Origin of the sequence: Arthrobacter sp. PvP103 (genome assembly GCF_017833075.1) — a bacterium.
Classification (GTDB): Bacteria; Actinomycetota; Actinomycetes; order Actinomycetales; family Micrococcaceae; genus Arthrobacter.
In genome coordinates this window covers 1,029,807-1,086,970 of record NZ_JAFIBQ010000001.1, presented here as the reverse complement: position 1 = coordinate 1,086,970, position 57,164 = coordinate 1,029,807, and the positions used below count along the sequence as shown (strand labels likewise).

Here is a 57,164-nt window from a genome sequence, read left to right as displayed (position 1 = left end):
AACCGCTCCCTGCCGGTGCCGCTGGTGCCGTTCGTGCCGCCGGTGGCTGTGTCGGCGTTACCAGCCACAGTCGTCAGTCCCGGTAGAGGAGGAGGGCTTCGCCCTGCCCGCCGCCGCCGCACAGGGATACAGCGGCCTTGCCGGAGCCGCGGCGTTTCAGCTCGTGCGCGGCATGTCCGGCCAGGCGGGCGCCCGAGGCCCCGATGGGGTGCCCGAGCGCGATGGCGCCGCCATGGATGTTGCACTTCTCCAGCGGGTACTGGAGGTCCTTGAGCGACTGGACGGCAACGGAACCGAAGGCCTCGTTGATCTCAATGAAGTCGAGGTCCGCGGTGGTCCATCCGGCACGGTCCAAGGCGCTCTTGATTGCATTGGACGGCTGCGAGTGCAGCGAATTGTCCGGGCCCGCAACCTGGCCCGGCTTGCCCACAACTGCGAGGTAGTCCAGGCCGTTGTCTTCCGCGAACTTCCGGGTGGTCAATACCAGGGCGGCAGCGCCGTCGGACAGGGGAGAGGAGTTGCCTGCCGTGATGGTGCCGTCGCTGACGAACGCGGCACGGAGACCGGCCAGCGACTCGACCGACGTGTTCGGGCGCACGCCTTCGTCGGTGGCCACCACCACCGGGTCCCCCTTCCGCTGTTTGACGCTGACCGGGGCGATTTCGTCGTCGAAAACTCCGTTCTTCGCGGCCAGGGCGGCGCGCTGGTGGGACTGGGCTGCCACGTTGTCCTGCGAGGTCCGGTCGATGCCCAGAACCAGGTTCTTGCTTTCCGTGGACAGCCCCATGGATTGTCCGTCGAAGGCGTCGGTCAGGCCGTCATGCGCGGCCACGTCCAGCGCCTGGACAGTCCCGTAGGTCCAACCCTGGCGGGAACCAGGGAGGATGTGCGGCGCCCGGGACATGGATTCCTGACCGCCGGCGACGACGACGGCGGCGTCACCGCTGCGGATCATGCGGGCGGCGTCGATCACGGCTGTGAGGCCGGAAAGGCACACTTTGTTGATAGTGACCGTGGGGACGTTCCAGCCGATGCCGGCGCCGATGGCGCTCTGCCGCGCAGGGTTCTGGCCCGCTCCCGCCTGCAGGACCTGGCCCATGATGACCGCATCCACCTGCTCCGCGGCAACGCCGCTCGCAGCCAGGGCCGCCTTGATGGCGTGCGCCCCGAGCTCCACCGCCGTGAAGCCGGCTAGCTGGCCGTTCAGGCGCCCCTGCGGCGTGCGGGCCGCAGCGAGGATGACAACATCATTGTTGTCTGGGGAGTTGCTCATGGTTATCTCTTCCGATCTGTGACGATGTAGGCCAAGGCTATCGTGAGCCGAATCACCTATCCATTCAAACGCATGCGCGGCAGGCTCCATTCCGCCGCGGATGGGTAGGCCTGCCCATCAAGTGAATGTGCGGCGCCGGACAGGGCTGAGTAGGGTGGATGGCGGATACGCCCGTCCCGGGAAGACGTTGTGGGGAAACAGGAGCTCAGATGAAGAAGATACTTGCAGTCGCGGCCATCGCAGGCCTGGCCGGACTCACGGCCTGCAGCGTTTCCACTCCCGCGCCGGACAGCACCACGTCGACGGCGGCCCCTGCCACGTCCTCTTCCACGCCGTCCCAGGCGTCGCCGTCGCGGTCTTCCGGCAGTTCCACCGCCGCAAGTGCGGGCGTGAAGGAAGCATGCGAGAAGTTCAACACCCTCTACGCCGAATACAAGGCGGCGAGCGGTGACGCCAATGCTTACGAGGACATCTACCTCAAAGCCGAGGACGCCAAAGCTGCCGTTTCCGGAGATCTCGAAGGTCTTTTCGCTGCTCTCAGCCTCATCGCCATCGACCATTCAGCAGCTGGCGGTAACGGCGAGCCGGAGCAGGCTTCCAAGGACGCGGTCCGCGATGCGGTGTTTGCCAATGCCGGCGCCTGCACCGCCGAAGGCGTGACCCTCACGCTGTAGCGGCCCGCCTGGGGCAGTGCGCCTGTAGCGGTGCAGCTGGGGCGGTGCGCAGGCCAACTAGGTGCCCGCGGCAACAGTGCTTGCAATAAGCGGGGAAGTGGGGTAGACACGTACGCCGTTTTGCCGTATCGTAGATATTTGCGTCTTCCCTGTTTACCTTCAGCCTTCATATAGCGGTGGGCTTTGCCTAGCAGCTGATCCATCAACGTGCCGTCAAAGACGTGTCACACCGTGGGCAGCCTGGGTCCCGGGTCATATAGCGGAACCGGACTGGTAGCGCTGCGGAGTCATTCTGCAGGGCTTGCAACGGGGGAGATCTGAAAACGCCTGAAGGTCTGTGGAAGGATCCCTCTTGGTCGCCTCGAGCACCTCTAATGTAAACAACGCTACCGCTATCAATGCCGACAGCACCGATGGTGCCACTCGCCGGCTCTCATTCGCAAAGATTCACGAACCTCTTGACGTTCCGAATCTGCTTGCCCTGCAAACGGACAGCTTCGACTGGCTGGTCGGAAACGAACGCTGGCAGGCACGCGTTGCGAAGGCCGTCGAAGAAGGCGACCTCAGCGTCGCCACTAGCTCCGGTCTGTCTGACATCTTCGAAGAGATCTCCCCGATCGAGGATTTCCAGGGCACCATGTCCCTGAGCTTCTCCGATCCGGAGTTCGCTGATCCCAAATACACCATGGCCGAGTGCAAGGACCGGGACGCTACGTACTCGGCTCCGCTGTACGTTAAAGCCGAATTCATGAACAACAACACGGGCGAAATCAAGCAGCAGACCGTGTTCATGGGTGACTTCCCGCTGATGACCGAGAAGGGCACCTTCGTCGTCAACGGCACCGAGCGTGTCGTTGTCTCCCAGCTGGTCCGTTCTCCGGGCGCATACTTTGAGCGCACTGCCGACAAGACCAGCGACAAGGACATCTTCACTGCGAAGATCATCCCGTCCCGCGGTGCCTGGTTCGAGCTCGAAATCGACAAGCGCGACCAGGTCGGCGTCCGCCTTGACCGCAAGCGCAAGCAGTCCGTCACGGTGCTGCTGAAGGCCCTCGGCTGGACCGAAGGCCAGATCCTCGAAGAGTTCGGTCAGTACGACTCCATGCGCGCAACGCTGGAGAAGGACGCAACCGAAACCCGCGAAGACGCCTTGCTGGACATCTACCGGAAGCTGCGACCGGGCGAGCCGCCCACCGTCGAGGCTGCCCAGTCCCTGCTGGACAACCTGTACTTCAATTCCAAGCGCTACGATCTGGCCAAGGTCGGCCGTTACAAGATCAACCGCAAGCTTGGCATCGACCGCTCCCTTGGCGACAAGGAAGCTTCGGTCCTGCACGTCGAAGACATCGTTGCAATGATCAAGTTCCTGGTTGCACTGCACGCCGGCGAGAAGACCCTCACCGGCAAGCGCGACGGCCAGGACCACGAGCTGCGCGTCGAAATCGATGACATCGACCACTTCGGCAACCGCCGCATCCGCGCCGTCGGCGAGCTCATCGAGAACCAGGTCCGCACCGGCCTGTCCCGTATGGAGCGCGTTGTCCGCGAGCGAATGACCACGCAGGACGTCGAAGCCATCACGCCGCAGACGCTGATCAACATCCGCCCGGTGGTGGCAGCCATCAAGGAGTTCTTCGGAACCTCCCAGCTGTCCCAGTTCATGGACCAGAACAACCCGCTGTCGGGTCTGACCCACAAGCGCCGTCTGTCCGCGCTTGGCCCGGGTGGTCTGTCCCGTGACCGTGCAGGCATGGAAGTCCGAGACGTTCACCCGTCCCACTACGGACGTATGTGCCCCATTGAAACCCCTGAAGGCCCGAACATTGGTCTGATCGGTTCGCTGGCATCCTACGGCCGCATCAACCCCTTCGGTTTCATCGAGACGCCTTACCGCCTCGTATCCGAGGGTGTCGTGTCCGATGAGGTCCAGTACCTGACGGCCGACGACGAAGCAGAGGTCCTGATCGCTCAGGCCAACGCTCCGCTGGACGAGAACAAGAAGTTCGCCGAAGAGACCGTCCTGGTCCGCGCCCGTGGTGGTGGAGGCGAGCCCGTGCTGGTTCCCGCCGCCGACGTCGAGTTCATGGACGTTTCCCCGCGCCAGATGGTGTCCGTGGCTACGGCCCTGATCCCGTTCCTCGAGCATGACGATGCAAACCGCGCACTCATGGGTGCCAACATGCAGCGTCAGGCCGTGCCGCTGGTCCGTTCCGAGGCGCCGTTCGTCGGTACCGGCATGGAGCGCGCCGCTGCAGTCGACGCCGGTGACGTTGTCATCGCCAAGAAGGCCGGTGTGGTCACCGAGGTGTCCGCTGAACTCGTCATCATGCTCAACGACGACGGCACGGAAACCAACTACCGCATCAACAAGTTCGCGCGTTCCAACCAGGGCAACTGCTACAACCACCGTGTCCTGGTGAGCGAGGGCCAGCGCCTGGAGGTCGGCGGCATCATCGCTGACGGCCCGGCAACGGACCAGGGCGAACTTGCCCTCGGTAAGAACCTGCTCGTGGCATTCATGTCATGGGAAGGCCACAACTTCGAGGACGCCATCATCCTCTCGCAGCGCATTGTTGCCGAGGACGTTCTTTCCTCCATCCACATCGAGGAGCACGAGATCGATGCCCGCGACACCAAGCTTGGTGCCGAGGAAATCACCCGTGACATCCCCAACGTGTCCGAGGAAGTCCTGGCGGGCCTGGACGAGCGCGGCATCATCCACATCGGTGCCGAGGTTGAAGCCGGCGACATCCTGGTCGGAAAGGTCACCCCGAAGGGTGAAACCGAACTGACCCCGGAAGAGCGCCTGCTGCGCGCCATCTTCGGCGAGAAGTCCCGCGAAGTCCGCGACACGTCCCTGAAGGTTCCGCACGGCGAGTCCGGCACCGTCATCGGGGTCCGCGTCTTCGACCGCGACAACGACGACGAACTGCCCCCGGGCGTCAACCAGCTGGTCCGCGTTTACGTGGCCGCCAAGCGCAAGATCACCGACGGCGACAAGCTCGCCGGCCGTCACGGCAACAAGGGTGTTATCTCCAAGATCCTTCCGATCGAGGACATGCCCTTCCTGGCCGACGGCACGCCTGTTGATATCGTCCTGAACCCGCTGGGTGTTCCGGGCCGTATGAACGTCGGCCAGGTGCTCGAAACGCACCTCGGCTGGGTTGCCAAGACCGGTTGGAAGATCGAAGGCGAGCCCGAGTGGGTCAAGCAGCTGCCGAACCTGCCGCGCAAGAGTGGTTCAACCACTGTTGCAACGCCGGTCTTCGACGGTGCTCGTGAAGAGGAAATCACGGGCCTGCTCGACTCCACCAACGTGACCCGCGACGGTGACCGCCTGATCAACTCCTCGGGCAAGACCCGCCTGTTCGACGGCCGCTCCGGCGAGCCGTTCCCGGATCCGATCTCGGTCGGCTACATGTACATCCTGAAGCTCCACCACCTGGTGGACGACAAGATCCACGCACGCTCCACCGGCCCGTACTCCATGATCACGCAGCAGCCGCTGGGTGGTAAGGCTCAGTTCGGTGGCCAGCGCTTCGGTGAAATGGAAGTGTGGGCGCTTGAGGCTTACGGCGCTGCCTACACGCTCCAGGAACTGCTCACGATCAAGTCGGATGACATCCATGGTCGTGTGAAGGTCTACGAAGCCATCGTCAAGGGCGAGAACATCCCGGAGCCGGGCGTTCCTGAGTCCTTCAAGGTCTTGATCAAGGAAATGCAGTCGCTGTGCCTGAACGTGGAAGTGCTTTCCACGGACGGAACCACAATTGAAATGCGTGACTCTGATGACGCAGTCTTCACGGCTGCGGAAGAACTGGGCATCGATCTGTCTCGTGCAGAGCCCAGTTCCGTAGAAGAGGTCTAGAGTCCTCCGGAGCAAGGCAGCCGGCCCGCCGCGCTGCCTTGCTCCGGGGCTCCCTCTTCCCGTAACCCAAGACTTCAGAATTTAGAGAACAAGAGAGAACAGGGACCATATGTCCAGCGAATCCTCCTTCGGCCTCATGCAGATCGGCCTCGCCACCGCGGAAGACATCCGTGGCTGGTCTTACGGCGAGGTTAAGAAGCCGGAAACCATCAACTACCGCACGCTCAAGCCCGAGAAGGACGGCCTCTTCTGCGAGAAGATCTTCGGCCCGTCCCGCGACTGGGAATGCTACTGCGGCAAGTACAAGCGCGTGCGCTTCAAGGGCATCATCTGCGAGCGGTGTGGCGTTGAGGTCACCCGCGCCAAGGTCCGCCGTGAGCGCATGGGCCACATCGAACTGGCTGCGCCCGTAACGCACATCTGGTACTTCAAGGGTGTTCCGTCCCGCCTGGGCTACCTCCTTGACCTGGCACCGAAGGACCTTGAGAAGGTCATCTACTTCGCTGCCTACATGATCACGAGCGTCGACACCGACAGCCGCCACGAGGAACTGCCCAACCTGCAGGTTGAGCACGACATCGAGAAGAAGCAGCTGGTTGACAACCGCGACTCCGACATCGCCACGATCGCCCGCGACCTCGAGAACGAGCTTGCCCGTCTCGAAGGCGAAGGCGCCAAGGCTGCCGACAAGAAGAAGGCCCGCGACTCCGCGGACCGCCAGATGGCCAACGTGCGTAAGCGTGCCGACGCCGACATCGAACGCCTTGAGCAGGTCTGGGACCGCTTCAAGAACCTCAAGGTCGCCGACCTCGAAGGCGACGAAGGCCTGTACCGCGAACTGCGTGACCGCTACGGCATGTACTTCGAAGGCTCCATGGGTGCCGAAGCCATCAAGAAGCGCCTTGAGAACTTCGACATGCAGGCCGAGTCGGACCTGCTGCGCGACATCATTGCCAACGGCAAGGGCCAGCGCAAGACCCGCGCACTGAAGCGACTGAAGGTTGTCAACGCATTCCTGACCACCAACAACAGCCCGCTCGGCATGGTGCTGGACGCCGTCCCGGTGATCCCGCCGGAACTGCGCCCGATGGTCCAGCTGGATGGTGGCCGCTTCGCGACCTCCGACCTCAACGACCTCTACCGCCGCGTGATCAACCGCAACAACCGCCTCAAGCGCCTGCTTGACCTGGGTGCTCCGGAGATCATCGTCAACAACGAGAAGCGCATGCTTCAGGAAGCTGTTGACAGCCTCTTCGACAACGGCCGCCGTGGCCGTCCGGTCACCGGACCGGGCAACCGTCCGCTGAAGTCCCTGAGCGACATGCTCAAGGGCAAGCAGGGCCGCTTCCGCCAGAACCTCCTGGGTAAGCGCGTTGACTACTCCGGCCGTTCGGTCATCGTCGTCGGTCCGCAGCTGAAGCTGCACCAGTGCGGCCTGCCCAAGCAGATGGCGCTGGAGCTCTTCAAGCCGTTCGTGATGAAGCGCCTGGTTGACCTCAACCACGCCCAGAACATCAAGTCGGCCAAGCGCATGGTTGAGCGTTACCGTCCGCAGGTCTGGGACGTTCTCGAAGAGATCATCACCGAGCACCCTGTGCTGCTGAACCGTGCACCTACCCTGCACCGCCTCGGCATCCAGGCGTTCGAGCCCCAGCTTGTTGAAGGCAAGGCAATCCAGCTGCACCCGCTGGTTTGTGGCGCCTTCAACGCTGACTTCGACGGCGACCAGATGGCAGTCCACCTGCCGCTGAGCCCCGAGGCCCAGGCTGAGGCACGCATCCTGATGCTGTCCTCGAACAACATCCTGAAGCCGTCTGACGGCCGCCCGGTGACCCTTCCTTCGCAGGATATGATCATCGGCCTCTACCACCTGACCACCAAGCGTGTCGGTTCAGCTGGCGAAGGCCGCATCTTCTCCTCCGTTTCGGAAGCCATCATGGCGTTCGACCTGCACGAGCTGCACCTGAACTCCCAGGTCAAGATCCGTCTTGAGGGCTTTGTCCCTTACGCCGGCTGGGAAGCTCCGGAAGGCTGGGAGCCGGGTCAGACCGCGCTCGTCCAGACCTCCCTGGGCCAGGTCATCTTCAACCAGACCCTGCCCGAGGACTACCCGTGGGTTGAGGCTGTTGCCGACAAGGGCGAACTGTCCCGCATCGTCAACGACCTCGCCGAGCGCTACCCGAAGGTTGTCACCGCGGCAACGCTGGACAACCTGAAGGATGCCGGGTTCTACTGGGCCACCCGCTCAGGCGTCACTGTCGCCATCTCCGACATCGAGGTTCCGGCCGAGAAGCCGGTCATCCTTGCCGGTTACGAAGAGCGCGCCGCCAAGATCCAGGGCCAGTACGACAAGGGCCTGATCGACGACGACGAGCGTCGCCAGGAACTGATCGAGATCTGGAACAAGGCGACCAACGAGATCGCGCAGGTCATGCGTGACAACCTGTCGCCGATGAACACCATCAACCGCATGGTGTCCTCCGGCGCACGTGGTAACTGGATGCAGGTCCGTCAGATCGCGGGTATCCGTGGCCTGGTGGCCAACCCTAAGGGTGAGATCATCCCGCGTCCGATCAAGTCCTCCTACCGCGAGGGCCTGTCGGTGCTGGAATACTTCATCGCGACGCACGGTGCCCGTAAGGGTCTGGCTGACACCGCCCTGCGTACCGCCAACTCGGGTTACCTGACCCGTCGTCTGGTGGACGTCTCGCAGGACGTCATCGTCCGTGAAGAGGACTGCGGCACCGAACGCGGCCTCGTCACCCCGATTGCCGTGGCTGACGCCAACGGCGAGCTGGTCCTGGACGAGAACGTTGAGAACAGCGCGTACGCCCGTACCCTGGCCGTGGACGTCGTTGACTCCAAGGGCAAGGTCCTGGCTGCCGGCGGCACCGACTGCGGCGACGTCGTCATTGCCGAACTGTTCGCAGCCGGTATCACCGAGGTCAAGGTCCGCTCCGTACTCACCTGTGAGTCCAGCGTCGGCACCTGCGCCCTGTGCTACGGCCGTTCGCTGGCCACCGGCAAGACCGTGGACATCGGTGAGGCAGTGGGCATCATCGCCGCACAGTCCATCGGTGAGCCCGGTACCCAGCTGACCATGCGTACGTTCCACACCGGTGGTGCTGTTTCCGCCAGCGGCGGCGACGACATCACCCAGGGTCTGCCCCGTATCCAGGAGCTCTTCGAAGCCCGTACTCCGAAGGGTGTTGCACCGATTGCAGAAGCAGCCGGCCGCATCGCCATCGAAGAGTCCGAGCGCCAGATGCGCCTGGTCATCACTCCGGATGACGGCAGTGAAGAGATCGCCTACCCGGTCCTTCGCCGCTCACGCCTCCTGATTGAAGACGGCCAGCACGTCGCGGTGGGCCAGAAGCTCATCAACGGTCCGGTCGATCCCAAGCAGGTACTTCGCATCATGGGTCCCCGTGCTGCACAGAAGTTCCTGGTGGACGAGGTCCAGGGCGTGTACCGCAGCCAGGGCATCGGTATCCACGACAAGCACGTCGAGGTTATCGTCCGCCAGATGCTGCGCCGCGTCACGGTCATCGAATCGGGTGAATCCGACCTGCTCCCCGGCGAACTCGCCGAGCGCAGCCGCTTCGAAGACGCCAACCGCCGCGTTGTGTCCGAGGGCAAGACTCCGGCTTCCGGACGTCCTGAGCTCATGGGTATCACTAAGGCATCCCTGGCAACCGAGTCCTGGCTGTCGGCAGCTTCCTTCCAGGAGACCACCCGCGTCCTCACGCAGGCGGCCATGGAAGGCAAGAGCGACCCGCTGCTCGGCCTCAAGGAAAACGTCATCATCGGTAAGCTCATCCCGGCCGGCACGGGTCTCCCGCGCTACACGGAGGTCACGGTGGAGCCGACTGAAGAAGCGAAGGCAAACCTGTTCACGGGTCCCAGCGCATTCAGCGACTTCTCCTACGACACCCTGGGCGGTGACGGAGCTCCTGAGTTCCACGCCATCCCGCTGGATGACTACGATCTCGGCAGCGACTTCCGCTAACCGTTAGTTAGTTCGGCGTCGGGCCCCGTCACCTCTCTGTTTTGAACAACGGAGCGGTGGCGGGGCCTTTCCGTTGGCCCGATTAAGGCCTGGCGGCTGTCCATGTTAGACTGGATACCAATTGTTATTGTGGCAGTGGATGAGAGCGCCGGCTGAGCTGAAAGGCAGAGCCAGAGCGACGTTTCCGGTTTGCAGGGTTCTTGTGCAACGTATGCCACATTTTTGCATGCCTAGGGACCGATCAGGACGTAAGTCTGGGTCCCGGTCTGCGATCCGACTATTAAGGCTTCGCCTCAGCTGCTCTGGAGATTCTTCAAAGCTCGGGCGGCGGGGCAAAGCAAAAGGAGAGCGGCTGTCAGCGGCCGCTCCGGATAAAACGGAGAACACGAGAGTGCCTACGATTAACCAGCTGGTCCGTAAGGGCCGCACGCCTAAGGTCAAAAAGACCAAGGCTCCCGCGCTTAACGGCAGCCCGATGCGCCGCGGTGTTTGCACCCGCGTCTACACCACCACCCCGAAGAAGCCGAACTCGGCTCTGCGTAAGGTTGCACGTGTGCGCCTTAACGGTGGCGTTGAAGTCACTGCCTACATCCCCGGTGTGGGCCACAACCTCCAGGAGCACTCCATTGTGCTCGTCCGTGGCGGTCGTGTGAAGGACCTTCCGGGTGTCCGCTACAAGATCGTCCGTGGCGCCCTCGATACCCAGGGTGTGAAGAACCGTAAGCAGGCCCGCAGCCGCTACGGCGCAAAGATGGAGAAGAAGTAATATGCCTCGCAAGGGTCCGGCCCCCAAGCGGCCGCTAGTTCTAGATCCCGTATACGGCTCCCCGCTGGTCACGCAGCTGATCAACAAGGTGCTCGTAGACGGCAAGAAGTCCACCGCTGAGCGCATCGTTTACGGTGCACTCGAAGGCGCACGCGCCAAGTCCGGCGGCGACCCCGTTGCTGCCCTCAAGAAGGCCATGGAGAACGTCAAGCCTTCCCTTGAGGTCCGCTCCCGCCGCGTCGGTGGCGCAACCTACCAGGTTCCGGTCGAAGTCAAGCCGGGCCGCTCCACAGCGCTGGCCCTTCGCTGGCTGGTCGGCTACTCCAAGGCCCGCCGCGAGAAGACCATGACCGAGCGCCTCCAGAACGAAATCCTGGATGCCTCCAACGGTCTCGGTGCCGCTGTGAAGCGTCGCGAAGACACCCACAAGATGGCCGAGTCCAACAAGGCCTTCGCACACTACCGCTGGTAATACTTCCCGGACGCCGCCGGCTCGACAGAGCCGGCGGCGAACGTGCAGTCCATCCGAAAGGGAGACACCGTGGCACAGGACGTGCTTACCGACCTTAGCAAGGTCCGCAACATCGGCATCATGGCCCACATCGATGCCGGCAAGACCACTACTACCGAGCGCATCCTGTTCTACACGGGTGTGAACCACAAGATCGGCGAAACGCACGACGGCGCTTCGACGACTGACTGGATGGAACAGGAAAAGGAACGCGGCATCACCATCACGTCTGCCGCCGTGACCTGCTTCTGGGAAAACAACCAGATCAACATCATCGACACCCCCGGGCACGTGGACTTCACGGTTGAGGTTGAGCGCTCCCTGCGCGTCCTCGACGGTGCAGTTGCCGTGTTCGACGGCAAGGAAGGCGTGGAGCCGCAGTCTGAGACTGTGTGGCGCCAGGCTGACAAGTACAACGTCCCGCGTATCTGCTTCGTCAACAAGATGGACAAGCTCGGCGCTGACTTCTACTTCACCGTCGACACCATCATTAGCCGCCTCGGTGCCAAGCCGCTCGTCATGCAGCTGCCGATCGGCGCCGAGAACGACTTCATCGGCGTCGTCGACCTCCTGTACATGCGTGCACTGGTCTGGCCCGGCGACTCCAAGGGTGACGTCACCATGGGTGCCAAGTACGAGATCCAGGAGATCCCGGCTGACCTCAAGGAAAAGGCCGAGGAGTACCGCGCAACGCTCATTGAGACCGTTGCCGAGGCCTCCGAAGAGCTCATGGAGAAGTACCTCGAAGGCGAAGAAATCTCCGTCGACGAGCTCAAGGCCGGCATCCGCAAGATGACGATCAACTCCGAGATCTACCCGGTCTTCTGCGGTTCCGCGTTCAAGAACCGTGGCGTTCAGCCGATGCTGGATGCTGTTGTCGATTACCTGCCGAACCCGCTCGACGTCCCCCCGATGATCGGTCACGATCCTCGCGACGAAGAGAAGGAACTGACTCGTAAGCCGTCTTCCGAAGAGCCGTTCTCCGCGCTGGCCTTCAAGATCGCTGCGCACCCCTTCTTCGGCCAGCTGACCTTCATCCGCGTGTACTCCGGTCACGTGGAAGCAGGCGCCCAGGTGGTTAACTCCACCAAGGGCAAGAAGGAGCGCATCGGCAAGCTGTTCCAGATGCACGCCAACAAGGAAATGCCTGTTGAGGGCGCTACCGCCGGCCACATCTATGCAGCCATCGGTCTGAAGGACACCACCACGGGTGACACCCTGTGCGATTCGGCCAACCAGATCGTTCTCGAGTCCATGAGCTTCCCGGAGCCCGTGATCTCGGTTGCCATCGAGCCGAACACCAAGGGTGACCAGGAGAAGCTCTCCACGGCCATCCAGAAGCTCTCCGCTGAGGACCCGACCTTCCAGGTCTCCCTCAACGAAGACACCGGTCAGACCATCATCGCCGGCATGGGCGAGCTCCACCTGGACATCCTGGTGGACCGCATGCGCCGCGAATTCAAGGTCGAGGCAAACGTTGGCAAGCCCCAGGTTGCTTACCGCGAAACCATCAAGCGTGCTGTAGAGCGTCATGACTACACGCACAAGAAGCAGACCGGTGGCTCGGGTCAGTTCGCAAAGATCCAGATCGCCATCGCGCCGTTGGACACGTCCGACGGCGAGCTGTACGAGTTCGAGAACAAGGTCACTGGTGGCCGTATCCCGCGCGAGTACATTCCGTCTGTTGATGCAGGTATCCAGGATGCACTGAACGATGGCGTCCTGGCCGGCTACCCGGTGGTTGGCATCAAGGCCACGCTGATTGACGGCGCGTACCACGATGTTGACTCCTCGGAAATGGCGTTCAAGATTGCCGGCCGTATGGCTTTCAAGGAAGCCGCACGCAAGGCGAACCCCATCCTGCTCGAACCGCTGATGGATGTTGAGGTCCGCACCCCTGAGGAATACATGGGTGAAGTTATCGGTGACCTCAACTCACGTCGTGGCCAGATGCAGTCTATGGAAGATGCCCAGGGCGTCAAGGTTATCCGCGCACACGTCCCGCTGTCCGGCATGTTCGGTTACATCGGCGACCTGCGTTCAAAGACCCAGGGCCGCGCTGTGTACTCCATGACGTTCCACAGCTACGCCGAGGTCCCGAAGGCATTTGCCGACGAGATCATCCAGAAGAACCGCGGCGAGTAGTCCACCGGACTTTCACCGCGACAAACTCGGGTGCGTTTCCGGTTCCGGAAATAAGCCCGGTGCAGATGGCCGGTTCCCGGTTAGATGCAGTCCGGTCAAGCCGGGCTCCGGCCATCTGCACGAACAGGCTCGAGGGACTAGTATTAGTTCCTGAATCTGCAATTTCACCAATCCAAGCCCCCCAAGTAGACTTACTGAAGTTTCGGCCGCGACAAGCGCAGCCGAAGGGTAAGTCATTTGAAAACGTTCTAGGAGGAACCTGTGGCAAAGGCAAAGTTCGAGCGGACTAAGCCGCACGTTAACATCGGTACCATTGGTCACGTTGACCACGGTAAGACGACGTTGACGGCCGCCATTTCCAAGGTGCTGTACGACAAGTACCCGACTCTCAACGAGAAGCGTGACTTCGCGTCGATTGACTCTGCTCCCGAAGAGCGTCAGCGCGGCATTACCATCAACATCTCCCACGTTGAGTACCAGACCGAGAAGCGCCACTACGCACACGTAGACGCTCCGGGTCACGCTGACTACATCAAGAACATGATCACCGGCGCTGCCCAGATGGACGGTGCAATCCTCGTGGTTGCCGCCACTGACGGCCCGATGGCTCAGACCCGCGAGCACGTTCTGCTCGCCCGCCAGGTTGGTGTTCCCTACCTGCTGGTGGCACTGAACAAGGCTGACATGGTCGACGACGAGGAACTCCTCGACCTCGTTGAAATGGAAGTTCGTGAGCTCCTGAGCTCGCAGGGCTTCGATGGCGACGAAGCACCGGTCGTTCGCGTTTCGGGCCTGAAGGCCCTGGAAGGCGACCCGGAGTGGGTCAAGTCCGTTGAGGACCTGATGGCTGCCGTCGACGAGTCCGTTCCGGACCCCGTACGTGACCGCGACAAGCCGTTCCTGATGCCGATCGAAGATGTCTTCACGATCACCGGCCGTGGCACCGTTGTTACGGGCCGCGCCGAGCGTGGAACCCTCGCGATCAACTCTGAGGTCGAGATCGTCGGCATCCGTCCGGTCCAGAAGACCACGGTTACCGGTATCGAGATGTTCCACAAGCAGCTCGACGAAGCATGGGCCGGCGAGAACTGTGGCCTGCTGCTCCGCGGTCTGAAGCGTGATGACGTAGAGCGTGGCCAGGTTGTCGTCAAGCCGGGTTCCATCACCCCGCACACCGACTTCGAGGCTAACGTCTACATCCTCTCCAAGGATGAAGGCGGACGTCACAACCCGTTCTACTCCAACTACCGCCCGCAGTTCTACTTCCGCACGACGGACGTAACCGGCGTTATCACCCTGCCGGAAGGCACGGAAATGGTTATGCCTGGCGACAACACTGAGATGACCGTTGCGCTCATCCAGCCGATCGCTATGGAAGAGGGCCTCGGCTTCGCAATCCGCGAAGGCGGCCGCACCGTTGGTTCAGGACGTGTCACCAAGATCATCAAGTAGTACTTGACGATCAAGGATCAGGAAGCCGTCTAACGGCCATCTGATACTTATCAACAGCCCCGCTGCGTTTCGACGCGGCGGGGCTGTTTTTTGCTAAAGTTAATCCAGTCGCTGGATAAAATATTGCGCCCACTTGACGGCGATGACACCGAAAGGAATACCTTGATGTGGTCTGCCCTCATGACGTTTCTGTTCATCACTGCCTCCATCCTGTTGGTCTCCTCCCGGCGCTCCATCCGAGAGCTGAAAGACACCAACGCCGCGGCCTACCGGAGCGGCTTCATGGCCGGGCACGTCCAGGGGTGGAATGACTGCGCTACCGCGGCCTCTGCTCAGCGCTCACCCAGTGTGGGGCTCCCCGCCGCTGCTGCCGACGTCCGCGGGACAACCTGGGCCCGCCGCCCCTCGGCCGCGGACGCGCCTGATGATGCCTCCGTGGATCTCTCGGCGGGACCCTTCGTTCAGCCTGTCGAGCTGTCCCTCCGCCGGTCATCCGACGCCGCATATTCCCCGACCCGGGTTGCCGCGTCGGCGGCTGCAGGGCCGGTGACCGATGAGCCACTCGTCACGGAGTCCGCGGAGGAAAAGCAGGCACGCATGGAGAGGCGCGAACGTCAGAACATCAACGTCACCCTTTATGTAGCGAGCCTGTTGCTTGTGGCAGCTGGTGCCCTCTTTGTGGGCACCAGCCTCCCGGCCGTGCTCCGTTTCGCAGGAGTTTGCCTCATCACGGCGCTCTTCTATGGCGCCGGACTAACACTCCATGCCACGGCTCTGAGGCTACGGCCGGCCGCCGTAGCGTTCTCAGGCACAGGGCTGGCGCTGGTGCCCGTCTCAGGCCTGGCGATGTACAACTTTGCCGTGCAGGACGCACCGCTGGCATGGCTCATAACCTCGCTCGTTGGCACGGCGGCGTACGTGGTTGCCGCCGTCAGGCTCGACAGCAGGGTCCTCGCATACCTGTCCCTCACTTTCATGGTCTCCACCGCCTGGTCCGGGGTCTCTGTCCTCGGGGCGCCGCTCGTCTGGTACTTCGCGGCCATGATCGGCTTTGCCGTGGCAGCCACGGCGGTGACACTGGTGAAGCCCGGCTGGGCTACTCCTCTGTTCCTGCGGCCCCTCCTGCTTCTCGACCCCTTCGTTGTTCCTGCCGTCGGCCTCGCGGCGCTGTTTCTTCCGTTGCGTCTGGGGCGCGGTGAGTTTGCGCTGATCATGGCGCTCTGCGGAGCCTATTTCGCCGTGACGGCCGTGATGCCCGCCGCCGGGCACCGACTCGTCAAGATCTACGGCGCGCGCCTCGCGCTGACGGTCGCGGCGTCGGCCTGGGCCTGGCATCTCTCCGGCAGTTTCGTCTGGGCCCTTTTCACGGGGGCATCCCTGTTGGCCCTTCAGTCGGTGGCCATAACCGCCGCGGCAGCGCCCCTCCAGCGATGGAGTCCGGCCCGGGCAGGCAGGCGGTACTGGACCGCCGACTCGTTCGTTACACATGTCGCGCACCTGGTGCTGGTCATAATCATGATCATGCAGGTTTCCGGCAGCACGGAGGACCTGCTGCTGTGGGCAGTCCTTACCGGCAGCGCAACGGGCATGTACACCGCGGTTAGAGCCGGGGGCGCCGCCGAATGGGCGCCTCCGGCAGCACTGGCAACCGGCATTGTCGCAGCTTCCCAGCTCGGCCCCTGGCTGTCCTTCAGCCTGCTTGCGGCAGCAACACTCTTCTGGGCGGTTCGCTCGTTGCCGTCCCGCTCGGGGCTGCGCCGCCACTTCATCGTTGCGGCGCGCGTAGCCGCAACTTTCGCCGTTCCTGTTTTCGTGACGGCGGTGATGGAGGGAAGCAGTGATGCCCTTGCTGCGGCTGCTTTCGCACTCTCGCTCAGCCTTGTGGTCCAGCAGTTGGCATCGGCCGTGACGGAACGGGCGGGTGCCGCTGCCCTCCTGCCTGTGCCCACCCTCGCCGGGTTTACCGCCGCGGGCGCCCTTTGCCTTATGGCCTTGCCCATCACGGACTCCACGCCCGGCAACCTGCTTTCGGCGGTGGCCCTTGTGGTCCAGTTGCTGGCTTCACTGGCGGCCGGTGCCCTCCTCTTTCCGGGGTCCGCTGCCGGCGCAACCTGGCAGCCTGCGATAGTCGAGTGGCTCCCGATGGCAATAGCGCTGACCGCCGTCATGACGGCCTATTCCGGGGTCTCGCCAGGCCTCGCCAATGGCCTTCTTGCGCTGGTGGTTCTTTACCTGGGTTCGTCGGCGCTTCGCTCTGCTGCGATCAGCCAGCGTTGGGCTTACTGGTGGATGACGCGGGGAGCTGCAACCCTGCTCCTGGCGATGGCCTACGGAGACCTTCAGGAGCAGTCCGGGCCGTTGGTCGTGGCCGGAGAGGACATCTCGCTGCCCACGATCCTGATCGTTGCACTGGGAGTCCAGCTCGTGTTCCCGCTCGTGGCCGCAGTCCGCGACCGCGCCCCGGATGCCGTGGTAGCTGACGTCGCACTGGTCCTGGTGCTGCAAACCGCCACGCTGGCGCTGGCTGTGATCCTGCCCGACGCGGCCGTCGGCGGCGGGGCGGACTGGCAGAGAACCGTGACCATCACCATCATGGCACTCAGCGCCGCCGCGTCCGGCTACGTATTCCGGGACCTGACCGCGGCCGCAGCCTTCGCGCCGTCCATGCTGGCCGTCCTGCTGGTCTGCAGCGCGGCGATTTTGCCCGACGTCGAGCTCCTGCTGGGAATCTTCGCTGTTTACAGCGCGGTCATGGTTGTTGCGGCGGAACCGCGGCAGGCCAAGGGCGCCTACTTTGCTTCGGCGCGCATACTCACTGCCGCGCTGGCAATCGTCTTCAGTTACGATGTCACGGCGTCCGCCACGGCAGTGTCGCTGACCCTCGCAGGAGTGCTGGCTTTCCAGCACGTGCTCCGCTGGTTCATGCGGCACCGACTGGATCAGGTGCCGTTCCAGGATGCCGCAGTGTGGGTGACCTTGGCGGCGCAGGCGCTCCTGCCGGCCCTGTATGTCATCCAGGGCGGCGGTGCGTCCGCCGTGTACGCTGCCGAGGGCGGGCGCGGCGTCGTCCTGGCCGAGATGCTTCTGCTGCTGCTCAGTGCGGTCGCGGCCCATCGGCTGTTCGCGGCACGCGGTGCGCTTTACCTGACCGTGTATGCAGCCCTGTTCGGTGTTGTCGCGGCGGGACCGGCGCTGCATTTCGGGGCCGGAACCTTCCTCGAAGCGCCACTTCTCAGCCGGACAGGCGTTCCGCTGGCATTGCTTGCTCTGTCACTTGCCTTCAACGCTTTCGGGCTTGTACGTCGTCGGCGCCGGGAGGGGCAGCATGTGCCCGCGGCGGACCGCTGGTTCTGGCTGACCGGGGCGGCTGTTCCTGCAGTCGTTGCCGTCCTCACCGCTACCCAGGCAGCGGGCTGGATCACCGGTGCCTCACTTCTGGTCCTGGCTGCCACCGGGTTCACAGCCTCGCACGTGGAACGCCTGCCGCTGTTGTACCCGCCGTCCGCAGCACTCGTCCTGACCGGGGCGACACAAATTACCGAAACCCTGTTCCGCGGCACTCCGGGCGTGTGGGGAGCCTATCTGCCATGGCTGGCCGGCTGCGGGCTGGCCGCAGCGGTCCTTTACGGGGTCAGCTTCGCGTTCAGTGCGCAGGACGGATTGCGACGGCGGACGCTGGTGTGCGCAGGAGCGCTTGGTCTGGCCGTCCCCGCCCTGGCCGGATTGGTGCGCGACGCCACCTCCCTGACGGCGTCCCTGCTGGCGGCGGCAACAGTGGCCGTGATCGTGCGGGAAGTTCCGGTCGGGAGGCGGTGGCTGGCCGCCGAAATCGGTACATTCGTGGTGACGGTTGCCGTGCAGCGTGCGCTTCTTGTCACGGAGGGCCACCTCCAGTCGCCGTTCTGGGCCGCGCAGTGGTACGTGCTGCTCGCCGCGGCGACGGCCGCGGCCCGCTATGCAGCCGGATCCGGGAGGGCAGGGCGCATCCGGCTGGCCTCCGGCGCTGCTGTGCTCGGGCTGAGCGGCGTGGGGATACTCTTTGGCGGATCCGGCGGCCAGCAGCTGTGGATCCTCGCACTGCATGCGGTGCTCCTGTTGTCCGGGCTGCTCATCGGTGAGCGGATGTTCGTCTGGTGGGGCGCGGCCGGGGTTTCGTTGTGCCTGATGTGGGCCCTTCGGTCCTACACGTTCGCCCTGCTGGCGCTGATCGCCGTCGGGCTCATTGTCTTTGCCCTGTGGAAGCTGTCGCGTGCCAAGCCCGTGGCTCCGGCTGATGCGGCGCCCTTGCCCGAACCGCAGCCAACACCGGACGGACGGTAGGATCGTTCTTCCTGATGCCTTGGTAAGGTTGCTGACAACGAAAGGACAGCAACATGGAATGGTTAATTTTCCTCTTGGTTGCCGCTGCGGTCGTCGTCGGGGTCTTCTGGGCGAAGAAGCACTTCCGCCAGGAGATCGACCGCGCCAAGCGCATCAACCGCGCCAACAAGAACCAGTAGGGCCGCGCTCAGGCTTTCCGTGCCCGGCTCAGCGCCTGGAGCCAATAGAAGGACTCCTTGGGTGTCCGCTCCAGCGTGTCAAAGTCCACGTGGATCAGGCCGAAACGCTGCGAGTACCCAGCGGCCCACTCGAAGTTGTCCAGCAGCGTCCATACGTAGTAGCCCAGGAGTTTCACGTCCTCGGCCAGGCCGCCGGGTGACGTGGCCGCCAGCGCATGGCCGAGGTGGCTGGCCAGGTATTCGATTCTGTTGGAGTCGGCAATCGGACCGGTCACATGCTCCGGTTCCGGGAAGCTCGCTCCGCTCTCGGTGATGTACAGCGGCGGCAAAGCATCCCCGTAGCGGTCCTTCATTTCGCGGAGCAGGATGCCGATGTGTTTAGGTGCCACAGGCCAGCCGAAGCCGGTTGTCTCGTACTCCGGATAGCCCACTTCGTGGAATGGCAACTGGGCCAGCGCTGCGGAATTGTTTGCCGGTACGCTGACGGGCCCCCGGCCCATGGCAACTTTAACGGGGTAGTAGTAATTGAGCCCGTAGAAGTCCAGGGGCTGGTGGATGGTCCGGAGGTCGGCGTCGGAGATCTTGCCCATGGAGCGGAACCACGGACGGACCACCAGCGGCAGTTTCGGGTAGCGGCCCAGCAGAACGGGGTCCGCGTAGATGCGGTTCATCAAAATATCGAAGATTCGCGCCACCATCCTGTCGCCGGGCTTGCGGGTTGCCGGCCGGACAGGGGAATGCAGGTTGGTGACGCCGACGGCACCGGTGACGCCCGCGGCCCGGAGGGCCTGGACGGCGAGTCCGTGCCCGAGTAGTTGATGGTGAATTGAGGGCAAGGCGTTGAAGAGGAGATTGTGCCCCGGGGCATGGACGCCCAGGGCATACCCGTTCAGTGTCACCGACACTGGCTCGTTCAGTGTGACCCATTGCGCCACGCGGTCCCCGAACCGTTCTCCGGCTGCTGCGCTGTAATCGGCGAAGCGCTCCGCAGTGGATCGGTTCAGCCAGCCGCCGCCGTGCTCGAGCGGCAGGGGAGTGTCCCAGTGATAAAGCGTGGCCATCGGTGAGATGCCGGCGTCGAGCAACTGGTCGATCAGCCGGTCGTAGAAGTCCAGGCCCTGACTGTTGAAGGAGCCGCGGCCGTCGGGCTGGATGCGGGGCCAGGAAATGGAGAACCGGTAGGAGTTGATGCCCAGTTCGCGCATCAGGGCCACATCTTCGCCGGAACGGTTGTAATGGTCGCAGGCGATGGCAGGGGAGTGGCCGTCCATAATGCTGCCGGGTTTCTCGGCGAAGGCGTCCCAGCCGGACGGGCCGCGCCCGTCAGCCTTGAGGGATCCTTCGATCTGGAACGCGGCGGCGGCCACACCCAGGACGAACTCGGGGTCCAGCCGCTCGGCCAGGCTCTGCAACGCCGCAGAGTTCTGCACAGTCATGCCCCTATCATCCATTCGACGGTTGCTGAAGGCAATGACCCCGCATCTCCGGGTACTGACGGGCCCCGGCACATCCTGATTCGCTTCTGCCTGCAAAATCCGGCATACTAGATGAGTTGTTCAAGCGCTCCTTCGCGTCCCGATCCGGATAATGCCGGGTGTCAGGGTCCAGGTAGGAGACCAAACATAACCCCTCCCCATGGAATTGCGGACGAGTACGCGTGCACAGCGCGACACGCCCGACCGCGGGGGTCGGTTACGCCGGCAGGTTGAGGAACCCGGATTCTTCCGGATTCAGCTTGTGCGGCGGGTGGTAGTTACGACTTCAAATGCTTCGGCAGCCGCACAACGCGTAAGTAAACAGGGCAGCCCCAAACAGGGGAAGCACAGACTGAAAGAGAGTCAGGCGACATGGCGGGACAAAAAATCCGCATCCGGCTGAAGTCATACGACCACGAGGTCATTGACGTTTCAGCACGGAAGATCGTTGAGACGGTCACGCGCGCAGGCGCAACGGTAGTCGGCCCCGTGCCGCTGCCGACGGAGAAGAACGTGTACTGCGTTATCCGCTCTCCGCACAAGTACAAGGACAGCCGCGAGCACTTTGAAATGCGCACGCACAAGCGTCTGATCGACATCATCGACCCCACGCCGAAGGCAGTTGACTCGCTTATGCGTCTCGACCTGCCGGCTGACGTGAACATCGAAATCAAGCTGTAGGGAGGTGCTGAGAGACTATGACCGCAACCCGTAACGTAAAGGGCCTGCTGGGCACGAAGCTCGGCATGACCCAGGTCTGGGACGAGAACAACAAGCTCATCCCCGTCACTGTTGTCCAGGCTGACTCAAACGTCATCACCCAGCTGCGCAATGCAGACGTTGATGGCTACGTCGCCGTTCAGATCGGCTACGGCCAGATCGATCCCCGCAAGGTCACCAAGCCGCTGGCTGGTCACTTTGAAAAGGCAGGCGTCACGCCTCGCCGCCACGTTGTCGAACTCCGTACCGCAGATGCTGCCGAGTACGAGCTGGGCCAGGAGCTCTCTGTTGAGGTCTTCGAAGCCGGCCAGAAGATCGACGTCGTTGGCACCACCAAGGGTAAGGGCTTCGCCGGTGTTATGAAGCGTCACGGCTTCCACGGCGTTGGTGCTTCCCACGGTGCACACAAGAACCACCGTAAGCCCGGTTCAATCGGTGGCGCATCCACCCCGAGCCGCGTCTTCAAGGGCATGAAAATGGCCGGCCGCATGGGCGCCGTTCGTCACACCACGCTGAACCTCACGGTTCACGCAGTTGACGTCGAGAAGTCGCTGCTCCTCATCAAGGGCGCCGTTCCCGGTGCCCGCGGCCAGGTCGTCCTCGTACGCACCGCCGTGAAGGGAGCCTAGTTCAATGACTAGCACTGTCAAGGTTGACCTGCCTGCAGAGATCTTCGACGTACAGACCAACGTGCCGCTGCTGCACCAGGTCGTCGTTGCACAGCTCGCTGCTGCTCGCCAGGGTACCCACAAGACCAAGACCCGCGCTGAAGTTTCCGGTGCAGGCCGCAAGCCGTTCAAGCAGAAGGGCACCGGCCGCGCCCGTCAGGGTTCAATCCGTGCTCCTCACATGACCGGTGGTGGCGTTGTCCACGGCCCGACCCCGCGCGACTACAGCCAGCGGACCCCCAAGAAGATGATTGCTGCTGCACTTCGCGGCGCACTGTCTGACCGCGCCCGCAACGGCCGCATCCACGTTGTCGCTGAACTGGTAGCCGGCACCAAGCCGTCCGCCAAGGAAGCACTGGCAACGCTGCGCGGAGTTTCCGAGCGCAAGAACCTGCTCGTTGTCATCGAGCGCGCCAACGATGTTGCCGCACTGTCCGTGCGCAACCTCGCAGATGTTCACGTTCTGTACGCAGACCAGCTGAACACCTACGACGTGCTCGTCTCTGACGACGTAGTCTTCACCAAGGCTGCCTACGAGGCATTCGTTGCCGCCAAGGCAAAGAACGAGGAGGATGCCAAGTGAGCGCAGCCACCATCAAGGACCCGCGCGACGTCGTGCTTGCACCCGTCGTATCGGAAAAGAGCTACGGCCTGATCGATGAGGGAAAGTACACCTTCCTGGTGGACCCCCGCTCGAACAAGACCGAGATCAAGCTGGCCGTGGAGAAGATTTTCTCCGTCAAGGTCGAATCGATCAACACCATCAACCGTGCCGGTAAGCGTAAGCGCACCAAATTCGGCTGGGGAACCCGCAAGAACACCAAGCGTGCGATTGTGACCCTCAAAGAAGGCACGATCGACATCTTCGGCGGTCCGCTCGCGTAGCGGAGACCACTTTAACGAGGAAATGAATTATGGGAATCCGTAAATATAAGCCGACTACCCCGGGCCGTCGCGGCTCGAGCGTAGCGGACTTCACTGAAATCACGCGGTCGACGCCGGAAAAGTCGTTGGTACGTCCGCTGCCCAAAAAGGGTGGCCGTAACAACACCGGTAAGATCACGACCCGTCACAAGGGTGGTGGCCACAAGCGCCAGTACCGTCTGATCGACTTCCGTCGCCACGACAAAGACGGCGTTGACGCCCGCGTTGCCGAAATTGAGTACGATCCGAACCGTACGGCTCGCATCGCCCTCCTGCACTACGTTGACGGCACCAAGCGTTACATCATCGCCCCGAACAAGCTGTCCCAGGGTGACTTCGTAGAGGCAGGTGCCAACGCTGATATCAAGCCTGGCAACAACCTGCCCCTGCGCAACATCCCGGTGGGTACCGTTATCCACGCAGTTGAACTGCGTCCGGGTGGCGGCGCCAAGATGGGCCGCTCCGCCGGCGCGTCGATCCAGCTCGTTGCCAAGGAAGGCCGCTTCGCCCAGCTGCGGCTGCCTTCCGGCGAAATCCGCAACGTTGACGTGCGCTGCCGCGCAACGGTCGGCGAGGTCGGCAACGCCGAGCAGTCGAACATCAACTGGGGCAAGGCCGGCCGCATGCGCTGGAAGGGCGTTCGCCCGACCGTCCGTGGTGTCGCGATGAACCCGGTCGACCACCCGCACGGTGGTGGCGAGGGTAAGACGTCCGGTGGACGTCACCCCGTCAACCCCAACGGTAAGCGCGAAGGTCGCACCCGCCGTCCCAACAAAGAGAGCGACAAGCTTATTGTTCGTCGCCGTCGTACTGGCAAGAACAAGCGATAGGAGCCTGGACACATGCCACGCAGCCTGAAAAAAGGTCCTTTCGTTGACCAGCACCTCTTTGTAAAGGTGGACAGGGAAAACGAAAAGGGCACCAAGAACGTCATCAAGACCTGGTCCCGCCGCTCGATGATCATCCCCGACATGCTCGGGCACACGATCGCCGTGCACGACGGACGCAAGCACATTCCGGTGTTTGTCACCGAGTCGATGGTCGGGCACAAGCTCGGCGAATTCGCTCCCACGCGGACATTCCGCGGCCATGTCAAGGACGACCGTAAGGGCAAGCGCCGCTAGGCGCCTGCACTTACGTCAAAGACGAGAGAAGGAAAGCAATGGAAGCCAAGGCAATTGCGCGTCACATCCGCGTAACGCCTATGAAGGCCCGGCGCGTCGTCAACCTTGTTCGTGGTAAGCAAGCGAACGAGGCTCTGGCAATTCTGAAGTTTGCCCCCCAGGCAGCTTCTGAGCCGGTATTCAAGGTAGTTCAGTCGGCAATCTCCAACGCCCGGGTCCTCGCGGACCGCGACGGCGTGGCGTTTGACGAAGGTGACCTCATCATCAGCGAAGCGTTTGTTGATGAAGGCCCGACCATGAAGCGGTTCCAGCCGCGTGCCCAGGGTCGTGCATTTCAGATCAAGAAGCGCACGAGCCACATCACCGTGGTAGTCGCTACCCCGGAGAAAGAGGAGGCTCGCTAAGTGGGACAGAAAGTTAACCCGCACGGGTTCCGACTCGGCATCACCACCGATCACGTATCGCACTGGTTTGCTGACAGCACCAAGGCCGGCCAGCGGTACAAGGACTTCGTTCGCGAAGACATCCGTATCCGCCAGCTCATGTCCACGGGCATGGAGCGCGCCGGTATCGCCAAGGTTGAAATCGAGCGCACCCGCGACCGTGTCCGTGTGGATATCCACACGGCACGTCCGGGCATCGTTATCGGCCGCCGCGGTGCTGAAGCAGACCGCATCCGCGGCGAGCTCGAAAAGCTCACCGGCAAGCAGGTTCAGCTGAACATCCTCGAGGTCAAGAACCCCGAGATGGAAGCACAGCTTGTTGCCCAGGGCGTTGCGGAGCAGCTGACTTCCCGCGTGGCATTCCGCCGTGCAATGAAGAAGGCAATGCAGTCCGCACAGCGTGCAGGTGCCAAGGGCATCCGTATCGCTTGCTCCGGTCGACTGGGTGGCGCTGAAATGTCCCGCTCGGAGTTCTACCGCGAAGGCCGTGTGCCCCTGCACACCCTCCGCGCGAACATCGACTACGGCTTCTACGAAGCCAAGACCACCTTCGGCCGCATCGGCGTGAAGGTCTGGATCTACAAGGGTGACGTCACCTCCAAGGAACTGGCTCAGCAGGCAGCTGCTGCTCCGTCCCGCGGCCGTGGTGCCAGCGATCGTCCGGGCCGCCCGGGTGGCGCTGACCGTGGTGACCGCCGTCGTCGTACCGACCGCCCGGCAGCCGAAGCAGCACCTGCTGCTGAAGCTCCTGCGGTTGAGGCAGCTGCACCGGCAGTAGAAGGAGGACAGGCTTAAATGCTTATCCCACGTCGAGTCAAGCACCGTAAGCAGCACCACCCGGGTCGTTCCGGCGCTGCTACGGGCGGCACCAAGGTCTCCTTCGGTGAGTGGGGCATCCAGGCTCTGAGCCCGGCATACGTCACGAACCGTCAGATCGAATCCGCCCGTATCGCGATGACCCGCCACATCAAGCGTGGCGGCAAGGTCTGGATCAACATTTACCCGGACCGTCCGCTGACGAAGAAGCCTGCTGAAACCCGTATGGGTTCCGGTAAGGGTTCTCCGGAATGGTGGGTCTCAAACGTCAAGCCGGGCCGGGTTCTCTTCGAACTCTCCGGTGTCAGTGAAGAGGTAGCTCGCGAGGCACTGCGCCTGGCAATCCACAAGCTGCCGTTGAAGGCACGCATTGTGCGTCGCGAAGGTGGTGAGTAGAAATGGCAGTAGGATCCAAGGAACTTGCATCCGCACAGCTGGACGGTTTCGACAACGAGCGTCTCGTTGAAGAACTCCGCAAGGCCAAGGAAGAGCTGTTCAACCTGCGTTTCCAGTCCGCCACCGGTCAGCTGGAGAACCACGGTCGTCTGCGCGCGGTAAAGAAGGACATCGCCCGCATCTACACCGTTCTTCGTGAGCGCGAGCTGGGCATTCGTGCCGAGGTTGCCGCACCGGTTGTGGAAGCCAAGGAAGAAAAGAAATCCAAGAAGGCTGCAACCAAGAAGGCCGACAAGGCTGAAACGGTTGAGACCGAGGAGGATGCCAAGTGAGTGAAAAGGACGAGAACGTGACGGAAACTGTTTCCGGCGCAGCCAAGGCTGACGAGCGCGGTTACCGTAAGACGAAGCGCGGCTACGTCGTCTCGGACAAGATGGAAAAGACCATCGTTGTCCAGGTTGAAGACCGCGTGAAGCACGCCCTCTACGGCAAGGTCATCCGCCGCAACACGAAGATCAAGGCTCACGACGAAGAGAACACCGCCGGCATCGGCGACCTCGTTCTCCTCGCCGAGACCCGCCCGCTCTCCGCTACCAAGCGGTGGCGTCTGGTGGAGATCCTCGAGAAGGCTAAGTAACACCTGCAGAAATGCCGAGAAGCCCTCGTTCCCCTTGCGGGAGCGGGGGCTTTTCCGTTTCCGCGGCGCACACCGGGGGAGCGGTTCCGGGCCACTGCCGTGCCCTGCCCCGGCACCAAAGCTGTGATATGGGGATTGGCCCAAAACGTGCTAAGATTTTGAGTTTGTATGGCGCCGTTCGTGCGCCGTCATCAACCTCGTAAACAATCGTGCCACGGCATAGTGCCCCCTTGCGCCCCGATCCGTCGGAATCGCTTGGGAAGCAAATGTTTTTGGCACGGGAGTTTAGGCCTGGTCTGGCAAAATCCAGGCAGGTCAAGAGACACCCCGATCAACCGTTCCGCAAGGCTCATTCCGTAGGAAGATTTTCGGTCTGAGAACCAGCGCGACGCAAGGAGTAAATAGTGATTCAGCAGGAGTCGCGACTCAAGGTCGCCGACAACACGGGTGCTAAGGAAATCCTTACCATTCGCGTTCTCGGTGGATCTGGCCGTCGCTACGCAGGCATTGGCGACGTCATCGTCGCTACCGTCAAGGACGCAATTCCGGGCGGCAACGTAAAGAAGGGCGATGTCGTCAAGGCTGTCATCGTCCGTACCAAGAAGGAACGCCGCCGTGCGGATGGTTCCTACATCAAGTTTGACGAGAACGCAGCTGTGATCCTGAAGAACGACGGTGACCCCCGCGGTACCCGTATCTTCGGACCGGTTGGTCGTGAACTCCGTGACAAGAAGTTCATGAAGATCGTTTCTCTGGCTCCGGAGGTGCTCTAGTCCATGGCTAAGATCAAAAAGGGTGACCTCGTTCAGGTCATCACTGGCGCCAAGGCTGAGCGCGGCGGCGACCGTGGCAAGCAGGGCAAGGTTCTGCGCGTATTCCCGGATACCAACCGCGTGTTGGTTGAAGGCATTAACCGCGTAACCAAGCACACCAAGGTCGGTCAGTCGCAGCGCGGCACCAAGACCGGTGGCATCGAGGTCGTCGAGGCTTCCATCCACATCTCCAACGTGGCCCTGGTTGACCCCTCCACCAAGAAGCCCACTCGCGTCGGTTTCCGTACCGAGACCGTTGAGCGTAACGGCAAGAAGCGTGAAGTGCGCGTACGCGTGGCCAAGAGCTCCGGGAAGGACATCTAATGACTGAGACTCTCGAGACTCCGGCAAGCAAGATCGTTCCTCGTCTGAAGACCAAGTACGCGGATTCCATCAAGAGCACGCTCATCGAGGAATTCAAGTACGAAAACGTCAACCAGGTTCCCCGTCTGGTCAAGGTCGTTGTGAACATGGGTGTTGGAGATGCCGCTAAGGACTCCAAGCTGATCGACGGCGCTGTCCGCGATCTGACCCTGATCACCGGTCAGAAGCCGCAGGTAACCAAGGCCCGCAAGTCGATCGCACAGTTCAAGCTGCGCGAAGGCATGCCCATCGGTGCACACGCAACCCTGCGTGGAGACCGCATGTGGGAATTCCTGGACCGTCTGGTCACGCTGGCTCTGCCGCGTATCCGTGACTTCCGGGGCCTCAGTGGCAAGCAGTTTGACGGCAACGGCAACTACACCTTCGGTCTGACCGAGCAGGTTATGTTCCACGAGATCGACCAGGATTCCATCGACCGCGTTCGCGGTATGGACATCACCGTCGTGACCACTGCCAAGACCGACGACGAAGGCCGCGCGCTGCTCAAGGCGCTTGGTTTCCCGTTCAAGACCGAAGCTTAATCTAGCTACATAGAAGGTCCGGCCTTGCCGCTTCCCCTCGGGGATGGCAGGGCGGAAACCGTTATGAGGAAGGGCAAGAGCCCAACATGACCATGACAGATCCCGTCGCAGACATGCTTACGCGTCTGCGCAACGCAAACTCGGCATACCACGACACCGTGACTATGCCGTACAGCAAGCTCAAGGCACGCGTTGCCGACATCCTGAAGGCTGAAGGTTACATCGCCTCCTGGAAAGAAGAAGACGCTGAGGTTGGCAAGAAGCTGACCCTCGAGCTCAAGTTCGGTCCGAACCGCGAGCGTTCAATTGCTGGCGTTCGTCGTATTTCCAAGCCGGGACTCCGCGTTTACGCGAAGTCCACCAACCTGCCGCACGTGCTCGGTGGCCTGGGTGTCGCAATCCTGTCCACCTCTTCCGGCCTCTTGACTGACAAGCAGGCCGGCAAGAAGGGCGTGGGCGGCGAAGTCCTCGCTTACGTCTGGTAACGGGAAAGGAAGAGAATAATGTCACGTATTGGACGTCTCCCCATCACCGTTCCTGCCGGCGTTGAGGTCAAGGTTGACGGCTCTGTCGTCAGCGTCAAGGGTTCCAAAGGCGAGCTGAGCCACACTGTGGCCAGCCCGATCGAGGTCTCCCTGGAAGATGGCACCCTGACTGTCGCCCGCCCGAACGACGAGCGCGCCTCACGTTCGCTGCACGGCCTGACCCGCACCCTGATCGCCAACATGATCCAGGGCGTCACCGCAGGCTACGAGAAGAAGCTTGAGATTGTCGGTACCGGTTACCGCGTCCAGGCCAAGGGTTCTGACCTGGAGTTCGCTCTGGGCTACAGCCACCCGGTCAACGTCTCGGCACCGAACGGCATCACCTTTGCAGTAGAGACCCCGACCAAGCTCTCTGTTTCAGGTATCTCCAAGCAGCAGGTCGGCGAGGTTGCTGCCAACATTCGCAAGCTGCGGAAGCCGGACCCCTATAAGGGCAAGGGCATCCGCTACGCCGGCGAAGTCATCCGCCGCAAGGTCGGAAAGGCTGGTAAGTAACCATGGCCATTGCAATTAACAAGAAGCGTACGAACAAGAGCAAGTCTGCTTCACGCAGCCGTCGCCAGCTTCGTATCCGCAAGCGCATCTCCGGAACGGCTGTACGCCCTCGTCTGGTCGTCAACCGCTCCGCACGCCACGTATTCGTCCAGGTTGTCGATGACACCAAGGGCCTGACCGTAGCGAGCGCGTCCACACTGGAAGCCGACCTTCGTGCATTCGACGGTGACAAGACCGCCAAGGCCAAGCGCGTTGGCGAACTGGTCGCCGAGCGTGCCAAGGCTGCCGGTATCGAAGCTGTTGTCTTCGACCGCGGTGGTAACAAGTACCACGGCCGGATCGCCGCCGTCGCTGACGGCGCACGTGAAGGTGGGCTGTCACTGTGACCGAAAATAACGAAAAGGACATTCAGGTGACTGAAGCTGTAGCTGCTCCGGCAACTGAGACCGCTGCGCCTGCTACCACTGACGACCGCCGTGGTGGCGCTCGTCGTGGCGAGCGTGGCGACCGCGGCCAGGGCCGTGGCGACCGTGGTGGCCGTGGTGGCCGCGATGGCGGCCGCGAAGCCGAAAAGAGCCAGTTCGTAGAGCGCGTTGTAACCATCAACCGCGTTTCCAAGGTCGTCAAGGGTGGTCGTCGCTTCAGCTTCACCGCCCTCGTCGTCGTCGGTGACGGCAACGGTATGGTCGGCGTTGGCTACGGCAAGGCTAAGGAAGTTCCTGCCGCAATCGCAAAGGGCGTCGAAGAGGCCAAGAAGTCCTTCTTCCGCGTTCCCCGCATCGGCAGCACCATCCCGCACCGTGTTCAGGGTGAGGCCGCTGCAGGCGTCGTAATGCTGCGTCCGGCTTCCGCCGGTACCGGTGTTATCGCCGGCGGTCCGGTCCGTGCAGTACTGGAGTGCGTGGGCATCCACGACATCCTCTCCAAGTCGCTCGGTTCCTCCAACGCCATCAACATCGTTCACGCGACCGTTGATGCACTGAAGCGCCTCGAAGAGCCGGCAGCAGTGGCAGCACGCCGCGGCCTCCCGCTCGACGAGATCGCTCCGGCCGCAATGGTGAAGGCGCTCATGAACCAGAAGGCAGGTGTCTGAGTCATGGCTAAGAACCTGATTCCCTCTGACGTTCAGTTGGAGATCACTCAGATCAAGTCCGCCATTGGCGGCAAGCAGAACCAGCGCGACACGCTGCGGTCCCTCGGCCTCAAGCGGATCGGACACACCGTTGTCCGCACCGCTGACGCCGTGACCGTGGGTATGCTCAACACGGTTCCGCACCTGGTAAAGGTAGAGGAGGCGAAGTAAATGGCAGAGAAGAACACCGCCGAAAAGGCACAGGGCGCTGCTGCTGAGAAGCAGAACGCACTGAAGGTTCACCACCTGCGTCCCGCCCCGGGTGCCAAGACCGCCAAGACCCGTGTTGGTCGTGGTGAAGGTTCCAAGGGTAAGACCGCCGGTCGCGGTACCAAGGGTACGAAGGCCCGCTACCAGATCAAGGCTGGCTTTGCCGGCGGCCAGCTGCCGCTGCACATGCGCCTGCCGAAGCTGCGCGGCTTCAAGAACCCGTTCCGGGTTGAGTACCAGGTTGTAAACCTGGACAAGCTCAACGAGCTGTTCCCGGAAGGTGGCGCAGTCACCGTGGAGAACCTGGTCGAAAAGGGTGCCGTTCGCAAGAACCAGCCCGTCAAGGTGCTGGGCACCGGAGACATCACCGTCAAGGTTGACGTCACGGTCCACGCATTCTCGGCCAGCGCCGCAGAAAAGATTGCAGCAGCAGGCGGCAGCACCACCGCCCTCTAATAGAGGGCGGCGGGGCAGACGCCCGTTGTGAACTCCCGGTACGCGGGGCCCAGGCCCTGCGTACCGGGAGTTTTTTCTCATTTGGGACCTCACCGATTGTTCGCGGGGCGCATCAACCCGTTAGACTCGGTTGTTGGGTTTTATTGACCTATCTCACACGACTTTATTAACACAACAGGAGGACGCTTGCTTAGCGCATTTGGCCGGGCCTTTCGCACGCCTGATCTGCGACGCAAGTTGTTGTTCACGCTGGGAATCATCACAATCTTCCGCTTGGGTGCCTTCATCCCCTCGCCTGGTGTGAGCTACCAGAATGTCCAGCAATGCTTGCAGAACGGTCAGACCTCGGGCGGGATCTACCAGCTCGTCAACCTGTTCAGCGGCGGTGCATTGCTGCAGGTGTCCATCTTCGCGTTGGGCATCATGCCGTACATCACGGCCAGCATTATTGTGCAGCTGCTCCGGGTGGTCATTCCCCGGTTCCAGCAGCTCTATGAAGAAGGCGCATCGGGGCAGTCCAAGCTGACCCAGTACACGCGTTACCTGACAATTGCCCTGGGCCTGCTGAACGCCACGACGCTGGTGTCGCTGGCGCGTTCCGGCCAGTTGCTGCCCAACTGCCAGCTGGACATCATCCCCGACGCAAGCGTCATCACCACGATCCTCATCATCATCACCCTGACGGCCGGTACCGGCCTGATCATGTGGATGGGCGAGCTCGTGACGGAGAAGGGCGTGGGCAACGGCATGTCGCTGCTCATCTTCACCTCCATCGCAGCCGGCTTCCCGACCTCCCTGGGTGCCATCTGGAAGGCCCAGGGGCCTGGCACCTTCTTCATGGTGCTGGTCATCGGACTGCTCACCGTCGCACTCGTGGTCTTCGTGGAGCAATCCCAGCGCAGGATTCCCGTGCAGTACGCCAAGCGCATGATCGGGCGGCGGACCGTGGGAGGCACCAGCACGTACATTCCCATCAAGGTGAACATGGCCGGCGTCGTGCCTGTCATCTTCGCGTCCTCGATGCTGTACCTGCCGGGCCTGATCTCGCAGTTCAACCAGCCCAAGCAGGGCGAACAGATGCAGCCCTGGGTTGAGTGGATCAACAACAACCTCACGAAGGGTGACCACCCTATCTACATGGCGCTTTATTTCGCCATGATCGTCTTCTTTACCTACTTCTATGTCGCAATCACTTTCAATCCTGAAGAGGTTTCCGACAACATGAAGAAGTACGGCGGCTTCATCCCGGGCATCCGGGCCGGCAAGCCGACGGCGGACTATCTGCAGTACGTCCTTTCCAGGATCACCCTGCCCGGCGCCCTCTACCTGGGCTTCGTGGCATTGATCCCGCTGGTCGCCCTGGTCCTGATCAATGCCAACCAGAACTTCCCGTTCGGCGGCACCTCGATCCTGATCATGGTGGGCGTGGGCCTGGAAACGGTCAAGCAGATTGACGCGCAGCTACAACAACGTCACTACGAAGGGCTTTTGCGATGACGAGAATGTTGATTATCGGACCTCCCGGGTCCGGCAAGGGAACGCAGGCGGATCGGATCTCCGAGCGCCTCGGCGTCGTTGCGATCTCCACCGGCGATATCTTCCGCGCCAACGTCAAGGGTGAGACGCCGCTGGGCGTCGAGGCCAAGAAGTACATGGATGCCGGCGATTTCGTGCCGGACAGCGTCACCAACAAGATGGTGCGCGACCGCCTGAGCGAGGACGACGTCGAGAACGGCTTCCTCCTGGACGGTTACCCGCGCACCACGGCGCAGGTGGACTATCTCGATGAGATCCTTGCCAACGGTGAGCAGAAGCTGGACGTGGTCCTGCAGCTGACCGCCGATGACGAGGAACTGGTGCACCGCCTCCTGGGCCGTGCCAAGGAAACCGGCCGCAGCGACGACAATGAAGCCGTCATCCGCCACCGGCTGGATCTCTACCACGAGCAGACCGAGGCTGTTGTGGCCAAGTATGCCGAGCGCGGCATCCTGACCCAGGTTGACGGCATCGGCGGCATCGACGAGGTCACCGACCGCGTGATGCAGGCCATAAAGGCAGCACAGGCGGCCTGATCCAGGATTAGCCTTGCACCGAGGCCGCCGAACCCGGCTTGCCTCCAGTGCCAGCAAGGGCGCGTCCCGTACCATCGTGTACGGGACGCGCCCTTTTCGTGCGGGGTGCCGTTGCCCAGGTGTCTCCTTCGGTGGCGCCGCCGGCGGATGCCGGCAAACGATCAGTACCGGAGCCGGAAGATCACCGGACGCATTGTCTGTGGGGAGATACTGCATGAACCAGACCCTTCCGGGGGCGGCGAGGATCGCCGGCCTCGAAGTCTATGTGCCGCCGGGCCGGATGGGTACCGGGCAGTTGGAGGAGCAGCTCGCTGCCGCCAGCCCCGGCTTCCGTGTCCCAAAGGGCCTGATCGGCAGGCTGACAGGGATCCGGACACGGTCCGTGATGGCCGGGACCGAGCAGGCGTCCGACCTTGCGGCTGTGGCCGCCGCGAAGCTGCTGGCCCACCGCGGACTCCAGCCCGCCGACGTCGACCTCCTACTCTTTGCTTCGGCGAGCCAGGACATGGTGGAGCCGGCCACCGGCCACATGGTGGCCGCAAAACTGGGCGTGGGCTGCCCGGTGATGGATATCAAGAACGCCTGTAACAGCATTCTTAACGGCCTGGAGGTGGCCGATGCGCTGATCGGCGCCGGCCGCTACCGGCGCGTGCTCCTGGTCAGCGGAGAATCGCCGTCCCGGGCCGTGCGCTGGTCCGTTCCGGACCAGGAGACTTTCGCCGCTGCCTTTCCGGGCTACACCATGAGCGACGCCGGCTGTGCCGTACTGCTGGAACCGGCGGATCCCGACGACGACGCCGGGCCCCGGGTCCTGGGGACGGGCTTCACCGCGAAGAGCAGCCACTGGGCGGTGGGAACACTTCCCACCGGCGGTTCCGTTGCTCCCCGGGATCCCGAAGCGACGTACTTCAACATGGACGGCGAAAAACTCAAGGACGCGTTCCTGGACCTGGGGCGGGGAATCCTGGACGAGACCCTGGAACGGCTGGGCCTGTCGTGGGCGGACTTCGCCGTAGTCTGCGTCCACCAGGTCAGTGCGCCCTACCGGGACATCTTTGCCCGCGGGGCCGGTGTGCCTCCGGACAAGCTCGTCAGGACGGTCGAGGAATACGGCAACATGGCCTCGGTAAGCCTGCCCCTGCAGCTGAAGGTGGCACAGGACCTGGGCCGGTGCGGCCCCGGCGACCTGGTGGCGCTGGTGGGGCTCGCCGGCGGCGTCAGCCTGGGCATCGCCGTGGTGCGACTGTGACGCCGCCTGTCCCCGGCAGCGAACCGCCGGTGCCCGGCAGCGAACCGCCGGTCACCGGCAGCGAGCCGCCGGTGCGGGCGCTGTGCGTCGCGATGCCGGCCCTGAATGAGGAGAAGCTGATCCTGCAGTCATTGCAGGCGCTGGCCGCTCAGACGCACAAGGATTTCACGCTCGTGGTGGTGGACAACGGGTCCACGGACGCTACCTTGGCAATCGTGGCGGGTTTTGCCCGGCTGCACCCTGCAATGGACATCCGGCTGGTTCACGAGGCGCAAAAGGGAACGGGCGCAGCTGCCGATACCGGCATGCGTTTCGGCGCCCTGAACGGTGCCCGGTGGTTGGCCCGCACCGACGCGGACTGCCTCCCTGCCGCTGACTGGACCCGGCGCATCATGGAAGCGTTTGATGACGGCCTGGAAATGATTGCCGGGCAGCTCAACCCGCGGCTGGACGAAGGGCTGGGCCGGGGCAGCCGCTGGCTCATGTTGCTGGCCGTGGAGGTCGCTTCGTTTTTTGGCCGCATCCGGCCGGGCAACAAGGGGGAGGGGTATCTGGGCCCGTACCAGATGCTGCCCGGCTGCAACATGGCCATCACCGCGGAGCTGTACCTTCGGGCAGGCGGTTTTCCCCGCACCAGCATCGAGGACTTGCACGAGGACCGGGCACTCTCCAACCGCGTCCGCAAGCTCACGCGCGCCTATGCGCTCCGGCGCAACGTGGTGGTGTTTGGATCCTCCCGGCGGGTCCGGGCCTGGGGCCTGCCCAACACGCTGGCCTGGTACGCGGACCACCGGTTCCGCCCGGACCACGTGGACATCCGGTGAGCGCCGCGTCGGCGCGGGACACCGCCACGGGCGGTGCGGCTATGTGGGAGCGGCGGCTGCACACTGCGGCCCATCCGGTGGCCTACCCGCTGATCCGCGGGCTGGGGAAGCTCCGGCACGTTGTTCGGCTGCCGGGCCTGGGGGTACTGGTCAGTGAAGCCGCGCTGGTCAGGGAGGTCCTGATGGATGCCAGCTATTCGAAGTCCGGAGCCAGGGCTTCCGGCGCGCTGTGGACCCCAGTGGTGGGACCCCGCGTCCTGCTGAACATGCATGGCGAGGAGCACTTGGAGCTGCGGCGCCGCCTCAACGGCCTGTTCACCCCCCGCGCCGTTCAAGCCATCGTGGCCCCGGCGGGGGAACGACTCCGCAGCCGACTGGCTACTGGGCTGGAGAACGGCGGCTCGGTGGAGTTCGTAGGACTGGTGAAAGAATTGTCCGGCGGAGTGATCAGCCGGCTGCTGGGTGTCCGGGACGACGCGCCCGGCCGCCTCCCGGACACCGAACTCTTCAACCTGGGCACCTCCATCACCTCGCTGGTGCGGCTGGGCCGGCCCCGGCTGACGCCGCCGCAGGTCACCAGGGCGAAGGCCGCCGTCGAAATACTGGCCGGACCCGTGCGCAGCGCCTACCGCAGCGACGACCCGTCCAGCTTTCCGGGCCGGCTCCGGGTCCTGGGGCTCAGCGAGGACGAAGCGGTGGGGATCGTCAGCGCCTTTGTGATCGCCGGGACTGAAACCTTGGTCTCCTACGTCCCGCGGCTCGCAGCGATGCTGTTCGACGACGGCAGGCTGCCCGGGCTGGCAGCTGACCGCAGCGGCCTCCCGGACGCCGTCAATGAGGGCCTTCGGTACACCGCGCCGTCGCCGATGATGCTCCGTGAGGCGACGACGGACGGGCAGCTGGGCGGTGTCCGGATCAGGCCAGGGGACCGGATCCTGCTATCCACCGTGCACGCCGTCAAAAGCCTGGGCGGTTTTGACCCGCGGAGGCCCATCCCGCCCGCGGCCCGCCAGCTCTGGTTCGGGGCGGGAGCCCACTTCTGCATCGGTATGCCCCTGGCCATGGCCGAAATCAACTCCGCCATGGCCGTCCTCCTGGATGAGTACCGCCGCGATCCGTGGCGCGTCCGCTCCCGAACGGTCAGCCGGAACGTGCTCATCCCGCACTACAAAACGTTGGAGCTGGCCCGTGCAAACTGACCTGCCGGACGACCTCATTGCCGCCGTGTACGAGGCCGCCTCGAAGTACCCGGCCCATCCGGCCATCACGGCACCCGGCAGGCGCAGCGGCAGGCCGGGAAAGACCATCAGCTACCGGGACCTTGCCGCCGGGATCGAATCCACCGCCGCAGGCCTGCGGCGTGAGGGCTTCGGTCCGGGCGAACGGCTGTTGTTTTCGGTGCGGCCGGGTCCGGCCGCATTCACGCTCGCGCTGGCTGCCGTCCGGGCCGGCGGGGCCATTGTGTTCATCGATCCCGGGGTCGGCCCCGAACTGTTCCGGAACAGGACGGCTCTGGCGTCCCCGCGGTGGGCGGCTTCCGAGTCGCTGCTCTATGCGCTCAGCGCGCGCGGCCCGCTGCGGCCCCTGGCCAGGCGGCGCGGACTGCTGCTTCCGGACTACGGGGCCATGGAGGTCCGGCACTTCCACTCCGGTCCGTGGCTTCCGGGTGTCCCGCTGAAGTCCACCAACATCCGTACCCTCGCCCGCAGTGCTGCTCACCGCGGCGGTAAGGACGACGGCGGCACTCACGACGCCGGCACTCACGACGCCGGCACTCAGTACGCCGACGGCGACTGGCCGGACGGGACGCCGGCGGTGCAGGAGGTACCGTCCGCGCCGGGGCAGGAAGCGGTCATCATCTTCACGTCGGGCACCACCGGAAATCCCAAGGGGGTGGTGCACAGCCGCGGGACCCTGGCGGCAGGATTCGGCCAATTGAGCACACGCTGCACGTTCGCGGCCGGCGACCGCATCCACTCGGAACAGCTGATGATGGGGCTGCCGGCCCTGATCGCCGGCGCCCACTGGACAATGCCGGCGTACGGGTTGTCCGCTGCGATCGATCCGCTGCGGTTCGCGGCCGAACTGGGATCCTCACCCGGCCAGCAGGCGGCAACGCATGTGTTCCTGGTGCCCTCGCAGCTGGTGCCGATCCTCGACGCCGTGCAATCAGGACAGCTGGTGTGGCCGGACGCCCTGAAAACGGTGATGCTGGGCGCAGCCCCGGTGCTGGCACCGTTCCTGGAGCGGGCTGCGGGGTTACTGCCCGGCGTGCGCTTCCACTGCATCTATGGGATGACGGAAGTGCTGCCCATCGCAGTTGCTGACGGGCGCGAGAAACTGGACTTCGCTTCCGGACGCACCGCGGAGTTCCGGACCCCGGACGGCTCCGGCGCGGGCGACTACCTCGGCGAACCGCTGCCTGGTGTGCGAATCCGGGTGGCGGCCGACCACGAACTTATGGTCTCCGGGCCGAACATGTGCCTGGGCTACCTTGGCGAGGACGCCATGGATGAGCACGCCACCGGCGACCTCGTGAGGGTGGACCGCGGCCGGCTGGTAATGCTGGGGCGCAAAAAGGACATGATCATCCGCGGCAAGACCAACATCTACCCCGGCCTGTATGAGCCCGTTATTGCCGCCATCGACGGTGTCGGCCAGGCCGTGATGGTCGGCGTCCAGGACGGCATCGGCGACGAAACGGTGTGGCTCGCCGTCGAACCGCAACACGGACGGAGCCCGGACGCGCTCCAGCAGACGCTGCGCCGGCAGCTGCCGAAACTCATCGACGAATCAGCGCTCCCTGACCGAATAGAAGTCATGCCCCGGCTGCCGGTTGCCGGCCGGCACCGCAAACCCGACCGGATTGCCCTGCGGGCTCTCTTCTACGACCTTCGGTCACGAGGCAGGCCGCCGGAGGGCACACCATGAGGATCGCCGTGACCGGGGCCAGCGGCTTCGTCGGCGGAGCTGTTGCCCAAGCTGCGGAGGACCGCGGCTGGGAAGTGATCCGGTACGGCCGCCGCCTTCTCCCCGGACTCAGCGTCTGGGACCTTAGCGGCGGGCCACTGTCCAACCCGCCGGAAGTCGACGCCGTCGTGCATGCCGGCGCGCACGTGGCCGACTGGGGTCCGCCCCAGCTCTTCCACCGCGTCAACGTCCTCGGGACCGAGGCCGTGGCCGCGACCTTCCCGGGGGCGCGGTTGGTCCACATTTCAAGCTCCAGCGTCTACCCGTGGTGGCAGCCCTGCGTGGACCGGGCGGAAGATCCGGTCGCCGGACGGTACCTGAACGCCTACTCCGGTTCGAAAGCCATGGCGGAGGCCGCGGCAGCGCGCCACCGCAATGCGCTGATCCTCCGGCCCCACGGGGTGTACGGTCCGGGGGACCGGACGCTTCTGCCCCGCCTCATCAGCAACGTGAACCATAACCGGCTGCTGAGCGTCGGCGGACCGGACGTCCGGCACCAGCTGACGTCCATCGGGAACCTGGCCCGGGCGGCGCTCGCCGCCTGCACCTCGGAGGCGGCCGGCCCCGTCAACGTCGCCGACCACCGGCCCGTGGCACTCGGCCAGGTCCTGCGGGAGGTACTGGACAACACCGGCCGTTCCGGCGTCGAACTCGCCTTCATCCCGATGCGCGCGGCGATGACGCTGGCGGCATCCCTCGAGGCGGTGGCAGGCGTGACGCGCAAGCCGCCGCGGCTCACACGGTACGCCGTGAGCCAGCTCGGCTTCGAGCGCACCTACTCCACGAGCCGCCTGCGGGAGGAGCTGGGTGTTGTCCCTGTCCCGAGCAGCTTCGCAGGTGCGGGAGAATGGATCAGAGACCTGGGATGAAAGCATCCCGCCAGCGAGACGAAGCACTGAGGTATAAATGGCATTCGGACAGCCCCGGATCGAATACAAAACCAACGCCCAAATGCGCATCATGCACGAGGCCGGCCTGGTCCTGAGCCGCGCCTTGGACGCTGCGGTGGCGGCAGCTGTACCCGGCGCCACCACGGCGCAGCTGGACGCCGTCTTCCGCGCAGTCCTGGACGAGGCGGGCGCCAAGTCCAACTTCCTCGGCTACCACGGGTTCCCGGCCACCATCTGCACCTCGGTCAACGAGGAAGTGGTTCACGGGATCCCGGGCGCCCGCGTACTGAACGACGGCGACATCATCTCGATCGACGGCGGCGCGATCGTTAACGGCTGGCACTCCGACTCCGCCCGCACCGTGATTGTGGGCACCCCGGACCCCGAAGACGTCCGGTTGTCCGAAGTCACCGAGGAAGCCATGTGGCGCGGCATCGCGGCGCTGGCCACCGGAAAATTCGTCGGGGATATCGGCTGCGCCGTGGACGATTACGTCTCCTCCGTCCCGGGCAAGCCGCTGGGCATCCTCGAAGACTACGTGGGCCACGGCATCGGCTCCGAAATGCACATGGCACCGGATGTGCTGAACTACCGGACCAGCCACCGCGGGCCCAAGATCCGGCCCGGACTGTGCCTGGCCATTGAGCCCATGCTGGTCCGAGGCAGCATTGACACGGCCGTGCTCGAGGACGACTGGACCGTCGTGACCACCGACGGCAAGCGCTCGTGCCAGTGGGAGCACTCAGTGGCCGTCCATGAAAAGGGCATCTGGGTTCTTTCCGCGCCCGACGGCGGTGCGGAGCGCCTTGCGCCGCTGGGCGTGGTCCCCGTCCCGATCCCGTAGGTCCCCGGCAAACGGCGACGCGACCGCGGCGACGCGCAAAATCCCTGCCGACGCAGAAAATCCCTGGCGACGCAGAAAATCCTTGGCGCACCCGAAATAACGGGTGCGCCAAGGATTTTGCGTATCGCGGGACTTTTTGCGCGTCGAGTCCGCGGGTCAGGAAAGGATGCGTCAGCTCTTGAGCTTGGGCTTGACGTCCTTCGTGTAGATGCCCTCCAGCGTGGACTTCAACGCGGTCATGGTGGCCTTCACGTCGCCCTGCTGGGTGAGGATCTTCGCTGCGGCCTTGGCCATTTCCTGGTCTGCGCCGGGCAGGAACACGCGGGCGTTGTCCTGGACCCGGGTGACCGCGAGCTGGTCCATGGCCGTCTTGATCTGCGGCGTCTTGGCCAGTACCGACGTCATGTCGGCCGAAACACGCGTAGGCATGTAGCCCGTTGCCGCAGAGAATTCCGCGGTGCTTTCCGGCTCGGTCATGAACTTCAGGAAGGTGCCCGCAGCCAGCTGCACTTCCTTGCTCACACCGCTGGGAATGCCCAGGCCGGCACCACCGGTGGGGCACACGCCGCTTTCCACCTTGGGGCCGCCCGGCAGGAAGCCCACGCCCACGTTGAACTTGGCGGACTTCAGCACACCGAGCAGGGACCCTGTGGACGAGATGGTGGAGGATGTGATGCCCGCGGCGAAGTCGTCAGCGGCCTCCTTCGAGGAAACACCCGCCCAGCCGTCCTTGTAGATGGAATCCTGGGCCCACTGCAGGGCCTCCACCGATTCCGCCGAGTCGCAGTTGATGGTCCACTCGTTGGACCAGCTGCCGCCCCATCCCCAGAGGTTGTTCTGCAGGGTCCAGCCCGCATAGCCGGCCAGCGCCGGGTAGATGTAGGCGTACTGCGCGCCGGAGCTTGCCTTCAGCTTGGGCGCCCACTCGGCGAATTCCTGCCAGGTTTTCGGTGCCCGGTCCGGGAGGCCGGCCGCCTTGAAGTGGTCCTTGTTGTAGTAGAAGAGCGGCGTCGAACGGCCGTAGGGGAGGGCCCACTGCTTGTCGTCGTACTGGTAGTCGGCCACGAGGGACTTCTGGAAGTCGTCCACCTTGATATCCAGCTGTTTCACCAGTCCGTCCAGCGGAATGATGTTGCCGTTCGTGAAGTAGCGGAACCACCACACATCGGAGAGCACCACAAGGCCCGGCAGTGCCTCCTTGGCGGCCTGCGAGGTCTGGAACTTCTGTGCAATCTCCTCATAGTTGGCACCGGCGGTGACCAGGTTCACCTTGATGTCCGGGAACTTGGCGTGGAACTTGGCGATGATGGATTTTTCGACGTCCTGGGACTTGCCCGGGTGGCTCGTCCAGAAGTCGATGGAGGCGGCAGGCTTGACGCCGCTGAAGTCGATCTCGGCGGCTTCGCTTGCAGGCGTTGTTCCGCCGGTGGACGGGCCGCCGCACGCTGCCAGCGCAGCGGCACCGGCTCCTGCGCCGGCAAGCCCCAGGAAATGCCTGCGGTCAAGATTCATACCCATTGTGGATCCTCTCAAAGGTGATTGCTTGTGCTGACTCGTTGTACGGGTTGGGTGACGGGTGGCGCGGGGGCAACTGTGGTGCACCGGACAGGGAACACGGTCCTAGCCGGTGACGCTGCCTTGGGTGAGGCCGGCCACGATGTAGCGCTGGAGTGCTGCGAACACCACCAGGATGGGGACGATCACCAGCACGGCACCGGCCATGAGGATGCCCCAGCCGGACCCGTTCCCTTCGGAGTTCTGCAGCAGCGTCAGGCCCACGGGAAGGGTCATGGTTTCGGGGCGGTCCGTGATGATGAGCGGCCAGATGTAGTCGTTCCACTCGCTGACCACGGTGACCAGGGCAACGGTGGCTATCGAAGGGACGGACACCGGGACCACGATCCGCCAGAGCCTGCGCCAGTGGCCTGCGCCGTCGATCTCCGCGGATTCGAGGATGGAGGCCGGCAGCGTCATGAAGTGCTGCCGCAGCAGGAAGGTGCCGAAGGCGGTGCCCAGTCCGGGCAGGATGATGCCCCAGAGGGTGTTCTTGCCGCCCATCCCGGCGATGAGGATGTAGTTGGGCAGGATGGACACCTGCGGCGGCACCATCAGGGCGACAAGGATCAGCACGAAGATGGCGTTCTTGAACGGGAAACGCACAAATACCAGGGCGTAGGCGGTGAGGATGGCCAGCAGCACTTTGACGGTGGCGCCCACCAGCGTGACGATGGTGCTGTTAAGGAAGAACTGCGCGAAGGGCACCGTGGTCATGGCGATGTTGTAGTTCTCCAGGTTCACGCTCTCCGGGAGGATTTTCAGGTCCATGGTGATGATCTCGCCGGGCTGCTTGAACGAGCTCAGGATCATCCAGAGCAGCGGCAGGAAGACCACCAGGGTAGCCAGGATCAGCGGGACGTAGCCGCCGGCAATGGTCTGGACAATGTTGGCGCGGGACAGTGGCCGGTGCGTGCTCATGAGTAGTGCACCTTCCGTTCGACGAACCGCAGCTGCAGCACGGTGATGATGAGCAGGATGGCGAAGAGCACCACCGAGATGGATGCCGAATATCCGGCCCTGTTGAAGGCACCGAATGCCTGGAGGTAGGCCTCGTAGATCAGTGTGCTGGTGCCGTTGCCCAGGGGTGTCATGATCCTGATCAGGTCGAACGCCTGCAACGAGCTGAGCATGGTGGTGATCAGCAGGAAGAAGGTGGTGGGGGAGAGCAACGGGACGGACATGCTCAGGAAGCGCCGGAAGCCGTTGGCGCCGTCCAGGGATGCTGCCTCCATGACGTCCTGCGGGAGCGACTGGAGCCCCGCGAGGTACACCACCGCGCAGTAGCCCAGGTTCTTCCAGATGTACACGATGATCACCATGACCAGCGAGAGCTGCGGATCATTGATCCATTGCGGACTCTGCTGGCCCAGCCCGCGGAGGACCCAGGCCAGGACGCCGTAGCCGGGATCAAAGATGAACAGCCAGACCAGGCCCACGCCCACGCCGCTGAGCACGTAGGGGGCGAAAACCGCAGAACGGGCAAATGTGGTGCCGCGGACCTTGGAATTCAGCGCAAGTGCGATCAGCAGGCCCAGCACCATGGAACCGCCGACGGTGACGACGGTGAAGACAGCTGTGGTGCCGAGCACCTTGGCGGCATCGGAGCTGGTGAAGAACGTGACGTAGTTGTCCAGCCCCACCACGGTGGCGGACGCCGATCCCAGCGTCCAGTCCAAGGTGGAGTAGTAAATGTTGTTGATGAGCGGGAGGTACGTGAAAACCCCGATCAGCACCAGGTTGGGCAGTGCGAGGGCCAGGAACACGAAGAAGTCCCGGCGGGTCCGGCCGGACCATTTGGGCCGGCGCCGGAGGGCCGGACCGGCTTCCGCGACGGCGGGTGGCCTGTCGGTCAGTTGTCTTGTCATTCGGTCTCTAACGGATCCGGGCCTGCGTACTGCAGGCCAGTGGGCGTGGGGATTTAGCTTCACTTCACCACATGGTTGGTGGGCAGAACCCCGCACAAGCCCTCGTCCGAGGATTGTTAGTCAAGGCTTCCTTGCCCGTTAACGCCGTGTTGCTTGCAGTATTACATAACGTTTGTTTTGCCTGACGGAGTTGGCCCCGCGGGTCGCGGAATGCCCGGGAGCGTACCCTCAGTTTTGCGCAGGGCGCACAATGGAGCCATGGGAGCGATCACCGACGTCACCGGAATCCGGGTGGGCCATGTGCAAAGAGCCGGGTCTGGACGGGAGTCCGACGGCGCGGAGTCCGACAGCGGCTGGCTCACCGGGGTGACTGTGGTGCTCCCGCCGCCCGGCACCGTCGGCTCAGTTGACGTCCGCGGCGGAGGCCCGGCCACTCATGAAACGGATTCACTGGATCCCGCCACGCTTTCCCAGCGCGTGGATGCCGTGGTGCTTACCGGAGGGAGCGCTTTCGGGCTCGTGGCCGCGCACGGTGCCAAGCGCTGGTGCGAGGAAAACGGCCGGGGATTCGCCGTGCCCGGGGGACTGGTGCCGATCGTCCCGGCCGCCGCCATCTTCGACCTGGGCCGCGGCGGTGACTTCTCCGCCCGTCCCGACGAGGAGATGGGTTACGTGGCAACTGCCGCCGCTGCCGCCCAAACGGAAGGGCACGACGTCGAACGCGGCAACGTGGGCGCCGGCACCGGAGCCGTCCTCGGAAGAGGGACGTATAAGGGCGGAGTCGGCACGGCCTCGATTACTTTAGACAACGGAGTCGTGATTGGAGCCCTTGCGGTCGTGAATGCAGTGGGACTGCCCTTGGGCACATCGCCGGAGCGGGCCGAAGCCGGGCCCGGCCGGAATGCCCAGCCGCCACCCCTCAACACAACCCTCGTCGTTGTCGCTACCAACGCTGTCCTCAACAAGGTGGAGTGCAAGCGCACCGCCTCTGCGTGCCATGCCGGGCTGGCCCGGGCGCTGAATCCGTCCCACACCCTGGCGGACGGCGACACCGTGTTCGCCCTGGCGACGGGCGCCGTCGAACTTGACCGCAGCTCTGACGCTGCCCGGCAGTTCAGCCTCATCACGCTGCAGAGCGCGGCAGCGGACGTCGTGACGGAAGCCATCCTGGACGGCGTCTCCCGGGCCGAGGGCATCTCAACGCCGGCGGGGGTATTTGCTGCGTATGGCCCGGTGGTGCGCTACCATGGTCCGATTTAACATTCCCGCCGAGATGGCGTAGTGTTGTCTGTTGGTTGTCTGCCCTGTTTGTGCCCTTTTGCGGTCATAAGGCAGAAGCCAATCAATCAAAAACGTTCGCAGTCATGTCCGGTGCCAATCGGAAGGCTGCGACAACAACAGTTAGCGGAGGGTATGGCCAAGAAGGACGGGGTCATTGAGATCGAGGGCGTTGTGACTGAGGCGCTGCCTAATGCGATGTTTCGCGTTGAGCTCACCAACAAGCACATCGTTCTGGCGCACATCTCTGGAAAAATGCGCCAGCACTACATCAGGATTCTCCCTGAGGACCGGGTAGTGGTGGAGCTGAGCCCGTACGACCTTACACGTGGTCGTATCGTCTACCGCTACAAGTAAACACTGGGCGGCCAGAGCTTTAGCCGAAGGCCGGTCCAGCTGACCAACTGCAACACGCAAAGGAACGCCATGAAGGTCAAGCCGAGCGTCAAGCAGATCTGCGAAAAGTGCAAAGTGATCCGCCGTAATGGCCGGGTCATGGTGATCTGCGAGAACCCGCGCCACAAGCAGCGCCAGGGCTAATTTCCTTCACGGGAAACCCTGGGTTGCTAACCCACGCAAGTAAATAAAGGCAGCACAAGCTGAACTGGGACATTCGCTCGACAGAGCCCGGACAGCTAACCCCCGGTCGGAGGCTGGGGCCGCACTGAAAGTGCGGGTGTACTGCCTACGACCTCCGGTTTATACAAGGAGTACCGCCACTATGGCTCGTCTCGCTGGCGTAGACATTCCCCGCGAAAAGCGGTTGGAAATTGCGCTTACTTACATCTACGGCGTGGGCAAGACCCGTGCACACGAAACCCTGGCTGCTACCGGCATCAGCGCTGACGTTCGGGTCAAGGACCTGACCGACGCACAGCTGGTTGAGCTGCGTGACTACATTGAAGGCAACTACAAGGTTGAGGGTGACCTTCGCCGCGAAGTGGCCGCTGATATCCGCCGCAAGGTTGAAATCGGCAGCTACGAAGGCCTGCGTCACCGCAAGGGCCTGCCCGTACGCGGTCAGCGTACGAAGACCAACGCTCGTACCCGCAAGGGTCCGAAGCGCACCGTCGCCGGCAAGAAGAAAGCCGGCCGCTAGAAATAGCCGCTGACTTTCCCCCGATAACTTTCTGTAGGAGAAATAATGCCCCCGAAGACTCGTGGCGCGGTTCGCAAGCCGCGTAAGAAGGACAAGAAGAATATCGCGCTTGGCCAGGCGCACATCAAGAGCACCTTTAACAACACCATCGTTTCCATCACGGATCCGAACGGTGCTGTCATCTCCTGGGCTTCTGCCGGTGAGGTTGGCTTCAAGGGCTCACGTAAGTCCACCCCGTTCGCTGCCCAGATGGCTGCCGAAGCTGCTGCAAAGCGCGCCCAGGAGCACGGCCTGAAGAAGGTCGACGTGTTCGTCAAGGGACCGGGTTCGGGCCGCGAAACCGCAATCCGCTCGCTGCAGGCCGCCGGCCTGGAGGTTGGCTCCATCCAGGACGTCACCCCCGCCGCGCACAACGGCTGCCGCCCGCCGAAGCGCCGCCGCGTCTAAGACGTTTCCAGCAGCTGGAGCTTGCCCGGACCTTCACGGGTCCGGGCAGGCCCAGCCGCGTTAAGTCTTCAGACCGAATTTCCACCACCTGTGTTGCGTCATATAGCGGATGCTCGCCGAAAGGAAACCTAAGTGCTCATTGCACAGCGCCCCACCCTCTCTGAAGAGGTCGTCTCCGAAAACCGCTCCCGTTTCATCATTGAACCGCTGGAGCCGGGCTTTGGATACACTCTCGGAAACTCCCTCCGCCGTACCCTGCTCTCCTCCATCCCGGGCGCTGCTGTAACCAGCATCCGGATCGATGGCGTGCTGCACGAGTTCACCACGGTTCCGGGTGTCAAGGAAGATGTCACTGAGATCATCCTGAACATCAAGAACCTGTCGGTTTCCTCCGAGCACGACGAGCCGGTTGTTGCTTACCTGCGCAAGCAGGGCCCGGGAGTCGTCACCGCCGCGGACATCGCTCCGCCGGCCGGCGTCGAATTCCACAACCCGGATCTGCACATTGCCACGCTGAACTCGAAGGGCAAGTTCGAACTCGAACTGACCATCGAGCGCGGCCGCGGCTACGTTTCGGCAGCTCAGAACAAGTCCGGCGACTCCGAGATCGGCCGCATTCCGGTCGACTCGATCTACTCGCCGGTGCTGAAGGTTACTTTCCGCGTGGAAGCCACCCGTGTTGAGCAGCGCACTGACTTCGACAAGCTGATTGTCGACGTCGAGACCAAGCAGGCAATCGCCCCGCGCGATGCCGTCGCTTCGGCAGGCACCACCCTGGTGGAACTGTTCGGTCTGGCCCGCGAGCTGAACACCGCAGCTGAAGGTATCGAGATTGGCCCGTCGCCGACTGACGCTGCCCTGGCAGCTGACATGGCCCTGCCGATCGAGGATCTGGACCTCACCGTCCGTTCCTACAACTGCCTCAAGCGTGAGGGCATCCACACCGTGGGTGAACTCGTTGCCCGCTCCGAGGCCGACCTGATGGACATCCGTAACTTCGGTGCGAAGTCCATCGACGAGGTCAAGGCCAAGCTGGTTGAACTGGGCCTGTCCCTCAAGGACTCGCCTCCCGGTTTCGACCTGGCAGCACGCGCCGCAGCCATCGAAGAGGACGACGCCGCGTTCAGCGACGACGAGCTCTAACAAGCAGATCTTGGCCGGCTGGCTGGATGCACCATGGTGTGCGCAGCCCACCGGCTTCCATATGAGGAGAAACAATTATGCCTACCCCCACTAAGGGTCCGCGCCTCGGAGGCGGCCCGGCTCACGAGCGTCTTATGCTCGCGAACCTGGCAGCAGCACTGTTCGAGCACAAGCGGATCACCACCACGGTGACCAAGGCCAAGCGCCTGAAGCCGTACGCAGAGCGTCTGGTGACCTTCGCCAAGCGCGGCGACCTCGCTTCCCGCCGTCGTGTACTCGGCCTGATCAGCAACAAGGGCGTTGTCCACGAGCTGTTCACCGACATTGCACAGGCAGTGGAGAACCGCGATGGCGGCTACACCCGCATCACCAAGATCGGCAACCGCAAGGGCGACAACGCTCCCATGGCTGTCATCGAGCTCGTCCTTGAGCCGGTTTCCGCCAAGCAGGCCGTCGTAGCTGAGGCTACGTCCGCTGCGAAGCGCGATGCCGACAAGAAGGAAGCTGCTGCTGCTCCGGTCGCCGAGACTGAGGTCGCTGAGACCGAAGCTGCTCCGGAAGCCGAAGCTGCGGAAGCCCCCAAGGCTGAGGCTGCTGAAACCGAAGAGGCCCCGGCCGCTGAGGAAGCTGCTGAGAAGCCGGCTGCTGAGGAAAAGGACGCGAAGTAATTCGCTAAATCCTTGGCTTAGACTTAAGTCTATGAACCACCAGAAACCCGCTGCCCCCATTTTGGGGGGCGGCGGGTTTTTGCGTATCCGTTTGGATTTGGCTTACGACGGCGGCCCCTTTAGCGGGTGGGCTGTGCAGCCCGGCCTGCGGACAGTCCAGGGCGTCCTGGAGAGCGCGCTGGCGCTCCTGATCAGGCGCAAGGTTCGGGTCACCGTCGCCGGCCGCACCGACGCCGGCGTGCATGCGCGGGGGCAGGTGGTTCACCTGGACCTCACCGAAGAGGAGTGGCAGGGACTGAACCGCGGCGTCGAACTGGATCCCGCCGTCGCCCTGCTGCGGCGCCTGCGCGGGGCACTGAGCCGGGGACTGGGCGACCTGACCGGCGCGATTGAAGTGCACAGCGTTACTGTGGCGCCTGAAGGTTTCGACGCACGGTTCTCGGCCCTGTGGCGCCGGTACAGCTACCGCATCGCGGACGGTCCGGCGCTGTGGGATCCGTTGGGCAGGTATTCCACGCTGTGGCACAAGGAGCAACTCGATGTGTCGCTATTGAATGAGGGGGCATCCAAGCTCCTGGGGCTGCAGAACTTCCGCTCCTACTGCAAGCCCCGGGAAGGCTCCACCACCATCCGGGAGCTTCAGCGGTTTGAATTCGCGCGGGGGACCGACGGCGTCATCGTGGCCACAGTGCAGGCTGACGCGTTCTGCCACAACATGGTGCGGGCGCTGGTGGGTTCGGCCCTGTATGTCGGGTCCGGGGCCGAGAAACCGGGGTGGCTCTACGAGCGGTTGCTGGAGCAGAAACGCGACGCCAAATCCGTGCTGTCCGCGCCGCATCCCCTGGTGCTTGAGGAAGTAGCCTATCCCTCGGACAGCGAGCTGCTGGCCCGTGCCGAACTGACCAGGGCACTGCGGAAATAGATACCGATGGGGCAGCGCATAAAGCGCCCGGCCTTTCCTGGGGACAAAGTTAACGTGAAAGTCACGCTAATTGACATTTTAGAATTTGCTGCGCAAAAACAGCCGACTAAAGGCGAGATTTCTTGTAGCCTAGTCCCTCGGGGGGTGTAACAGGCATTTGCGATGGGCAGGTGCCTGCATGGGGTCTCTGGGGATGTATGGGGTTTGGCCATGAGCGATCTGGGAGTAGCTGTGGTTGTCGAGGATGACAAGGACATACGTAACTTGTTGGAATCGGTCTTCCTTCAAGCGGGTTTTGAGGTGCATACCGCCTCGGACGGCCGCGAGGGCGTGGAATTGGTCCGACATCAGCACGCGAATGTTGTCACTTTGGATGTTGGCCTGCCGGATATCGACGGATACGAGGTGCTGCGGCGCATCAGGCAGTTCAGTGACGCCTACGTGGTGATGCTGACCGGACGGACTGAGGAGCCGGACATGCTGACCGCGCTGCACTCGGGCGCGGACGATTACATCACTAAGCCGTTCCGTCCGCTGGAGCTCCGGGCAAGGGTGGCGGCCATGATGCGGCGGCCGCGGAACGGCCACGCCCAGAGACCGACGCCGGATGCGCCGATACCGCTTGCAGCAACGGGAACAGGATCAAAGGACGTACTGGAGCACAGGGACCTGCGGCTCAGCCCCCGGACCAGGTCCGCTGAACTGGCGGGCAAGGAACTGGAGCTCACCCGCAGCGAGTTTGTCCTGCTGGAGGAACTCCTGCGGGCTGGCGGGGCAGTATGCACCCGGGCGGACCTGGTGAAGGTGGTTCGGGGGGATTACTACCAGGACAACACCTATATCAGCGAGGCCGACGAGCGGGCCGTGGAAGTCCACATCGGGAACCTTCGAAAGAAACTCCACGAAGACACCCATTCGCCGCAATTGCTGCAGACGGTCCGCGGAGTCGGGTACCGGCTCGGAGCGGGCAAACTCTAGCGGCTGGCGGCAGCCTACCCGGCCTGCCGGCCGGCTTGCCCCTGGCCTAGCCGGCCGGCAGGTAGCTTTGGCGGAGCCGGGCAACCGTTTCGTGGCCGAGGTCGGAGACGCAGGCGAGCATTAACTGGCCTTTGTCCCAGCTCCCTGAACGGATCACGCTCTCGATGTCTTCCGCCAGGCGGGCAAGGCGGAGGCCCCCTACCATCGCCGAGCCGATCTTCAGGCTGATGGCTGCGTCCAGGGCAGTGGTGAGGTCCTGGCCGGAGATCGCGTTCGTCAGGTTGAGATAGCGCTGTTCCCAGATCTCGATGTAGTCCAGGGCGAACTTCTTCGCGACGGCCGGCTGGGCCAGCTGGGTCTCGAGGTCCTGCAGCACCAGGAGGTCCACCAGGGGGATGTCCTCAAAAGCCACGCCTGCTTCAGTGCCCGCGGCAGCTGCGGCCGGGCACAGGGCGGGGATTTGATGTGTGCCCTCGCCTTCGGTGGAACTGCCTGAAATGGACATATGACAACGCTACTTCCTGAATCTGTCAATTCACTCGACTTCGGCAGATCTTGTGGAAACCTTGAGTCTCTTGGGTTATCAGGGGGTGACGGCTGTCACTTGGGCACCTTACTGCCCGCTGAATGTGACAACGGTGTTAATGACGGCGGGACCGAGAATTGCGATGAACAGGACCGGAAAAATGAAGAACAGGAGCGGGAACAGGATCATCACCGGCAGCTTCATGGCTTTTTCCTCCGCACGTTGCCGTCGCTTCACCCGCATCACTTTGGCCTGGATCCGGAGGACCCGGCTGATGGCAATACCGTAGGTGTCAGCCTGGACGATGGCCTGGACGAAGCTGCGCAGCTCCGGGATGTTCGTTCGTTCGGCAAGCGCGAGGTACGACTCCCGGCGGCTGCGTCCCACCTGCATGTCCTGCAGGGTTCGGATGATTTCTTCGGCCAGCGGCCCTTTGCCGTTTTCCCCTGCACGGGCCATGGCACCCTCGAAGCCCAAGCCCGCTTCCACTGAGATGAGCATCTGGTCCAGGGTATTGGCGAGTTCCAGCTGCATGGCCTTTTGGCGCTCCATGCCCTTGCTGTAGAGGAGCAGGTCCGGGATGAAGTAGCCCAGGAAGAGCAGGAACAGGCCGGCAAGCTTGATGATGGGTTTGGGGCTGCTGATGCTGATAAGGATGAAAAGGGACGCTCCCACCAGGCCGAGGGCGGGCTTTGCCGCGAGGATGCGCCCCAGGGGCCACGCAGCAGGCCGGCCGGCCAGGGAGAGTAACCGGTCGAGTTTCCGGACGTAGGCCGCGGGGGCCAGGCCGTAACCGATCCTGTCGAGGAGGCCGCTCCGTGCTTTGTCGGGGACCTCGACCGCCCTCCTGCCACGCGTCAGGATAGCCACCGTTGCGCTTCGGGCCTTGCGGTCCACGGACAGGACGGACCAGGCCAGGTAGCCGATCGGGAGGCCGACCAGGAGGAGTGAGGACAGCACCACGGGATTCATGGTCGCCTCAGAACTTCAGATCGATGATTTTGCGCATCCACAGGCTGCCGATGGTCATAAAGACCACGGACGCTGCGATCATGGCCCAACCCAGCGGATGGGTGAACATCGCATCCATGTAGCCGGGGTTCACTGCCATGAGCATCAGTACAATGCCGATGGGCATGGCGATCAGGATGTAGGCGGAGAACTTCCCCTCGGCCGCAAGTGCCTTGATGTGTCCCTTGATTTCGGACCGCTCGCGGATCGTCTCATTGACCTGGTCCAGGACCTCAGCCAGGTTGCCGCCCACTTCGCGGTTGATCTGGATAGCCTGCGCGATCCAGACGAAGTCCTCGTTCTTCATGCGTTCCGAGGTGTCCGTCAGGGAGGCCAGCAGGTCGCGGCCCAGGCTTGTTTCCGTGATGACCCGGCGCATCTCTTCCGAGGTGGGGCTTTGTGACTCGGCGGCGGCGGCGTCGATGGCGCGCAGGATGCTGTGGCCTGCCCGCAGCCCTCCGGCGAGGAGCTGGAGGGTGTCGCCGAGCTGCTGGTCGAACCTGGCCCGCCTCTTCCCGGCGAGGAAGCCCAAAACCAGGTGCCCCACGAACGGCGCGAGGATGACAAGCAGGATGGAGACCACGGGCACGCCGATAACCAGGCCCACCAGGGCGCCCACGATGGCACCGGCCATCACCAGGACGATGAACTCGGCCTGGCTGAGCCGGACGCCGGCAGTTTCCAGGGTCTCCCGGTTGTAGAGGCGCAGGTTCCTGGCTGCCAGGAAGCGGTCCAGGGTTCCGACCGTGATGTTTGCCAGGCGCGTCAGCCGTGACGGCGGGTCAGAGTCATAGGGACGGCGGCGGCTGAGGGCGATCTCCGGAGCACCGGGGATCAGCAGCGCCACGCCCAGAAGCAGTGGTGCGAGGAAGAGGAGCGCGGCTCCGACAGTGATGAGCACGGCGGCGTCCCTACGCGATTCCCTGGCCGGAGTGGCCCGCCTGGCCGGAGTGGCCTGCAGGCCCGGCCGGGCTGCCGGGCGTGGCGAAGACTGCGGGGGAGACGTGGATGCCGAGGTCCTCGAAGCGGTCGATGAAGCGCGGGCGGATCCCGGTGGCCACCGGGCGTCCGAGGAAGCGGCCCTGGGCGTCGACGCCGGCCGAGTAGTCGAAGACGAACGCGTCCTGGAGGGTGACGATGTCGCCTTCCATGCCCTGGACCTCGGTTACGTGGGTGATGCGGCGGCTGCCGTCACGCAGCCGCGAAATCTGGACGATCAGGTTCACCGCGGAAGCTATTTGTTCCCGGATCGCCCGCAGCGGCAGGTCCATCCCGGCCATGAGCACCAGGGTTTCAAGGCGCGCCACGGCGTCACGCGGGGAATTGGAGTGCACCGTGGAGAGAGAACCGTCGTGGCCGGTGTTCATCGCCTGGAGCATGTCCAGTGACTCGCCGCCGCGGACCTCGCCCACCACGATGCGGTCGGGGCGCATACGCAGCGAGTTGCGCAGCAGTTCACGGATGGTCACCTCGCCCTTGCCCTCGGTGTTGGGCGGACGGCTCTCCAGCCGGACCACGTGCGCCTGCTGGATCTGCAGTTCCACGGCGTCCTCGATGGTGACGATCCGTTCGTCCGAGGGCAGGAAGGACGAAAGCACGTTCAGCAGGGTGGTTTTACCGGTTCCCGTTCCGCCCGAGACGATGATGTTGAGCTTGGCTTTGACGCACGCGTTCAGGAGCTCCGCCATTTCCGGAGTCAGCGTTCCGAAGTCGATCAGGTTCCGGACGGTGAGGGGAACCTTGCTGAACTTCCGGATGGTCAGTGACGATCCGCCCACGGCCAGTGGCGGGATCACCGCGTTGACTCGGGAACCGTCCTCCAGCCGGGCATCCACCAGGGGAGAGGACTCGTCAATGCGGCGGCCCACTTTGGACACGATGCGCTCGATGACCTTCCGCAGGTGTTCTTCCGAGCTGAAGCGGGAGTCGGCCAGGGTGAGGTGGCCCTTGCGCTCCACGTAGATCTGGTCCATCCGGTTGACCATGATTTCGGTGACGGCGGGGTCGTCCAGCAGCCGCTGCAGGGGGCCGTAGCCCAGCACGTCGTCGGCAACGTCCTGCACCAGGCGCGTGCGTTCCTCCGAGGAGAGCGGCACCTGCTCGGCATCGATGATGCGGGTGAGCTCTTCCCGGGCGGACGTCCGGAGCTCCAGTTCGGTGATGGCAGAGTCGTTGAAACGCGAACCCATGCGTTCGAACAGCGCCGTGGCCGCCCTTTCCTTCAACGCGGCGAACGCGTCCACGGGCTGCTGGACTTTCGGTTTCACCTCATCCGCGTGGTCTGTGCCCGCTGGAGGAACGACGACGGCGGCAGCCGGTGCCGCCGTCGTCGTCCGCTTTGCCGGTGCTGGCGGTGTCCACGGTTCCGGCTGCCGGGTGGGCAGTTCCGGGCGGTCCATCTCGAGGGTTGCGGTGGCTGTGCGGGAAGCCGGCGACGACGGGGCAATGGTTTGGGTGCGTGAGGGCGACTTGGCCTGGGCTGCGCTGATGCGCTCTGAAAGTTTCATCTAGACCACTACCCTTCGGTGCAGTTTGCGTTGCGATGTGGCCCGCCAGGCGGGGTTGAACCGGTTGACGAGCTGGTTCAGGCCCTTGGTTGCCGGGTCCTTGGCGGACTCCTGGAGGACGGGGATGCCGCGGTTGGTGGACAGGGCCACTGCGCGGGACCTCGGAATGCTGACGTCCACGGGTGCCCCAATGGTCGATTCGAGGTCCTGGACGGTGAGCCCCAGCTTGGAATCGGCCATGTTCAGCACCACGTGGCGGGTCTCCGGGAGGATGTCCAGCTGGCGCAGCACGTCCAGGCCGGAGCGCAGGCCGCGGACGCTGGGGATGTCCATGCCGCTGACCCAAACCACATCCGTGCACTGCTCCATGGCCGCGAGGCCGATTTCGGGCAGGCCCGGAGCTGTGTCCACCACCACGTACTGGAACTGCTCGGCGAGCTGTTCCAGCAGCCGGGTGACCTGCTCCGGGGAGATCTCGTCGGCGTCGACGGGCGTCAGAGGAGCGCACACGGCGTAGATGCTGGCCGGATGGACCGTGAGAAAGGCCTTCAGGACCAGCGAATCCTGGCTAGCCGCGGGGGAGACCGCGTCCGTGACGGTGTGCTGGGGGTCCAGGTAGAGGGCGGAAGCGACGTCGCCGAACTGCAGGTCCAAGTCCACGATCACCACGCTCATCGGCGCGATCTTGCCCAGTCCGACGGCGATGTTGGTGGCGATGGTGGTTTTGCCCACTCCTCCTTTGGGGGAGAAGACTCCGATCACCAGGCCTTTGTTGGTGTCCGTCATTGGCTGGGCTGCCTGAACCCGGTACCTGCCGGCGAATTGTTGGCTGGCCCGTTCCAGGAGGACCCGGATCTGCGCCGCGTCGGAGTCGGGGGAGAGGATGTCCCGGATGCCCGCACGCATGGCCTGCAGGATGAAGTCCGGGTCCGGTTCGCTGGCGAGGATGACGCTCAGCTCCGGGAACCGGACATTCATGACTGTGGCGAGCCGCAGCGCTTCCTCCACGGGAACGTCCGGTCCCAGGATGAGTACTTCGGGACGTTCCTGGTCAAGGTGGGCGAACAGGTCGTTGGGGTCAGCGGGGAGCAGGCTGGTGAAGAAAGTCTGTACGCCACCTTGGAGGCCGCCGGCGACGGCCTGGCGGAGGCGGCCGTCGAAGCTGACGTCGGGCGTGATCAGGACGAAGCGGCTCATTTGTAGACGTCCGGCCGAATCATGATGCGCGGTCCGTTGTCCTCGGCGTCGAGGGGCTCCCGGGTGAGCCAGATCGAGTCGCCAAACTCGGACGCGAACACGATCTTGCCGGCGTTGACGTCGTTGACCGCCACCGTGATCATCAGGGAACCGGTGGGGAGGTTCACGTCGCGGGGGTCAGGTTCCGTTCCGGCGCTCGCCGTCGGCGCCGGCTTGGCGGCCGCTCCTTCGGGGGCGCGCTGGACTGCGGTGACCAGGACCTTGTGGATGGAGAGCTGGGTGGTCTCCTTGTCGGCCTTCGCCTCGACGCCGCCGGCCTTCATGGAGATGAAGACGCCCACGTGGTCGCCGGGCTGGAGGCGGCCGCCCACCACACGCTGCGGCTCCAGCTGGAAGGATACTTCCTGGAGGCCGGCTGGCACTTTCATTGAACCCGAGGTCTGGAGATCTTCCGGCGCGACGAGTTTCTCTGCCAGCAGTTGTTCACCGGGGACGAGGTCGGCGGCGGCCACTTTGCCGGCGGATTCATCGAGGGTGTCCAGCGCGGATTTTGCGACGGCGGTGCCCGGCACCTGTTCCAGGGCCACCGATGCTTTGACTGTGTCTACGGTTGCGCCTGCGGGGACGGCTTTGGTGACCACGAGTACGCCCACCGGGTCCAGGTCCTTGACGGCGCGCTGGTCAGCGCCCTGGGCGTACGTGACGACGAGGACCGCCCCGGCGATGGCCAGGAGGACTGCCACCACCCCTGCCAACAAACGTGACTTCACTGACTGCTCCTGTGTTGATGGGAAAACGGGGGGGGGTGCAGGGATTATTTGCTGAGGACAACCACGGTGGCGCCGTCAGGATTGACCGGGCCGAGCGTGTAGCCGCTGGCCAGGGAAACATATTTGACGAAGGTGCCGATGATGCCTCGGCATGGTTCCTTGCATTCGAGGGCGGCCGGGACGTCGGGTGTCCGGTTCCGGAAAGTGTAGGGAAGCCCCGAGCTGCCGACCTTCCACCCGGCCACTTTGAACGCGGCGAACGTTGTCAGTCCGTAGATAGCGTTGGTTCCGGTTCCGGTCACTGAATTGAAGATCGGCAGCAAAACGATGACGTCCTTGCCGGCGTTCATTTCCGCTGCCCAGCCGTTCAGCGTGGCCTCGCAATTTGGCGGCGCATTGTTGCCGGTATCTCCGCCGGCGGTGCTCTTTGCGATATCGATGAAGGCGCCGCACTCGCCGGTATCCTGCTTAAGGCCCCCGAAGCCGCCCTCTACGAATGCACCCGATGGCCCGTAATTGCAGTCTAGGTTGGCGTTTTTTCCATGCAACCGGAGCAATTGCATGATGTTCGTGCTGTTGCGAACCTGGCAAACTGACACGGTGATCGGAAAGGGAGAGCTCCCCTTTTCGGGGCTGCCCCACACCACTGTTGAAGGGGCATTGACTTCGGCTGAGTTCATGCCCAGCACACGGGCGAAGAAGAGCGAAACTTCGTTGGGGGATTTGCCCTTCTCCTGGGCGCCGGCCGTTACGGTGACTTTGCGATTGGCCGTATCAAGAATAATGGACTTGATGTTGCTACGGCCGTCGTTGGCATTTGAGTTGGCAAGGCTTGCGGCCAGCGTGGAAGTGTTGGAGCAGTCTGCATCGCTCGAGCTGGGGGCACTCTTGGCGCACTTTTGGGCAACGGCCAGGGCTGCTGCGTCTGCTCCGTTTCTGAGCTGGGTACGTTCGGCGTAGAGCATCCCGACGTCCACGGCTATGGCGCCGAAGCCGAGGAGCACCACCAGCAAGATGGCCACGATCACGCTCACCGCGCCGCGTTCGCCGTCGTGCTTGTTGTTCTGTTGCCCGGTCCGGGGTGTCAGCCGCCGCACAGCATGGCCCCTTTACTGGTCATGGCGAACGGGCCGGCGATGCCGGTCATCGTTTTGAGCGTGTAAGTGATGGTGACGGTGATCTGCGGGCTTGACCCCGCGGCGGCGACGGCCGGACACGGCGTCCCGAAGGTGATGTCTGTGTCCTTCAACGCTGGACTAAGGGACACCGCCGTTGTCCTCGCTGCGTTTTTGGCGACGTCCTGTTTGCCAGTGATCGCCATGACGCGGACCCCCTCGCGGGCGGCGGCGGAGAGGGAGGCCTGGGCGTTGTAGGCCCGGCTGAACTCCATGA

The 57,164-nt window shown here is 63.6% G+C and carries 60 protein-coding genes (2 of these 60 cut by a window edge); 46 read left to right on the top strand and 14 right to left on the bottom strand.

Going from position 1 to position 57,164, the window contains the following annotated elements:
- A protein-coding gene (locus tag JOE41_RS04970) for an aminoacyl-tRNA deacylase (protein ID WP_209751201.1) crosses the window boundary here: on the bottom strand, positions 1-68 show its 5' portion. 448 nt of this gene lie to the left of the window's left edge; 68 of the gene's 516 nt are visible here — the first part of the coding sequence; the start codon lies at positions 66-68; its stop codon lies beyond the left edge, outside the window.
- Positions 69-73: 5 nt separating this feature from the next.
- Positions 74-1,273, bottom strand: coding sequence for an acetyl-CoA C-acetyltransferase (locus JOE41_RS04965; RefSeq protein WP_209751199.1), 1,200 nt, complete (start codon positions 1,271-1,273; stop codon positions 74-76).
- A 209-nt stretch (positions 1,274-1,482) separates the two neighbouring features.
- Between JOE41_RS04965 and JOE41_RS04960 the strand changes: the two genes are divergently transcribed.
- From JOE41_RS04960 to JOE41_RS21105, 9 genes are all read left to right on the top strand, one after another.
- The gene (locus tag JOE41_RS04960) at positions 1,483-1,947 is read left to right on the top strand and encodes a hypothetical protein (RefSeq protein ID WP_011692817.1); all 465 of its coding nucleotides are present in this window, start codon (positions 1,483-1,485) and stop codon (positions 1,945-1,947) included.
- A gap of 352 nt (positions 1,948-2,299) precedes the next feature.
- Positions 2,300-5,815, top strand: a complete 3,516-nt coding sequence (rpoB, locus tag JOE41_RS04955) for a DNA-directed RNA polymerase subunit beta (protein ID WP_209751197.1) — start codon at positions 2,300-2,302, stop codon at positions 5,813-5,815.
- 109 nt (positions 5,816-5,924) lie between these two features.
- Positions 5,925-9,824, top strand: coding sequence for a DNA-directed RNA polymerase subunit beta' (locus JOE41_RS04950; protein ID WP_011692815.1), 3,900 nt, complete (start codon positions 5,925-5,927; stop codon positions 9,822-9,824).
- 391 nt (positions 9,825-10,215) lie between these two features.
- A complete protein-coding gene (gene rpsL / locus JOE41_RS04945) occupies positions 10,216-10,590 on the top strand; it encodes a 30S ribosomal protein S12 (protein ID WP_011692814.1) in 375 nt (124 codons plus the stop codon).
- Between the two features lies 1 nt (position 10,591).
- A complete protein-coding gene (gene rpsG / locus JOE41_RS04940; RefSeq protein ID WP_011692813.1) occupies positions 10,592-11,062 on the top strand; it encodes a 30S ribosomal protein S7 in 471 nt (156 codons plus the stop codon).
- A gap of 69 nt (positions 11,063-11,131) precedes the next feature.
- A complete protein-coding gene (gene fusA, locus JOE41_RS04935; RefSeq protein WP_043430888.1) occupies positions 11,132-13,246 on the top strand; it encodes an elongation factor G in 2,115 nt (704 codons plus the stop codon).
- A 261-nt stretch (positions 13,247-13,507) separates the two neighbouring features.
- Entirely contained in the window at positions 13,508-14,698 is a 1,191-nt protein-coding gene (tuf, locus tag JOE41_RS04930; protein WP_003803827.1) for an elongation factor Tu, read from the top strand.
- A 180-nt stretch (positions 14,699-14,878) separates the two neighbouring features.
- Positions 14,879-19,018 carry a hypothetical protein gene (locus JOE41_RS04925; protein ID WP_209751195.1) on the top strand — a complete coding sequence of 1,380 codons (4,140 nt, stop codon included), beginning with the start codon at positions 14,879-14,881 and terminating at the stop codon, positions 19,016-19,018.
- Between the two features lie 53 nt (positions 19,019-19,071).
- On the top strand, positions 19,072-19,197 hold the full coding sequence (locus tag JOE41_RS21105; RefSeq protein ID WP_280873390.1) for a hypothetical protein: 126 nt from the start codon (positions 19,072-19,074) through the stop codon (positions 19,195-19,197).
- Between the two features lie 8 nt (positions 19,198-19,205).
- On the opposite strand, the gene JOE41_RS04920 is transcribed toward JOE41_RS21105, so the two are convergent.
- Positions 19,206-20,633: a GH1 family beta-glucosidase gene (locus tag JOE41_RS04920; RefSeq protein WP_209751193.1), complete on the bottom strand. Its 1,428-nt coding sequence runs from the start codon at positions 20,631-20,633 to the stop codon at positions 19,206-19,208.
- A 411-nt stretch (positions 20,634-21,044) separates the two neighbouring features.
- Between JOE41_RS04920 and rpsJ the strand changes: the two genes are divergently transcribed.
- The 28 genes from rpsJ (at position 21,045) to map (ending at position 39,804) form a co-directional block, all read left to right on the top strand.
- The gene (gene rpsJ, locus JOE41_RS04915) at positions 21,045-21,353 is read left to right on the top strand and encodes a 30S ribosomal protein S10 (RefSeq protein WP_003803825.1); all 309 of its coding nucleotides are present in this window, start codon (positions 21,045-21,047) and stop codon (positions 21,351-21,353) included.
- 17 nt (positions 21,354-21,370) lie between these two features.
- Positions 21,371-22,021 carry a 50S ribosomal protein L3 gene (rplC, locus tag JOE41_RS04910; RefSeq protein WP_011692809.1) on the top strand — a complete coding sequence of 217 codons (651 nt, stop codon included), beginning with the start codon at positions 21,371-21,373 and terminating at the stop codon, positions 22,019-22,021.
- Between the two features lie 4 nt (positions 22,022-22,025).
- Positions 22,026-22,643, top strand: a complete 618-nt coding sequence (gene rplD / locus JOE41_RS04905; protein WP_011692808.1) for a 50S ribosomal protein L4 — start codon at positions 22,026-22,028, stop codon at positions 22,641-22,643.
- Positions 22,640-22,945, top strand: coding sequence for a 50S ribosomal protein L23 (rplW, locus tag JOE41_RS04900; protein WP_011692807.1), 306 nt, complete (start codon positions 22,640-22,642; stop codon positions 22,943-22,945). Before rplD ends, rplW begins: the two co-directional genes overlap by 4 nt.
- Positions 22,946-22,974: 29 nt before the next feature.
- On the top strand, positions 22,975-23,814 hold the full coding sequence (gene rplB / locus JOE41_RS04895; protein ID WP_011692806.1) for a 50S ribosomal protein L2: 840 nt from the start codon (positions 22,975-22,977) through the stop codon (positions 23,812-23,814).
- 12 nt (positions 23,815-23,826) lie between these two features.
- A complete protein-coding gene (gene rpsS / locus JOE41_RS04890) occupies positions 23,827-24,108 on the top strand; it encodes a 30S ribosomal protein S19 (RefSeq protein ID WP_011692805.1) in 282 nt (93 codons plus the stop codon).
- Positions 24,109-24,146: 38 nt separating this feature from the next.
- Positions 24,147-24,512 (top strand): 50S ribosomal protein L22, encoded by a 366-nt coding sequence (gene rplV / locus JOE41_RS04885; protein ID WP_003803798.1) that lies wholly within the window; start codon positions 24,147-24,149, stop codon positions 24,510-24,512.
- The gene (rpsC, locus tag JOE41_RS04880; RefSeq protein WP_011692804.1) at positions 24,513-25,346 is read left to right on the top strand and encodes a 30S ribosomal protein S3; all 834 of its coding nucleotides are present in this window, start codon (positions 24,513-24,515) and stop codon (positions 25,344-25,346) included.
- Positions 25,347-25,763: a 50S ribosomal protein L16 gene (gene rplP / locus JOE41_RS04875; RefSeq protein WP_011692803.1), complete on the top strand. Its 417-nt coding sequence runs from the start codon at positions 25,347-25,349 to the stop codon at positions 25,761-25,763. It begins immediately after the preceding gene.
- A 2-nt stretch (positions 25,764-25,765) separates the two neighbouring features.
- Positions 25,766-26,095, top strand: a complete 330-nt coding sequence (gene rpmC, locus JOE41_RS21100; protein ID WP_011692802.1) for a 50S ribosomal protein L29 — start codon at positions 25,766-25,768, stop codon at positions 26,093-26,095.
- Positions 26,092-26,400 (top strand): 30S ribosomal protein S17, encoded by a 309-nt coding sequence (gene rpsQ / locus JOE41_RS04865; protein WP_011692801.1) that lies wholly within the window; start codon positions 26,092-26,094, stop codon positions 26,398-26,400. The genes rpmC and rpsQ overlap by 4 nt, the downstream gene beginning before the upstream one ends.
- A gap of 404 nt (positions 26,401-26,804) precedes the next feature.
- Entirely contained in the window at positions 26,805-27,173 is a 369-nt protein-coding gene (gene rplN / locus JOE41_RS04860; protein ID WP_003803789.1) for a 50S ribosomal protein L14, read from the top strand.
- A 3-nt stretch (positions 27,174-27,176) separates the two neighbouring features.
- Positions 27,177-27,536, top strand: coding sequence for a 50S ribosomal protein L24 (rplX, locus tag JOE41_RS04855; RefSeq protein ID WP_011692800.1), 360 nt, complete (start codon positions 27,177-27,179; stop codon positions 27,534-27,536).
- Positions 27,536-28,117: a 50S ribosomal protein L5 gene (gene rplE / locus JOE41_RS04850; protein WP_011692799.1), complete on the top strand. Its 582-nt coding sequence runs from the start codon at positions 27,536-27,538 to the stop codon at positions 28,115-28,117. Before rplX ends, rplE begins: the two co-directional genes overlap by 1 nt.
- Positions 28,118-28,203: 86 nt before the next feature.
- Entirely contained in the window at positions 28,204-28,602 is a 399-nt protein-coding gene (gene rpsH / locus JOE41_RS04845) for a 30S ribosomal protein S8 (protein ID WP_011692798.1), read from the top strand.
- A gap of 18 nt (positions 28,603-28,620) precedes the next feature.
- The gene (gene rplF / locus JOE41_RS04840) at positions 28,621-29,157 is read left to right on the top strand and encodes a 50S ribosomal protein L6 (protein ID WP_011692797.1); all 537 of its coding nucleotides are present in this window, start codon (positions 28,621-28,623) and stop codon (positions 29,155-29,157) included.
- Positions 29,158-29,159: 2 nt separating this feature from the next.
- On the top strand, positions 29,160-29,543 hold the full coding sequence (gene rplR / locus JOE41_RS04835) for a 50S ribosomal protein L18 (protein ID WP_011692796.1): 384 nt from the start codon (positions 29,160-29,162) through the stop codon (positions 29,541-29,543).
- A gap of 26 nt (positions 29,544-29,569) precedes the next feature.
- The gene (gene rpsE, locus JOE41_RS04830; protein WP_197024890.1) at positions 29,570-30,250 is read left to right on the top strand and encodes a 30S ribosomal protein S5; all 681 of its coding nucleotides are present in this window, start codon (positions 29,570-29,572) and stop codon (positions 30,248-30,250) included.
- Between the two features lie 3 nt (positions 30,251-30,253).
- On the top strand, positions 30,254-30,460 hold the full coding sequence (gene rpmD, locus JOE41_RS04825) for a 50S ribosomal protein L30 (RefSeq protein WP_011692794.1): 207 nt from the start codon (positions 30,254-30,256) through the stop codon (positions 30,458-30,460).
- Positions 30,461-30,955: a 50S ribosomal protein L15 gene (gene rplO / locus JOE41_RS04820; protein ID WP_011692793.1), complete on the top strand. Its 495-nt coding sequence runs from the start codon at positions 30,461-30,463 to the stop codon at positions 30,953-30,955.
- Positions 30,956-31,141: 186 nt separating this feature from the next.
- Complete coding sequence (secY, locus tag JOE41_RS04815) at positions 31,142-32,452, top strand: preprotein translocase subunit SecY (protein ID WP_011692792.1); 1,311 nt, start codon at positions 31,142-31,144, stop codon at positions 32,450-32,452.
- 5 nt (positions 32,453-32,457) lie between these two features.
- Positions 32,458-33,027, top strand: coding sequence for an adenylate kinase (locus tag JOE41_RS04810; RefSeq protein ID WP_198011601.1), 570 nt, complete (start codon positions 32,458-32,460; stop codon positions 33,025-33,027).
- A 214-nt stretch (positions 33,028-33,241) separates the two neighbouring features.
- Positions 33,242-34,276: a 3-oxoacyl-ACP synthase III family protein gene (locus JOE41_RS04805; protein ID WP_011692790.1), complete on the top strand. Its 1,035-nt coding sequence runs from the start codon at positions 33,242-33,244 to the stop codon at positions 34,274-34,276.
- On the top strand, positions 34,273-35,100 hold the full coding sequence (locus JOE41_RS04800; protein ID WP_307800663.1) for a glycosyltransferase family 2 protein: 828 nt from the start codon (positions 34,273-34,275) through the stop codon (positions 35,098-35,100). Before JOE41_RS04805 ends, JOE41_RS04800 begins: the two co-directional genes overlap by 4 nt.
- Entirely contained in the window at positions 35,097-36,299 is a 1,203-nt protein-coding gene (locus tag JOE41_RS04795; RefSeq protein ID WP_307800662.1) for a cytochrome P450, read from the top strand. Before JOE41_RS04800 ends, JOE41_RS04795 begins: the two co-directional genes overlap by 4 nt.
- Entirely contained in the window at positions 36,289-38,031 is a 1,743-nt protein-coding gene (locus JOE41_RS04790) for a class I adenylate-forming enzyme family protein (protein ID WP_209751191.1), read from the top strand. Before JOE41_RS04795 ends, JOE41_RS04790 begins: the two co-directional genes overlap by 11 nt.
- Positions 38,028-38,939 carry an NAD(P)-dependent oxidoreductase gene (locus JOE41_RS04785; RefSeq protein WP_209751189.1) on the top strand — a complete coding sequence of 304 codons (912 nt, stop codon included), beginning with the start codon at positions 38,028-38,030 and terminating at the stop codon, positions 38,937-38,939. The genes JOE41_RS04790 and JOE41_RS04785 overlap by 4 nt, the downstream gene beginning before the upstream one ends.
- Before the next feature lie 37 nt (positions 38,940-38,976).
- Complete coding sequence (gene map / locus JOE41_RS04780; RefSeq protein WP_011692785.1) at positions 38,977-39,804, top strand: type I methionyl aminopeptidase; 828 nt, start codon at positions 38,977-38,979, stop codon at positions 39,802-39,804.
- A gap of 171 nt (positions 39,805-39,975) precedes the next feature.
- Here the strand turns inward: map and JOE41_RS04775 are convergent, their stop codons facing one another.
- The 3 genes from JOE41_RS04775 to JOE41_RS04765 all read right to left on the bottom strand — a co-directional run bounded on the left by JOE41_RS04775 (position 39,976) and on the right by JOE41_RS04765 (position 43,226).
- Positions 39,976-41,322, bottom strand: a complete 1,347-nt coding sequence (locus tag JOE41_RS04775; RefSeq protein ID WP_011692784.1) for an ABC transporter substrate-binding protein — start codon at positions 41,320-41,322, stop codon at positions 39,976-39,978.
- Between the two features lie 102 nt (positions 41,323-41,424).
- Complete coding sequence (locus JOE41_RS04770) at positions 41,425-42,279, bottom strand: carbohydrate ABC transporter permease (protein WP_011692783.1); 855 nt, start codon at positions 42,277-42,279, stop codon at positions 41,425-41,427.
- A complete protein-coding gene (locus JOE41_RS04765; RefSeq protein WP_011692782.1) occupies positions 42,276-43,226 on the bottom strand; it encodes a carbohydrate ABC transporter permease in 951 nt (316 codons plus the stop codon). The genes JOE41_RS04770 and JOE41_RS04765 overlap by 4 nt, the downstream gene beginning before the upstream one ends.
- A 258-nt stretch (positions 43,227-43,484) precedes the next feature.
- On the opposite strand from JOE41_RS04765, the gene JOE41_RS04760 reads away from it, so the two are divergent.
- From JOE41_RS04760 to JOE41_RS04720, 9 genes are all read left to right on the top strand, one after another.
- Positions 43,485-44,486, top strand: a complete 1,002-nt coding sequence (locus tag JOE41_RS04760) for a P1 family peptidase (RefSeq protein WP_209751187.1) — start codon at positions 43,485-43,487, stop codon at positions 44,484-44,486.
- A 153-nt stretch (positions 44,487-44,639) separates the two neighbouring features.
- A complete protein-coding gene (infA, locus tag JOE41_RS04755) occupies positions 44,640-44,861 on the top strand; it encodes a translation initiation factor IF-1 (protein WP_009358723.1) in 222 nt (73 codons plus the stop codon).
- A 69-nt stretch (positions 44,862-44,930) separates the two neighbouring features.
- A complete protein-coding gene (gene rpmJ / locus JOE41_RS04750; protein WP_009358722.1) occupies positions 44,931-45,044 on the top strand; it encodes a 50S ribosomal protein L36 in 114 nt (37 codons plus the stop codon).
- A 181-nt stretch (positions 45,045-45,225) separates the two neighbouring features.
- Positions 45,226-45,603: a 30S ribosomal protein S13 gene (gene rpsM / locus JOE41_RS04745; RefSeq protein ID WP_011692780.1), complete on the top strand. Its 378-nt coding sequence runs from the start codon at positions 45,226-45,228 to the stop codon at positions 45,601-45,603.
- A gap of 45 nt (positions 45,604-45,648) precedes the next feature.
- The gene (gene rpsK, locus JOE41_RS04740; protein WP_011692779.1) at positions 45,649-46,050 is read left to right on the top strand and encodes a 30S ribosomal protein S11; all 402 of its coding nucleotides are present in this window, start codon (positions 45,649-45,651) and stop codon (positions 46,048-46,050) included.
- A 132-nt stretch (positions 46,051-46,182) separates the two neighbouring features.
- Positions 46,183-47,193, top strand: coding sequence for a DNA-directed RNA polymerase subunit alpha (locus JOE41_RS04735; RefSeq protein WP_011692778.1), 1,011 nt, complete (start codon positions 46,183-46,185; stop codon positions 47,191-47,193).
- Positions 47,194-47,270: 77 nt separating this feature from the next.
- A complete protein-coding gene (gene rplQ / locus JOE41_RS04730; RefSeq protein ID WP_209751186.1) occupies positions 47,271-47,861 on the top strand; it encodes a 50S ribosomal protein L17 in 591 nt (196 codons plus the stop codon).
- 31 nt (positions 47,862-47,892) lie between these two features.
- Positions 47,893-48,783 carry a tRNA pseudouridine(38-40) synthase TruA gene (truA, locus tag JOE41_RS04725; RefSeq protein ID WP_209751184.1) on the top strand — a complete coding sequence of 297 codons (891 nt, stop codon included), beginning with the start codon at positions 47,893-47,895 and terminating at the stop codon, positions 48,781-48,783.
- Between the two features lie 210 nt (positions 48,784-48,993).
- Positions 48,994-49,761, top strand: coding sequence for a response regulator transcription factor (locus JOE41_RS04720; RefSeq protein WP_209751182.1), 768 nt, complete (start codon positions 48,994-48,996; stop codon positions 49,759-49,761).
- Between the two features lie 46 nt (positions 49,762-49,807).
- Here the strand turns inward: JOE41_RS04720 and JOE41_RS04715 are convergent, their stop codons facing one another.
- The 8 genes from JOE41_RS04715 to JOE41_RS04680 form a co-directional block, all read right to left on the bottom strand.
- Positions 49,808-50,266: an Hpt domain-containing protein gene (locus JOE41_RS04715; RefSeq protein ID WP_209751180.1), complete on the bottom strand. Its 459-nt coding sequence runs from the start codon at positions 50,264-50,266 to the stop codon at positions 49,808-49,810.
- Positions 50,267-50,374: 108 nt separating this feature from the next.
- Entirely contained in the window at positions 50,375-51,259 is an 885-nt protein-coding gene (locus JOE41_RS04710) for a type II secretion system F family protein (protein WP_209751178.1), read from the bottom strand.
- Positions 51,260-51,266: 7 nt separating this feature from the next.
- Positions 51,267-52,199, bottom strand: coding sequence for a type II secretion system F family protein (locus tag JOE41_RS04705; RefSeq protein ID WP_011692772.1), 933 nt, complete (start codon positions 52,197-52,199; stop codon positions 51,267-51,269).
- Positions 52,200-52,209: 10 nt separating this feature from the next.
- Positions 52,210-53,805, bottom strand: coding sequence for a CpaF family protein (locus tag JOE41_RS04700; protein WP_209751176.1), 1,596 nt, complete (start codon positions 53,803-53,805; stop codon positions 52,210-52,212).
- Positions 53,806-55,002 (bottom strand): AAA family ATPase, encoded by a 1,197-nt coding sequence (locus JOE41_RS04695; RefSeq protein ID WP_209751174.1) that lies wholly within the window; start codon positions 55,000-55,002, stop codon positions 53,806-53,808.
- On the bottom strand, positions 54,999-55,772 hold the full coding sequence (locus tag JOE41_RS04690) for an RcpC/CpaB family pilus assembly protein (RefSeq protein WP_209751172.1): 774 nt from the start codon (positions 55,770-55,772) through the stop codon (positions 54,999-55,001). The genes JOE41_RS04695 and JOE41_RS04690 overlap by 4 nt, the downstream gene beginning before the upstream one ends.
- A 44-nt stretch (positions 55,773-55,816) precedes the next feature.
- Positions 55,817-56,869, bottom strand: a complete 1,053-nt coding sequence (locus JOE41_RS04685) for a pilus assembly protein TadG-related protein (RefSeq protein WP_209751170.1) — start codon at positions 56,867-56,869, stop codon at positions 55,817-55,819.
- Positions 56,857-57,164: the 3' portion of a TadE/TadG family type IV pilus assembly protein gene (locus tag JOE41_RS04680; RefSeq protein WP_209751168.1), read on the bottom strand. The gene runs 82 nt beyond the window's last position; only the last 308 of its 390 coding nucleotides appear in the window; the start codon falls outside the window, past its right edge — the gene reads right to left on this strand; its stop codon occupies positions 56,857-56,859. The genes JOE41_RS04685 and JOE41_RS04680 overlap by 13 nt, the downstream gene beginning before the upstream one ends.

Coding starts and splice junctions, on each gene's coding strand:
- JOE41_RS04965 (WP_209751199.1), bottom strand. CDS start 1,273: ATGAGCAACTCCCCAGACAACAATGATGTTGTCATCCTCGCTGCGGCC.
- JOE41_RS04960 (WP_011692817.1), top strand. CDS start 1,483: ATGAAGAAGATACTTGCAGTCGCGGCCATCGCAGGCCTGGCCGGACTC.
- JOE41_RS04950 (WP_011692815.1), top strand. CDS start 5,925: ATGTCCAGCGAATCCTCCTTCGGCCTCATGCAGATCGGCCTCGCCACC.
- rpsG (WP_011692813.1), top strand. CDS start 10,592: ATGCCTCGCAAGGGTCCGGCCCCCAAGCGGCCGCTAGTTCTAGATCCC.
- JOE41_RS04925 (WP_209751195.1), top strand. CDS start 14,879: ATGACGTTTCTGTTCATCACTGCCTCCATCCTGTTGGTCTCCTCCCGG.
- JOE41_RS21105 (WP_280873390.1), top strand. CDS start 19,072: ATGGAATGGTTAATTTTCCTCTTGGTTGCCGCTGCGGTCGTCGTCGGG.
- JOE41_RS04920 (WP_209751193.1), bottom strand. CDS start 20,633: ATGACTGTGCAGAACTCTGCGGCGTTGCAGAGCCTGGCCGAGCGGCTG.
- rpsJ (WP_003803825.1), top strand. CDS start 21,045: ATGGCGGGACAAAAAATCCGCATCCGGCTGAAGTCATACGACCACGAG.
- rplC (WP_011692809.1), top strand. CDS start 21,371: ATGACCGCAACCCGTAACGTAAAGGGCCTGCTGGGCACGAAGCTCGGC.
- rplD (WP_011692808.1), top strand. CDS start 22,026: ATGACTAGCACTGTCAAGGTTGACCTGCCTGCAGAGATCTTCGACGTA.
- rplB (WP_011692806.1), top strand. CDS start 22,975: ATGGGAATCCGTAAATATAAGCCGACTACCCCGGGCCGTCGCGGCTCG.
- rpsS (WP_011692805.1), top strand. CDS start 23,827: ATGCCACGCAGCCTGAAAAAAGGTCCTTTCGTTGACCAGCACCTCTTT.
- rplV (WP_003803798.1), top strand. CDS start 24,147: ATGGAAGCCAAGGCAATTGCGCGTCACATCCGCGTAACGCCTATGAAG.
- rplP (WP_011692803.1), top strand. CDS start 25,347: ATGCTTATCCCACGTCGAGTCAAGCACCGTAAGCAGCACCACCCGGGT.
- rpmC (WP_011692802.1), top strand. CDS start 25,766: ATGGCAGTAGGATCCAAGGAACTTGCATCCGCACAGCTGGACGGTTTC.
- rplX (WP_011692800.1), top strand. CDS start 27,177: ATGGCTAAGATCAAAAAGGGTGACCTCGTTCAGGTCATCACTGGCGCC.
- rplE (WP_011692799.1), top strand. CDS start 27,536: ATGACTGAGACTCTCGAGACTCCGGCAAGCAAGATCGTTCCTCGTCTG.
- rpsH (WP_011692798.1), top strand. CDS start 28,204: ATGACCATGACAGATCCCGTCGCAGACATGCTTACGCGTCTGCGCAAC.
- rplF (WP_011692797.1), top strand. CDS start 28,621: ATGTCACGTATTGGACGTCTCCCCATCACCGTTCCTGCCGGCGTTGAG.
- rplR (WP_011692796.1), top strand. CDS start 29,160: ATGGCCATTGCAATTAACAAGAAGCGTACGAACAAGAGCAAGTCTGCT.
- rpmD (WP_011692794.1), top strand. CDS start 30,254: ATGGCTAAGAACCTGATTCCCTCTGACGTTCAGTTGGAGATCACTCAG.
- rplO (WP_011692793.1), top strand. CDS start 30,461: ATGGCAGAGAAGAACACCGCCGAAAAGGCACAGGGCGCTGCTGCTGAG.
- JOE41_RS04810 (WP_198011601.1), top strand. CDS start 32,458: ATGTTGATTATCGGACCTCCCGGGTCCGGCAAGGGAACGCAGGCGGAT.
- JOE41_RS04805 (WP_011692790.1), top strand. CDS start 33,242: ATGAACCAGACCCTTCCGGGGGCGGCGAGGATCGCCGGCCTCGAAGTC.
- JOE41_RS04785 (WP_209751189.1), top strand. CDS start 38,028: ATGAGGATCGCCGTGACCGGGGCCAGCGGCTTCGTCGGCGGAGCTGTT.
- map (WP_011692785.1), top strand. CDS start 38,977: ATGGCATTCGGACAGCCCCGGATCGAATACAAAACCAACGCCCAAATG.
- JOE41_RS04775 (WP_011692784.1), bottom strand. CDS start 41,322: ATGGGTATGAATCTTGACCGCAGGCATTTCCTGGGGCTTGCCGGCGCA.
- JOE41_RS04770 (WP_011692783.1), bottom strand. CDS start 42,279: ATGAGCACGCACCGGCCACTGTCCCGCGCCAACATTGTCCAGACCATT.
- JOE41_RS04765 (WP_011692782.1), bottom strand. CDS start 43,226: ATGACAAGACAACTGACCGACAGGCCACCCGCCGTCGCGGAAGCCGGT.
- JOE41_RS04760 (WP_209751187.1), top strand. CDS start 43,485: ATGGGAGCGATCACCGACGTCACCGGAATCCGGGTGGGCCATGTGCAA.
- infA (WP_009358723.1), top strand. CDS start 44,640: ATGGCCAAGAAGGACGGGGTCATTGAGATCGAGGGCGTTGTGACTGAG.
- rpmJ (WP_009358722.1), top strand. CDS start 44,931: ATGAAGGTCAAGCCGAGCGTCAAGCAGATCTGCGAAAAGTGCAAAGTG.
- rpsM (WP_011692780.1), top strand. CDS start 45,226: ATGGCTCGTCTCGCTGGCGTAGACATTCCCCGCGAAAAGCGGTTGGAA.
- rpsK (WP_011692779.1), top strand. CDS start 45,649: ATGCCCCCGAAGACTCGTGGCGCGGTTCGCAAGCCGCGTAAGAAGGAC.
- rplQ (WP_209751186.1), top strand. CDS start 47,271: ATGCCTACCCCCACTAAGGGTCCGCGCCTCGGAGGCGGCCCGGCTCAC.
- truA (WP_209751184.1), top strand. CDS start 47,893: ATGAACCACCAGAAACCCGCTGCCCCCATTTTGGGGGGCGGCGGGTTT.
- JOE41_RS04720 (WP_209751182.1), top strand. CDS start 48,994: ATGAGCGATCTGGGAGTAGCTGTGGTTGTCGAGGATGACAAGGACATA.
- JOE41_RS04715 (WP_209751180.1), bottom strand. CDS start 50,266: ATGTCCATTTCAGGCAGTTCCACCGAAGGCGAGGGCACACATCAAATC.
- JOE41_RS04710 (WP_209751178.1), bottom strand. CDS start 51,259: ATGAATCCCGTGGTGCTGTCCTCACTCCTCCTGGTCGGCCTCCCGATC.
- JOE41_RS04700 (WP_209751176.1), bottom strand. CDS start 53,805: ATGAAACTTTCAGAGCGCATCAGCGCAGCCCAGGCCAAGTCGCCCTCA.
- JOE41_RS04695 (WP_209751174.1), bottom strand. CDS start 55,002: ATGAGCCGCTTCGTCCTGATCACGCCCGACGTCAGCTTCGACGGCCGC.